This is a genomic window from Pseudomonas entomophila, assembly GCF_029193575.1.
Lineage (GTDB): Bacteria > Pseudomonadota > Gammaproteobacteria > Pseudomonadales > Pseudomonadaceae > Aquipseudomonas > Aquipseudomonas entomophila_G.
Window position 1 is genome coordinate 56834 of the sequence record NZ_JARGCS010000015.1, and the last position, 55841, is coordinate 112674.

Below are 55841 nucleotides of genomic sequence, written 5' to 3' on the forward strand. Positions count from 1 at the left end.
CGCTGGCCGGCCAGGTACACCCACGACTGCGGGCCGCCGTTGGCGTAGTCCAGCGGCTCGCGGCCCAGCAGCGCCTCGCCGGCGCGCTGGGGTGGGCCGAGGTTGATCAACCGGGTCATCCAGTACACGCCCTTGTATTCGGACTTGGCGCTGTCGAAGTAGTAGGGCATCTCGCGCAGGGCCTGCACGGTGCTGGACAGGATGCGCTGGCCGTTGGCGGTGATCACGTAGACGTTGTAGTCGTTCTTCCAGGCCACCCCGCGCCAGCTCAGGTGGTGGTTCCAGATCACCTCGGCGCCGGATTTCGGGATCGGGAACGGGATGCCGCCGCTGGCGCCCTCGACCGTCTGGCCCTGGTTGCCCAGGTGCGCGGCGGTGGCATTCTTCAAGGTGTTGTCGTAGACCCACTGCGGCGCGGCGGCGGTGCGCCGGGTGGGGTACACGTCGATGCGGTAGCTGGGGTACTTGGCGAACATCGCCTTCTGCCCGTCGCTGAGCTTGTCGGCGTACTGCGCCAGGTTTTGCGCGGTCACCGAGTACAGCGGCTTGTCGCTGGCGAAGTAGTCGGGGATGCGCGGCCCGGGGGTGAAGCCGGCCGGCACCTTGGCCAGGCCCTGGTCCCAGGCCGGGATGCTGCCGTCGGCGTTGCCGGCGCGCTCGGCGCCCAGCGGCGTGAGGCTGCCCTTGAGTTGCTGGGCCTCGCTGTCGCTGGCCGCCCGGGACGTCGGGGCGAGCGCCAGCAAGCCCGCCAGCAAGGTGGCGGAGAGAGGGGCGAGTTTCATGGTGAAGTACCTCGTTTATTGTTGTCGTGGCACAGGCTTCAGAACGATCGCTGCACGGTGAAGGCGATGAAGTCGCGGTCCTTGAGGGGTTGGCCGTAGGTATTGGCGTTGCGCGCATCGAGGAAGTTGTCGCTGCCGCCGATGTAGCGCGTGTAGTTGAGGCCGGCCTTCCAGGTTTGCAGGTATTCCAGCTGCACGCCGATGCTGACGTCACCGCCGTTGTCACCGACGCCGTTGTTGAACTTGCTGATCACCGAGGAGCGGCCCTTGGGGTTGTAGCCAAGGCCCAGCGGCACGCTGAGGTCGACGCCGGGGTAGACCTGGAAGAAGTTCGGCGTGAAGGTCATGCGCAGGCCCCAGGCGTCGCGTTCGCTGTTCGGGTCCAGTGCCTCGGGGTTCTTGGTGATGCTGGTGCGCCGGTGCCAGGCGACTTCGCCGGCCAGGCTCGCCGAATCCCAGAAACCGTTGCCGTTGAACGCATACAGGGTCGAGAGCTGGGCGTGCAGCGAGTTGCCCACGGCGTACAGCGGGTGGCCGTCGTTGTCGCCCAGGCCTAATGGGTTGGCCTGGGACACGCTGACCAGTGGGGTGTTGCGCCGCACCGACACTTCACCGGCGACGTTGGCATCGCCCACCGAGGTGCTGAAGCTGGCGCCAAAGGCGCTGATGCCTTCGGCGTACACCAGTTGGTAGTCGCCGAGCTGCCCGGTGAGCGGGTTCGGCCCGCCGGCGTTGGCGCGGGTGTAGAGCATCGGGTCCTTGGCGTGGTAGCGGATCGCGTAGAGGCCGAAGTCGGTGTTCCAGTCTTCCGGCGAGAAGCGCAGCGACAGGCCGTACTGGCCTTTGTCGCCGGGCTTGATGTCCTTGCCGCGCAAGAACGCCAGGGGCTGGCGGTTGGGGCCGATCGGGCCGCCGACGATCAGCCGCTCGCCGCCTTCGCCGACCACATCGGAGGTGGAGAAGTAGCTGCCCACGGCGGGGATGCGGTTCTCTTCCCATTCGAACTGGTAGTAGGCCGCCAGCGACAGGTTGGGGCGCAGTTGGATCTGCCCGGAGAACTGGTTGACCGGGCGGATCAGCTCCTTGAACGGCGTGCCGGGCACCGAGGTGGCCTTGATGATGTCCACCGGCGCCTGGCCGCCGGCGATGCCGTTGGCGCCGAAGAACAGGCTCTCGCCCCACAGCACGGTGTGCCGGCCCAGGCGGAAGCTGCTGGGCAGTTCGCCGAGGTTGCCCTTGCCGAACATGAAGGCGTCGAGGATCTCCGCCTTGCCGCCGTGCAGGCCACGGGTGTCGTCGGTGAAGCGGTCGTTGGCCACCGAGCGCTGGTTGGCGGTGGCGGCGGAGTCGTTGTCGTTGTTGCCCTGGTAGACGGTGTCGTACCAGCCGGCGGCGCTGACCCGGGCGCCGAAGTTCTGGTAGCGGGCGTCGAACTCCGACAGCAGGTTCAGGCGGTTGGAGATCAGGCCCTTGTCGAAGTTGCGGTCGCTGTCGTCCTGGTTCACCGCGCTGGTCAGCTTGCTGTCGCGGTCCTTCAGGCGCCAGGCGGCGTTGTACTTGACGGTGTTGTCCCAGCGCAGGCGCAGGTCGGAATCACCGGTGTCGATCTCGAAGGCGTAGGCGCCCGGCAGGGTCGTGAGGGTAGCCACGGCGGCCAGGGCTGCCCATTGGCGACGCGCGCAGGCGCCACCGGTACTGGTGCGTTTCATCGATGCCAACCTCTGACTTGTTATTTTTGTCGTGAAAGGTCTTTGCCAGAACCGCGCTCCCTTGCAGCTCTGGTTTCGATCATAGGAACGCGCCAACAATTCGAACAATCGATTATCGGGATGCCAACCATCCATAAAAAGTGATACAACGCGCCGTGGCCATGTGGAGCCTTCCTGGAGCCTGAGCGATGCGTTTTCATCACCTGGACCTGAACCTGCTGGTGGTGCTCGACACGATGCTCACCGAGCAAAACATCACCCGCGCGGCGGAGCGGCTGAACGTCAGCCAGTCGGCGGCCAGCGGCCTGCTGGGGCGGCTGCGTGAGTATTTCGACGATGCGTTGCTGGTGCAGGTGGGGCGGCGCATGCTGCCCACCCCGCTGGCGCAGGGCCTGGCCGAACCGGTGCGGCGGGTGTTGCTGGACATCCAGTCGAGCATCGTCAACAAGCCGGACTTCGACCCGCTGACCTGCAAGCGGCATTTCAAGATCATCGCCACCGACTTCGTCACCACGGTGATCATCGGCCCGCTGACCCGCCACCTGCAGCGCGTGGCCCCGCACATCACCCTGGACATCCAGCCGGCGGCGGACAACTACGAGCAGTTGCTGACCCAGGGCGAGGTGGATTTCGCGATCATGCCCGACCTCTACCTGTCGGAGCTGCATGCCAAGGAATTGCTGTTCGAGGACGACTATCAGTGCGTGGTGTGGCGCGACAACCCGCTGGTGGGCGATAGCCTGACGCTGGAGGAGTACCTGGGGCTGGGGCACGTGGCGACCAACTTCGGCAGCAACCGCGAGCCGAGTTTCGGCGAGAAGATGTTGCGCCGGTATGGCACGGCGCGGCGGGTGGAGCTGACCTCGAGCAGTTTCAACACGGTGCCGCACCTGCTGGTGGGCACGCACCGGGTGGCGGTGATGCAGCGCAGCCTGGCGACGTTGTATGCGGGGTTCCTGCCGCTGAAGGTGTTGCCGTTGCCGTTCGAGCTGCCGTTGCTGCGTGAGTTCGCGTTGTGGAACAAGGTGCTGGACAGCGACCCGGCGCATCGCTGGATGCGCGGGAGGTTGCAGGAGGTGGCGGGGGAGGCGTTGGGGGGCGGGCGCCAGTAGGGCATTGGGTGTTCTGGCGGGCCCTGTCGCGGGGCGGCGGTGACCCTGTACAAGCGGGCCTGCGCCGCGATGAGGCCGCCGCGTTCCTGACAGACACAAAAAAGGCCGCTTGCGCGGCCTTCGTCGGTTTCAGCGCCTCAACGCTTCAACCCGTAGCTCTCGTCGAGCATGCCCGGCGAGTTCGGCGCCTTCGGCGCATAGTCGCGCGGCACCTCGGCGGTGTCCTTCGGCGGGGTCAGGCGGTCACGTGGCCCCTGCGCCGCTTCCGAATGCAGCGAGGCCAGCAGGCGCTGGCGGGTCAGCTCGTCCAGGGCCAGGCGATTGGCGCCATCGGCCAGGTGGTCCTGGACGTCCTGGTAGCTCTGGGTCAGTTTCTTGACCAGCGCCGCCGTGCTGTTGAAGTGGGTCACCACTTCATTCTGGTAGTTGTCGAAACGCTGCTGGATGTCGTCCAGCTGGCGTTGCGTGCTGCTTGGCGCAGCGTTGGGCAGCAGGCGGGCCAGCGCGAAACCGACGACGACGCCCACGACCAGGGCCAGGGTCGGCAGCAACCAAACAAGGAGCGAGTGTTCCACGAGTCCTTCCTCTCTAAACGGCTTTGCTTTACGTTAACGGCTCAGACCTGCGCTGTATACCGCGAGCAATCGCAAATATCTCAGAACAGAATTCCTCAGCTAGACGAGTCGACCCCTTCCGAGGTCACGGAGTTGTACCTTGCTCATGCGTGAAACCCCCTTGTTCATCGATGGCCCCGCCGGCCAACTGGAAGCCTTGTACCTGGACGTGGCCGAGGCCCGCGGCGCGGTGCTGATCTGCCACCCCAACCCGGTCCAGGGCGGCACCATGCTCAACAAGGTGGTCTCGACCCTGCAACGCACCGCCCGTGACGCCGGCTACATCACCTTGCGCTTCAACTACCGCGGCGTCGGCCAGAGCGCCGGCGCCCACGACATGGGCGCCGGCGAAGTGGCCGATGCCGAGGCCGCCGCGGCCTGGCTGCGGGCCAGGCACCCGGAGCTGCCGTTGGTGCTGATGGGCTTCTCGTTCGGTGGCTTCGTCGCTGCCAGCCTCGCCGGCCGTCTGGAGGCCGCCGGGGTGGAGCTGCGGCAGCTGTTCATGATCGCCCCGGCGGTGATGCGCCTGACCGCCGACTTCCCGCTGCCCGAGCGCTGCGCCCTGACCGTGGTGCAGCCCGACAGCGACGAGGTGGTGGCCCCAGCGTTGGTCTACGACTGGTCCGCAGACCTGTCGCGCCCCCATGAGCTGCTGAAAGTGGCAGAATGCGGACACTTCTTCCATGGCAAGCTGACCGATCTGAAGGATCTGCTGCTGCCGCGTCTTTCGAACTGAGCCAAGCCTGATCAAGCGATAACCCATGACTACGCGCATCCTCACCGGTATCACCACCACCGGCACCCCGCACCTGGGCAACTACGCCGGCGCCATCCGCCCGGCGATTCTCGCCAGCCAGCAGCCCGGTGCCGACTCGTTCTACTTCCTGGCCGACTACCACGCCCTGATCAAGTGCGACGACCCGCTGCGCATCCAGCGCTCGCGCCTGGAAATCGCCGCCACCTGGCTGGCCGGCGGCCTGGACCCGGACAAGGTGACTTTCTACCGCCAGTCCGACATTCCCGAGATCCCCGAACTCACCTGGCTGCTGACCTGCGTCAGCGCCAAGGGCCTGCTCAACCGCGCCCACGCCTACAAGGCCTCGGTGGACAAGAACCTGGAGAACGGCGAAGACCCGGACGCTGGCGTGACCATGGGCCTGTACAGCTACCCGGTGCTGATGGCCGCCGACATCCTGATGTTCAACGCCCACAAGGTGCCGGTCGGCCGTGACCAGATCCAGCACGTGGAAATGGCCCGCGACATCGGCCAGCGCTTCAACCACCTGTTCGGCCAGGGCAAGGAGTTCTTCGTCCTGCCCGAGGCGTTGATCGAGGAAAGCGTGGCGACCCTGCCGGGCCTGGACGGTCGCAAGATGTCCAAGAGCTACGACAACACCATCCCGCTGTTCACCAGCGCCAAGGACATGAAGGACGCCATCTCGCGCATCGTCACCGACTCGCGCGCGCCAGGCGAGCCGAAGGATGCCGACAACTCGCACCTGTTCACCCTGTTCCAGGCCTTCGCCACCCCGGCGCAATCGGCGGAGTTCCGCGAAGAGCTGCTGCAGGGCCTGGGCTGGGGCGAGGCCAAGCAGCGCCTGTTCCAGTTGCTCGACGGCCAACTGGGCGAGGCTCGCGAGCGTTATCACCAGTTGATCGCGCGCCCGGCGGATCTCGAGGATATCCTCCTGGCCGGCGCCGCCAAGGCGCGCAAGACCGCCTCTCCGTTCCTCGAGCAACTGCGCGAGGCGGTGGGCCTGCGTTCGTTCCGCAACCTGGTGCAGACCGGCACCGAGGCAAAGAAGAAGGCCGCCAAGAGCGCGCGCTTCGTCAGCTTCCGTGACGACGACGGCAGCTTCCGCTTCCGCCTGCTGGCCGCCGATGGCGAGCAACTGCTGCTGTCGCGCAGCTTCGCCGATGGCAAGAGCGCTGGCGCGGTGAGCAAGCAGTTGCAGCAGGGCGGCGATGCCGACGTGCGCGTCGAGGGCCTGGGCTTCAGCCTGTGGCTGGCCGGCGAGCAGGTCGCCGAAGGCCCGCAGTTCGCCGACGAGGCGGCCCGTGACGCGGCGATCCAGAGCCTGCGCGTGGCGCTGGAGCCGCAACAGGACTGAACCGATCCACCCATGACGGCCAGTGCGCTGGCCGTATGTATCATTGCCATTATGCGGGCCGGTCGCTACAGTGACGGCCCGTTTTTTGTTGCCTTGCTAACGAATCATGACGCCCCTAGAACGATATCAAGCAGATCTCAAACGCCCAGACTTCTTCCATGACGCGGCGCAGGAAACGGCGGTGCGTCACTTGCAGCGCCTGTACGACGATCTGGTCGCCGCGCAGAACAGCAAGCCGGGCGTGTTCGGCAAGCTGTTCGGCAAGAAGGAACAGACCCCGGTCAAGGGCCTGTATTTCTGGGGCGGGGTAGGCCGGGGCAAGACCTACCTGGTGGACACCTTCTTCGAGGCGCTGCCGTTCAAGGAAAAGATGCGCACGCACTTCCACCGCTTCATGAAGCGTGTGCACGAAGAGATGAAGACCCTCAAGGGCGAGAAGAACCCGCTGACCATCATCGCCAAGCGCTTCTCCCAGGAAGCCAAGGTGATCTGCTTCGACGAGTTCTTCGTCTCCGACATCACCGATGCGATGATCCTCGGCACGCTGATGGAAGAGCTGTTCAAGAACGGTGTGTCGCTGGTGGCGACCTCCAACATCGTGCCCGACGGCCTGTACAAGGATGGCCTGCAACGCGCGCGCTTCCTGCCGGCTATCGCCATGATCAAGCAGTACACCGACGTGGTGAACGTCGACAGCGGCGTCGACTACCGCCTGCGCCACCTGGAGCAGGCCGAGCTGTTCCACTACCCGCTCGACGCCGCGGCCCACGAGAGCCTGCGCCAGAGCTTCCGCGCCCTGACCCCCGAGTGCACCCAGGCGGTCGAGAATGATGTGCTGATCATCGAGAACCGCGAGATCCACGCCCTGCGCACCTGTGACGACGTCGCCTGGTTCGACTTCCGCGCCCTGTGCGACGGGCCGCGCAGCCAGAACGACTACATCGAGCTGGGCAAGATCTTCCATGCGGTGCTGCTGAGCAATGTCGAGCAGATGGGCGTGACCACCGATGACATCGCCCGGCGGTTCATCAACATGGTCGACGAGTTCTACGACCGCAACGTCAAGCTGATCATCTCGGCCGAAGTGGAGTTGAAGGACCTGTACACCGGTGGCCGTCTGAGCTTCGAGTTCCAGCGTACCCTGAGCCGGTTGCTGGAGATGCAGTCCCACGAGTTCCTGGCTCGCGCCCACAAGCCGTAGTCGATGGTCCATGACGTCCTGGGGCCGCGCAACGGCCCCGGGCGCTTCAGGCTTCCTGCATGAACTGCTGGCGATACTGGTTCGGCGACAGCTCGGTGTGTTGGCGGAATAGCCGCGCGAAGAAGCTCGCGTCGTCGTAGCCCACCTCATAGCTGATGGTCTTGATGCTCTTGCGGGTGCTCGAGAGCAGGCCCTTGGCCGTCTCGATGCGCAGCCGTTGCAGGTAGTGCAGTGGCTTGTCCCCGGTCGCGCTCTGGAAGCGGCGCATGAAGTTGCGGATGCTCATCCCGTGGTTGCGCGCCACGTCCTCGAAACGGAACTTGTCGGCGAAGTGCTCCTCCAGCCAGTGCTGGATCTGCAGGATGATCAGGTCCTGGTGCAGCTTCTGCCCGCCAAAGCCCATGCGCCCCGGGGTGTAGTTGCGTTGCACCTCGTAGAGGATGTCGCGGGCCACCGCGCGAGCCACGTTGGCCCCGCAGAAACGCTCGATCAGGTAGATGTACAGGTCGCAGGCCGAGGTGGTGCCGCCGGCGCAATACAGGTTGTCGGCATCGGTCAGGTGCTTGTCCTGGTTCAGGCGCACCTTGGGGAAGCGCTCGGCGAAGCTGTTGAAGAAGCGCCAGTAGGTGGTCGCCTCCTTGCCGTCGAGCAGGCCTGACTCGGCCAGCCAGAACACCCCGCTGGCCTCGCCGCACAGCACCGCTCCGCGCGCATGCTGCTCGCGCAACCACGGCAAGACCTGTGGGTAGCGTTGCAGGAGGTTGTCGAAGTCGTCCCAGAACGCCGGGAGAATGATCACGTCGGCCTCTTCCAGGCCACCGTCGACCGGCAACTGCACGTCGCTGAAGCTGTCCACCGGCTGGCCGTCGGGGCTGACCAGGTGGATTTCGAACATCGGTTGCAGGCCCAGGCCCAGCTGCTTGCTGTAGCGCAGGCTGGCCAGGTGGAAGAAATCCTTGGCCTGCATCAGGGTCGAGGCGAACACCTTGTCGATGGCCAGGATGCTGACGCGCCGCAACGACGCGGAGGGTTGGGTAAACATCATTGTCATTGTTCTTATAAGGTAGAAAGGTCAATTACCGGCTGGATCGTCTTATTTTTTGGCGATTGTGTCTACCCCAGCTGGCAGCGGTGGGTTCATCGCGGGGCAAGCCCGCTCAGGAGCGGCGCATTGCCCTGCGATGCACTCACCGCCGAACGTCGCTCACGGCGCCGGGTTTGGCTGTCCCTGGTGAATCGCCTCGATCGCCGCCAGCAGTTCATCGCCCAGTTGCAGTTCGATGCTCGCCAGGTTGCTGCGCAACTGCTCGAGATCGGTTGCACCGATGATGTTGCTGGTCACGAACGGTTGGCGGGTGACGAACGCCAGGGCCATCTGCGCCGGGTCCAGGCCGTGCTCGCGGGCGAGGGTCACGTAGCGGCTGCAGGCGGCCACGGTCTGCGGGTTGGAGTAGCGGGCGAAGCGGCTGAACAGGGTCAGGCGCGCGGTCGCCGGGCGGGCGCCGTTCTCGTATTTGCCCGAGAGCATGCCGAAGGCCAGCGGCGAATAGGCCAGCAGGCCGCATTGCTCGCGGATGGCGACTTCCGCCAGGCCCACCTCGAAGCTGCGGTTGAGCAGGTTGTAGGGGTTCTGGATCGACACCGCGCGCGGCCAGCCACGGCTTTCGGCCAGTTGCAGGAACTTCATGGTGCCCCACGGCGTTTCGTTGGACAGGCCGATGTGGCGGATCTTGCCGGCGCGCACCTGCTCGTCGAGCACCTCGAGGGTTTCCTCCAGCGGGGTGAACAGGTCGTGGGGCAGGTGCTGGTAGCCAAGCTTGCCGAAGAAGTTGGTGCTGCGCTCGGGCCAGTGCAGTTGGTACAGGTCGATGCGGTCGGTCTGCAAGCGCTTGAGGCTTTCGTCCAGCGCCGCGACGATGTGCTGGCGGTTGTGCTTGAGCTGGCCGTCGCGGATGTGGCTGATGCCGTTGCCGGGGCCGGCGACCTTGCTGGCCAGGACCCAGTCGTCACGGTCGCCGTTGGCGGCGAACCAGTTGCCGATGATGCGTTCGGTGGCCGCGTAGGTCTCCGGGCGCGGCGGCACCGGGTACATCTCGGCAGTGTCGATGAAGTTGATGCCGCTGGCCTTGGCCAGGGCGATCTGCTCGAAGGCCTCGTCCTGGGTGTTCTGCTCACCCCAGGTCATGGTGCCCAGGCACAGGGCGCTGACGTCGAGGTCGGTACGGCCGAGCTTGCGGTATTCCATCTGAAAGGCTTCCTGCTGACAAAGAAGCCCATAAAAGCAGGTTGAAATTCTTTGCGCAATCTGGATAATCCTGCCCCTCTCCGTATGGCGGAAGTGATGCACCGCCCTGCAGGAGGAACCCTTGTCGAACATTGGTCGCGCCGACCCGAGCCCCCACTTAGCGCCCAATGCGAGGCTGCGCGCTTGCCCTTGGCAAGTTGTGCACTATCCAGTAAGATTCGCCGTCTATTTTTCGCTGGGCGGCCTCTGAGGCTTTAGAGAATGAAAACTTTTACTGCTAAACCGGAAACAGTAAAGCGCGACTGGTACGTAGTTGACGCCGCTGGTCAGACCCTGGGTCGTCTGGCCACCGAAATCGCTCGTCGCCTGCGTGGCAAGCACAAAGCAGAGTACACCCCTCACGTTGACACCGGCGACTACATCGTCGTCATCAACGCCGAGCAGGTTCGTGTCACTGGCGCCAAGTCTTCGGACAAGATGTACTACTCCCACTCCGGCTTCCCAGGTGGCATCAAGGAAATCAGCTTCGAGAAGCTGATCGACAAGGCCCCTGAGCGTGTCATCGAGACCGCGGTCAAAGGCATGCTGCCGAAGAACCCGCTGGGTCGCGACATGTACCGCAAGCTGAAAGTGTACGCGGGTGCTGCTCACCCACACACTGCTCAGCAGCCTCAAGAACTGAAGATCTAACGGGATAGTTCATTATGTCGGCGACTCAAAATTACGGCACTGGCCGTCGCAAGACCGCAACCGCTCGCGTATTCCTGCGTCCGGGCACTGGCAACATCTCCATCAACAACCGTTCCCTGGACGTGTTCTTCGGTCGTGAAACCGCTCGCATGGTTGTCCGTCAGCCGCTCGAGCTGACCGAGACCACCGAGAAGTTCGACATCTACGTCACCGTCGCCGGTGGTGGTGTCAGCGGCCAGGCCGGTGCGATCCGTCACGGTATCACCCGCGCACTGATGGAATACGACGAAACCCTGCGTGGCGCCCTGCGCCGTGCTGGCTACGTCACCCGCGACGCTCGTGAAGTCGAGCGTAAGAAAGTGGGTCTGCGTAAAGCGCGTAAGCGTCCTCAGTACTCCAAGCGTTAATACCGCTTCGGCAGTCGAAGAAGCCCGGTTCCTTTGGAACCGGGCTTTTTTTATGTCTTGAACTAACCTGTCAGCATGTCGGGTGCGACGTGCCGCATAGACGCAGATCAAGCAAAGCGAGGGTTGCAGCCCAGGTGGGGGGTAATCACCTTGTCAGTGTGTGGATTTGTTTCTTACCATGGCGGCCAATTTTTAGTGCCACAGACATTACCTAAGTAGATGCCTGATCCAACAGGCCAGAAGAAAGCTGATGGGAGAGGACTGAATGAGCAATGACGGCGTCAACGCAGGCCGGCGCCGCTTCCTCGTAGCTGCCACGTCCGTGGTGGGGGCTGCGGGGGCAGTGGGGGCTGCGGTACCGTTCGTGGGGTCATGGTTCCCCAGTGCCAAGGCGAAAGCCGCCGGGGCACCGGTGAAGGTCAATATCGCCAAGGTCGAGCCCGGTCAGCAGATGGTCGCTGAATGGCGCGGCCAACCCGTATTCATCGTGCGACGAACGCAGGAAATCCTCGATAACCTGAAGAAAATCACCGGCGATCTTTCCGACCCCGAGTCCAAGGCATCGGTGCAGCCCGCCTACGTCGACCCGCAGGTGCGCTCGATCAAGCCGGAATTGCTCATTCTCGTCGGCCTGTGCACCCACCTGGGCTGCTCGCCGACCTTCCGCCCGGAAGTCGCCCCGGCCGACCTTGGGCCGAAGTGGGTCGGGGGTTACTTCTGCCCCTGCCACGGCTCCCACTACGACCTGGCTGGCCGCGTCTACAAGGCCCAGCCGGCGCCCCTCAACCTGCCAGTGCCTCCGCACTCGTATGAGTCGGACGAGATCATCGTCATCGGCGTCGACCAGGAGAACGCATGATGAGCAAGTTCATGGACTGGATTGATGCTCGCTTCCCCGCCACCAAGATGTGGGAAGACCACCTGAGCAAGTATTACGCGCCCAAGAACTTCAACTTCCTGTATTTCTTCGGCTCCCTGGCGCTGCTGGTGCTGGTCAACCAGATCGTCACGGGCGTGTGGCTGACCATGAGCTTCACCCCCTCGGCGGAAGAGGCCTTCGCCTCGGTCGAGTACATCATGCGTGACGTCGAGTACGGCTGGATCCTGCGCTACCTGCACTCCACCGGTGCCTCGGCGTTCTTCATCGTGGTCTACCTGCACATGTTCCGCGGCCTGCTCTACGGCTCGTACCAGAAGCCGCGCGAACTGGTCTGGTTGTTCGGCATGCTGATCTACCTGGCGCTGATGGCCGAGGCATTCATGGGCTATCTGCTGCCGTGGGGCCAGATGTCGTACTGGGGCGCCCAGGTGATCATTTCGCTGTTCGGTGCCATCCCGGTCATCGGCGATGACCTCACCCAGTGGATCCGCGGTGACTACCTGATCTCCGGCATTACCCTGAACCGCTTCTTCGCGTTGCACGTGATCGCCCTGCCGATCGTGATCCTGGGCCTGGTGGTGCTGCACATCCTGGCCTTGCACGAAGTGGGGTCGAACAACCCTGATGGCGTAGATATCAAGAAGAAAAAGGACGAGAACGGCGTGCCGCTGGACGGTATTCCCTTCCACCCGTACTACACCGTCAAGGACATCGTCGGGGTAGTGGTCTTCCTTTTCGTGTTCTGTGCGGTGGTGTTCTTCTTCCCGGAAATGGGCGGCTACTTCCTGGAGAAACCGAACTTCGAACAGGCCAACGCGTTCAAGACGCCCGAGCACATCGCCCCGGTGTGGTACTTCACACCGTTCTACGCGATCCTGCGTGCGGTGCCTGACAAGCTGCTCGGGGTCATTGCCATGGGGGCGGCGATCGCCGTGCTGTTCGTGTTGCCCTGGCTCGACCGCAGCCCGGTGCGCTCCATGCGCTACAAGGGCTGGCTGAGCAAGATCTTCCTGCTGGTGTTCTGCGTGGCCTTCATCATCCTGGGCGTGCTTGGCGTGTTGGCGCCTACGCCGGGGCGGACCCTGCTGTCGCAGGTCTGCACCGTGCTGTACTTCGCCTACTTCCTTCTGATGCCGTTCTACACACGGATGGAAAAGACCAAACCGGTTCCGGAAAGGGTGACAGGCTGATGAAAAAGTTTATTGCAGTAATGCTCCTGGCAGTGATGCCCGCCTTGTCCTTCGCCGCCGAGCACGGTCTGGAGCTGGACAAGGTCGATATCGACCTTACCGACAAGGCCGCCATGCAGGATGGCGCGCGCACCTTCGCCAACTATTGCATGGGCTGCCACGGCGCCAAGTTCCAGCGCTACGAGCGGGTCGCCGACGACTTGGGGATCCCCCACGAGCTGATGCTCGAGAAGCTGGTGTTCACCGGCGCGAAAATCGGTGACCACATGAAGATCGGCATGCAGCCGGACGATGCCAAGGTCTGGTTCGGTGCCGCGCCGCCAGACCTTACCCTGGTCGCCCGGGTGCGCGGCAACGACTGGCTGTACAGCTACCTGCGCAGCTTCTACGAAGACAAGTCGCGTCCTTACGGGGTCAACAACAAGGTCTTCCCGAACGTGGGCATGCCAAACGTGCTGGTCGGCCTGCAGGGTAACCAGGTCATCGGTTGCAAGCAGGTGCAGACCGTGGTCGATGGCAAGAAGCAGTTCGACCCCCTGACCGGCAGTCCGCTGACCCACGAAGCCTGTGACCAGCTGACCGTCGAGCCGAAATCCGGTACCCTGACGCCCGAGCAGTTCGACGAGAAGGTCAAGAACCTGGTGACCTTCCTGGCCTATTCGGCCAACCCGGTCAAACTGGAAAGCCAGCGCATCGGTACCTACGTGTTGCTGTACCTGGCTTTCTTCTTCGTGTTCGCTTATTTGCTCAAGCGCGAATACTGGAAGGACGTGCACTGATCACGCAGTAGTCTCTGGTAGTTGAACGCGCCCTGGGCGCCCACCGCGATCGCGGCAGGGCGCCCAGGGCGCGTTTGCATTTGCAGTTTCACAAGCATCCCCATGCGAGGAGGAGCTACATGGGCGCGACCAACAGGTTAGCCTGCTATTCCGACCCCGCTGACCATTATTCTCATCGGGTACGCCTTGTTCTCGCCGAGAAGGGCGTCAGTGTGCAGATCATCGACGTCGCCGCCGATCGCCTGCCACCCAAGCTGATTGAAGTGAACCCCTATGGCAGCGTGCCAACCCTGGTCGACCGTGACCTGGCGTTGTACGAATCGACCGTGGTGATGGAGTACCTCGAGGAACGTTATCCTCACCCGCCGCTGATGCCGGTGTACCCGGTGGCGCGCGGCAACAGCCGTCTGCTGATGCACCGTATCCAGCGTGACTGGTGCAGCCTGGCCGACACACTGCTCGACAAGCGCAGCAGCGAGGCGGCCCGCAGCGAGGCGCGCAAGGCCCTGCGCGAGAGCCTCACGGGGGTCTCGCCGCTGTTCAAGGAATTCGCTTGCTTCATGAGCGAGGAGCAAAGCCTGGTCGATTGCTGTCTACTGCCCATACTATGGCGTTTGCCGGTATTGGGTATCGAATTGCCGCGGCAGGCCAAGCCGCTGCTGGACTACATGGAGCGACAGTTCGCCCGCGAGCCTTTCCAGGCGAGCCTGTCTGCTGCTGAACGTGAAATGCGCAAGGTTTAAGGAGCCGTTGATGAACTCCAGTCGCCCCTATCTGGTGAGAGCACTGTACGAGTGGATCGTCGACAACGATTGCACCCCCCATATGCTGGTCAACGCCGAGTACCCGGCGGTCCAGGTTCCCCAGGGCTTCGCCAGTGATGGCCAGATCGTCCTGAACATTTCCCCCAGCGCCGTGCGCAGCCTGCACATGGATAACGAGGCGGTGAGCTTCGAGGGGCGCTTCAGTGGCGTGGCCCATTCGCTGTACGTGCCGACGGGGGCCATCCTCGGCATCTATGCCCGCGAGAACGGCCAAGGCATGGTCTTCGAGCTGGAGCCGCCGCTGATGGAGGGTGACGAACTGGAGGAGGAGGGTGTCGAGCCGGATGACGATGGCCCGCCCGAGGGCGGTGGTCAGCCACCACGACCCAGCGGTCGACCCAGCCTCAAGGTGGTCAAGTAACGAAAAAGGCGATCCGAATGGATCGCCTTTTTCGTGGGCGCTGTTCGTGCGCTTACAGGTCCTTGATGGTGCGGACCTGATCCTTGTTGATGCGGGTCGGCTTGCCGTCCAGCTGCTTGAACTCGTAGAAGCCCGAGCTGCGGTCGAATTTCGGGGTGTCGGTGGTCTGCAGCTCGCGACCGTCGTTTAGGGTGATCACGCTCGGGGTGGAGCAGCCGGCCAGGGTGGCGAAGGCGGCGAGGGCGAGAGTGGACAGCAGGTGCTTCTTCATGGGGCATTCCTGAAAGAGAAGGGGGTGGGCCCCATCGTGGGGATGAGGCCCTCGGGTATCAGTCGATGTACTCGAACAGCTTGACGATCTTCTGCACGCCGGACACGCCCTGCACGACGTTGGTGGCCGCGTTGGCCTCACGCTGGGTCACCAGGCCCAGCAGGTAGACGATACCGTTCTCGGTGATCACCTTGATGCGCGAGCTCGGCACGTTGGCATCGCCGATCATCTGGGTCTTGATCTTGGTGGTCAGCCAGGCGTCGTTGTTACGCGCAAGGATCGACGAAGGCTGTATCACCTGCAGCTCGTTATGCACCTTCTTGACCCGCTGCACCTGGCTGGCGGTCTGCTCGGCCAGGCTCTTGAGGTCGGCGCGCGGGGTTTGCCCGGCGAGCAGGACGATGCCGTTGTAGCTGCTGACAACGATGTGCGAACCCTTGTCCAGGTCAGGGTTGGCCTTGGCCACGTTGACCGCGACCTTGGTTTCGATCAGCGAGTCGTCGATCTTGCTGCCGATGGTGCGGGTGCCGCGGTCATCCTCGATCGGCGTGTCGCGGGTCGAGGTCAATACCGAACTGCAGCCCGAAAGGCTCAGGCACAGGGTCAGGGCCATCAGGCCGAGGCGCTTGGGGATCATTCTTCACTCCCGAACAGTTGGCTGTCGATCAGATCGCACAGGCAATGGATCGCCAGCAGGTGGACTTCCTGGATACGAGCGGTGACCGTCGATGGCACGCGGATTTCCACGTCCTCTGGCAGCAGCAGCGATGCCATGCCGCCGCCGTCGCGCCCGGTCAATGCTACGACAATCATTTCACGATCATGTGCGGCCTGGATCGCCTGAATCACGTTGGCCGAGTTGCCGCTGGTGGAAATTGCCAGCAGCACGTCGCCGGGCTGGCCCAGGGCGCGGATCTGCTTGGAGAAAACCTCGTTGTAGCTGTAGTCGTTGGCGATCGAGGTCAGGGTCGAGCTGTCGGTGGTCAGGGCGATGGCCGGCAGGCTCGGGCGTTCACGCTCGAAGCGGTTCAATAGCTCCGAGGAGAAATGCTGGGCGTCGCCGGCCGAGCCGCCGTTGCCGCACGCGAGCATCTTGCCCTCGTTGAGCAGGGCGTTGACCATGACCAGGCTGGCGTGCTCGATGTGGGGCGCCAGGATGTCCATTGCCTCTTGCTTGGTGTCGATGCTGGCCTGGAACAGCCGGCGAATTCGGGATTGCATGTCCATCTGGTGTGACCTTAAGTGCGGCGGAGGCCCGCGCGACGCGCGACAGGGGCCAGCCCGCGAAACATAGAGCAATAAAAACGGAATGGGTTCAGCATTCGAAGGCGTTTTTCAGCCATTGAAGCGGCCGGCCTGCGTGGTGGCTGCCCTGCAGGGCGACTACGTCGAAGCGGCAGGGGTGATCGGTCCAGCGGGGTTCCTCGTGCAGGAACTGGTTGGCGGCAAGCACCAACCGTTTTTGCTTGCGCCCATCGATACTGCCGAGGGCGCCGCCGTAACTCCCGTGCAGGCGGTAGCGGACTTCGACGAATACTACTGTATCGGTGTCGAGCATGACCAGATCAAGCTCGCCCCCCTTGCACCGCCAATTGCGCGCCAGCAGTTGCAGGCCATGCCCTCGAAGGTGATCGAGGGCTTGCGATTCCGCAGCCTGGCCGGCGGCAAGAGGCGAGGCGTCGGGCATCAGCGTGGGGTGTCCGGCAGGCGCTTGACCTGGCCGCCAGCGAACTCGGCCCACGGCAGCTGGCGTTCGACACGCTGGCTCGGGCTCATGCTCAGGCTGCCCGACAGGCCTTCGATGCGGTTGTCCGGCAGGGCCTTGAGCTGGCCGAGGCGGGGCGCCAGGCTGTAGGCGTCGACACCCATGGCGTACAGGCGGCCGAGGCTGCCTGCGGCCTGCGGCCACTGCTGCACCACCTGCTGGCGCAGGCTGTTGGTGTTGTCCAGCAGCCACGGGGTTTCGCAGAAGCGGATGCCGTTCATGTCGTTGTACTGGTTCACGTCACCGCTGGCACTGTACAGGTTCGAGGTGGCGTACACCGGCACGTCGCCGGCGTACTGGAAGTTCAGGGTCGGTTTGATCTGCTGGGCCTGCTGCGGGGTCGAGGCGAGGAAGATGAAGTCGATGTCCTGGCGGCGCGACGGCTGCGCGGCGATGGTGCCGCCCACGGTGCTTTGCAGGCTCTTGGCGCGGCCTTCGCTCTGGCGCAGTTGGAACAATTCGGCGATCTGCTGAGCCAGGGCCACGGGCTGGGCAATGCGTTCGGCGGCGAGCAGGGTGCCGCCGTTGGCTTCCCAGTCCTGGCGGAACGCGGCCAGCACGCGGTCACCCCATTCGCCGCTCGGCACCAGGGCCACGGCGCGGACCAGGCCGTCGGCGCGGGCGCGGCGCGAGACTTCGCGAGCTTCGTCTTCGGCGGCGAGGCCGAACTGGAACAGCTGTGGCGGAGCCTTCTGGCCGGCTTCTGCGTAGTTCAGGGCGAGGGTGGTGATCGGCAGTTGCGGGTAGTCGGCGAGCTTCTTCACCAGCGGTTTTTCCAGCGGGCCGACGACCAGTTGCACGCCGGCGGCCTGGGCCTGGCGGTAGAAGTCGTCGAGCGAGGTCAGGCGCGAGCTGTCGAACACCTGCACCGCTGGTGGCTGCTGGCCGGCCTGCTGGGCCTGGAAGTGCGCGGCCATGAAGCCGTCGCGCAGGGCGCGGGCGACACCGGCCAGCGGGCCCTCCTGGGGCAGCAGCAGGGCGATCTTGGTCAGTGGCTGGCTGGCCAGCTCCTTGAGCTTGACCAGTGCCTGGGGCAGTTGCTGGGCGGCCGGGTGGTCGGGGTTCTGCTTGCGCCAGGTGTCGATGGCCGCCTGTTGCTGTTCAAGTGTGCCGGCGCTTTTCACTGCCAGGGCCAGGTTGGTCCAGCCGGCCAGGGTCGGGTTGCTGGCGGGTTGGCGCAGTTGCTCCGCGGGCAGCGAGGCGACCAGGGACCAGATCGCATCGTTGTTGGCGTTGGCCGCCTGGCCGCTGAGCAGCGGGGCGAGCAGCACACGCTGCTGGGCGGCGGCCAGGGCCTGGCCGTCGGCCTCGAGGGCGGTGGCATGCACGCTGTGGGTGCGTACCTGTTGCTCGGGTGGCAGCTCGGCGACCCTTTGCAGGCTTGGGTGCGACAGCGCGGCCAGGGCTGCCTTCGGTTGATTGCGGCTCATGGCCAGTTCAGCCGCCAGGGTGCTGGCGAACACCTGCTGAGCGGGCTTGAGCGTGTCCAGCGGAACTTGTTCGAGGATGCGTGCGGCGCGCGGGAAGTCTTTCTGCCGGTAGGCCATGTCGGCGGCGCTCAGGCGCAGCAGCGCGGCGTCTTCGGCGGACTTGCTGGTGGCCGCCTTGTCGAGCAGTTGCTCGATGCTGGCGTCCGGGGTGCGTGGCAGTTCGCCCAGGCTGGATGAGGGCGAGCTGGCGCAGGCTGCCAGCAGGGCAGCGAGACAGAGGGCTGTGAGCAGCCGCAGGCAAGCGATCATGTAAGGGTCCTGTTACTCGATCAAGTTGGCCGGCAATTGTACCCAAGCGTTGGCCGGGGCGCGATCATGCCGACGCGGAACCTTCACTATAGGTCGCTCGCCCGGAGCCGGCGGCGAAGTTGTTTGCGCGTTGTCGCCGGCGCTCGGGCTACAATGGCGCCTTTGATCGGCAAGGCAGGTGTGCGCAGTGACTGATGTTGCAGGGGCTTCGAAATCCACGGTGGGGACGCTGTACGTCGTCGCCACGCCCATCGGCAATCTCGATGACATGAGCGCCCGGGCGCTCAAGGTGTTGGCTGATGTGGCGCTGATCGCCGCGGAAGACACCCGGCATTCGGTACGTCTGCTGCAGCACTTCGGCATCGACACCCCGCTGGCGGCTTGCCATGAGCACAACGAGCGCGACGAGGGCGGGCGCTTTATCACACGGCTGCTGGCGGGCGACGATGTGGCGCTGGTGTCCGATGCCGGCACGCCACTGATTTCCGACCCCGGTTACCACCTGGTGCGCCAGGCCCGTGCCGCCGGGGTGAAGGTGGTGCCGGTGCCTGGCGCTTGCGCCTTGATCGCGGCGCTGTCCGCCGCAGGCCTGCCGTCTGACCGTTTCATCTTCGAAGGTTTCCTGCCGGCCAAGACCGCCGGGCGCAAGGCACGCCTGGAGCAGGTCCGGGAAGAGCCGCGCACCTTGATCTTCTATGAGGCGCCGCACCGCATCCTCGAATGCCTGGAAGACATGGAGGCGGTATTTGGCGGTGACCGCCCGGCGGTACTGGGGCGCGAGTTGACCAAGGCCTTCGAGACCCTCAAAGGGCTGCCACTGGCCGAACTGCGTGCGTTCGTTGCCGGCGATGCCAATCAGCAGCGGGGCGAGTGCGTGGTATTGGTGGCGGGTTGGAGTGCGCCGGACGACGAGCAGGCGATCAGTGCCGAGGCGCAGCGCGTACTGGATTTGCTGCTGGCGGAGCTGCCGTTGAAGCGGGCGGCGGCGTTGGCCGCGGAAATCACCGGCGTGCGTAAGAATCTTCTGTACCAAGCGGCCTTGGATAAACAGAAAAACCACTAATGGCTTAATGATATTATTTAGTTCGCGCTTGTTCTTGGGCGCGCCTGCCGTTAACCTTGTCGGCGGAGAGTCGATCGGACAGTCGCTGCCTTCTTTTGTTCCGCAAAAGAGGGGGGAGGAAAGTCCGGGCTCCATAGGGCAGAGTGCCAGGTAACGCCTGGGAGGCGCGAGCCTACGGAAAGTGCCACAGAAAACAACCGCCTAAGCACTTCGGTGCCGGTAAGGGTGAAAAGGTGCGGTAAGAGCGCACCGCACGACTGGCAACAGTTCGTGGCTAGGTAAACCCCACTCGGAGCAAGACCAAATAGGGTTCCATACGGCGTGGCCCGCGTCGGAACCGGGTAGGTTGCTAAAGGCGTCCAGTGATGGCCGTCGTAGAGGAATGACTGTCCTCGACAGAACCCGGCTTACAGATCGACTCTCCTCCCTTCCCCTCTGCTTTCGAAGCAGATCCGCGTTTGTAATGCCGAAAAATTCTTACTCTTAATAAATTACTTTAAGTGTCCACTCTATCCGGTTGAGTGCGTTTGATTTTTCCCGTCATTTTTCCTCTTCGGCACTCCTTCCACCTTCCTTTGTTGCGCTAAATCGCGGTCCTGTAAGGGTTTTCCTTATGAACGTGCCTTGACGGTGTGGCGGGCGGATTCCTATAGTGTGCGCAAGTGGCAGAAAGTGGGATGAAGTGGGTTTTCTGGCACAAAAAACCAAACATTGTGGGGAATCGCAGACGTGTTCCGCGGAGCCAACGCCGTCAGCCTCGATGCAAAGGGCCGTCTCGCCATGCCGAGTCGGTACCGTGACGAGCTCGATTCACGGTGCAATGGCCAGCTGATCGTGACGATCGACGCTGTCGATCCCTGCTTGTGCGTTTACCCGCTCGACGAGTGGGAACAGATAGAAGCCAAGTTGCGCGCCTTGCCGTCGTTGCGTGAGGAAAACCGTCGCCTGCAGCGCCTGCTGATCGGCAACGCGGTTGACCTGGAGCTCGATGGCAGCGGGCGTTTCCTGGTGCCGCCCCGGCTGCGCGAGTACGCCAAGCTCGACAAGAAGGCGATGCTGGTGGGGCAACTGAACAAATTCCAGCTGTGGGATGAAGATGCCTGGAACGCGGTTTCGGCAGCTGACCTTGCAGCTATTCAACAACCGGGCGCCATGCCCGATGACTTGCGTGACCTGATCCTGTGACGATAGATAGCGGCTTCAACCACATCACCGTGCTGCTCGACGAGGCTGTCGAGGCATTGGCCCTGCGCGCCGACGGTTGCTATCTGGACGGTACGTTCGGCCGTGGCGGTCACAGTCGCCTGATTCTCAGCAAGCTCGGGCCGCAGGGGCGACTGCTGGGCTTCGACAAGGATCCACAGGCGATTGCCACGGGGCAAGCGCTGGCGGCCGAAGACGGCCGCTTTGTCATTGTGCAGCGCAGCTTTGCCGAGCTGGGCCAGGAGGTCGCCGCGCGCGGGCTCGATGGCAAAGTCGGCGGTGTGCTGCTCGACCTGGGCGTGTCTTCGCCGCAGTTGGACGACCCAGAGCGCGGCTTCAGCTTCCTCAATGATGGCCCATTGGACATGCGCATGAACCCAGGCCAGGGTTTCAGCGCCGCTGAGTTCATCGCCAATGCGCCCGAGGAGGAAATCGCCCGGGTCTTCAAGGAGTACGGTGAAGAACGCTTCGCCAAGCGCATGGCCCGTGCCGTGGTGCTGCGCCGCGAACAGCAGCCTTTCACCCGCACCGGCGACCTGGCCGAAGTGCTCAAGGTCGCCAACCCTGCGTGGGAAAAGGGCAAGAACCCTGCCACCCGCGCTTTCCAGGGCCTGCGCATTCATGTGAACAACGAACTGGGCGACCTTGAGACCGGTCTCGCCGCAGCGCTCGACGCGCTGGAGGTGGGTGGTCGCCTGGTGGTGATCAGCTTCCATTCCCTCGAAGACCGTATCGTCAAGCTGTTCATGCGCAAGCTGGTCAAGGGCGAGGAAGACAATCTGCCGCGCAACCTGCCGGTGCAGCACAAGGCCTTCGAGCCGAAGATCCGTCTCATCGGCAAGGCGCAGTTCGCCTCCGACGATGAACTCAAGGCCAACCCGCGGGCGCGCAGCGCCGTGATGCGGGTCGCGGAGAAACTGCGGTGAGCCGGCTATTCGCCAAGCCTCTTCCAGGCGGGAGCTTCCTGATGCTCCTGCTGTTCCTGGGCGTCCTGGCGTCGTCGATTGCCGTGTCCTACAGCGCCCACTGGAACCGCCAACTGCTCAACACCCTGTACGGCGAGCTCAACGAGCGTGACAAGGCGCAGGCAGAATGGGGCCGGCTGATCCTCGAGCAAAGCACCTGGACCGCCCACAGTCGCATCGAAAACCTGGCAACCGGCCAGTTGAAGATGCATGTGCCGGGCGCTGACGAAGTGCGGATGGTGGCGCCATGATGAAGCTCGAAGGCGCACTCTACCCCTGGCGCTTCCGGGTGGTCATTGGCCTGCTGGTGCTGATGGTCGGCGCCATCTGCTGGCGCATCATCGACCTGCAGGTGGTCGACCGCGACTTCCTCAAGGGCCAGGGCGATGCCCGTAGCCTGCGACACATCCCTATTCCCGCGCACCGTGGCCTGATCACCGACCGCAACGGTGAGCCCCTGGCTGTCAGTACCCCGGTCACCACCTTGTGGGCCAACCCCAAGGAAATGCAGGCCTCCAAGGACCGTTGGCCGCAGTTGGCCGCGATGCTTGGGCAGGACCCTCATCAACTGACCGAGCGCTTGACCCAGCAGGCGAACAAGGAGTTCATCTACCTGGTCCGCGGCCTGACCCCGGAACAGGGCCAGCAGGTGCTCGACCTCAAGGTGCCAGGTGTTTACGGGCTCGAGGAGTTCCGCCGCTTCTACCCGGCGGGCGACGTCACCGCGCACATGGTGGGCTTCACCGACCTGGACGACCACGGTCGTGAGGGTGTCGAGCTGGCCTATGACGAGTGGCTTGCCGGGGTGCCTGGCAAGCGGCAGGTGATCAAGGACCGGCGCGGCCGGCTGATCAAGGACATCCAGGTCACCAAGAACGCCAAGGCCGGCAAGGCCTTGGCGTTGTCCATCGACCTGCGCCTGCAATACCTGGCCACCCGCGAACTGCGCAACGCCATCGCAGAGCAGGACGCCAAGGCCGGCAGCCTGGTGATCATGGACGTCAAGACCGGTGAGGTCCTGGCCATGGTCAACCAGCCGACCTACAACCCGAACAACCGCCGCAGCATGTTCCCGGCCGCGATGCGCAACCGGGCGATCATCGACGTGTTCGAGCCAGGGTCGACGGTCAAGCCGCTGTCGATGAGTGCCGCGTTGCAAAGCGGGCGCTGGAAGCCGACCGACAAGGTCGAGGTCTACCCGGGCAGCCTGCAGATCGGCCGCTACACCATCAAGGACGTGTCCAAGAGCGAGGGCCCGATCCTCGACCTGACCGGCATCCTGATCAACTCCAGTAACGTGGGCATGAGCAAGATCGCCTTCGACATCGGCGGCGAGGCCATCTATCGGGTCATGTCGCAGCTGGGGCTGGGCCAATACACGGGCCTGGGCTTCCCGGGCGAGCGCGTCGGCAACCTGCCCAACCACCGTGAATGGCGCAAGGCCGAGACCGCGACCCTGTCCTACGGCTACGGCGTATCGGTGACGGCCCTGCAATTGGTGCATGCCTACGCCGCCCTGGCCAACGACGGCAAGATGGTACCGCTGTCGATCCTCAAGCTGGACAAGGCGCCGGAGGCCACCCAGGTGGTGCCGAAGGACACCGCCGAAACCATCCAGGGCATGCTGCAGCAGGTGATCGAGGCACCGCGCGGGGTATTCCGTGCCCAGGTGCCGTTCTATCACGTGGGTGGCAAGTCGGGTACCGCGCGTAAAGCCACCGTCGGTTCCAAGGGCTACACCGAAAACGCCTACCGTTCGTTGTTCGCTGGCTTCGGCCCGATGAGCGACCCGCGCTACGCCATTGTCGTGGTGATCGACGAGCCGAGCAAAGGCGGCTATTTCGGCGGCCTGGTGTCCGCCCCCGTCTTCAGCAAGGTCATGTCCGGCACCCTGCGCCTGATGAACGTACCGCCAGACAACCTGCCGCCGGCCACCGAGCAGCAGGCGGTCAGTGCAGTGCCCGCCAAGGGAGGGCGTGGTTGATGACAATGCCGTTGAGCAAGCTTTTCGCCCATGCCAGCCGCGATCCGTTGATCCGCGAGTTGGCCCTCGACAGCCGCCAGGTGCGGCCGGGCGATCTGTTCCTCGCCGTACCGGGGGCCAAGGTCGATGGTCGCGCGCACATTGCCGATGCGCTGGCCCGTGGTGCCGCCGCCGTGGCTTATGAAGAGCAGGGCGCCAGCGTGCTGCCGCTGACCGACGTGCCGCTGATTCCGGTCAAGGGGCTGATCAGCCAGTTGTCGCAGCTTGCCGGGCGCTTCTATGGCGAGCCGAGCCGTCAGTTGGAACTGGTCGGCGTCACCGGCACCAACGGCAAGACCAGCGTCACCCAACTGTTGGCCCAGGCCCTCGATGCCCTCGGGCAGCGTTGCGGCCTGATCGGCACCCTGGGCACCGGTTTCCATGGCGAGCTGCAAAGCGGCCGCCTGACCACGCCCGACCCGATCGCCGTGCAGGCTACCCTGAACGACCTGAAGAAGGCCGGCGCCAAGGCGGTGGCCATGGAAGTATCGTCCCACGCCCTGGACCAGGGGCGGGTCGGCGCGCTGGCGTTCGATATCGCGGTGATGACCAACCTGTCCCGCGACCACCTCGACTACCACGGCAGCATGGAGGCCTACGAGGCCGCCAAGGCCAAGCTGTTCGCCTGGCCGAACCTGCGTGCCCGGGTGGTCAACCTGGACGACGACTTCGGTCGCCGCCTGGCCGAGGGCCATGGCGAGTCGCGGCTGATCAGCTACAGCCTGCTGGACCCCTCGGCCACGCTGTTCTGCCGCCAGGCAACCTTCAATGACGACGGCGTGCGTGCCGTGATCGTCACCCCGCAAGGCGAGCACGCCCTGCGCAGCCGCCTGCTGGGTCGCTTCAACCTGAGCAACATGCTTGCCGCGGTGGCCACGTTGATGGCGCTGGACTACCCGCTGGACGAGATCCTCAAGGTCACCCCGCAGTTGCAAGGCCCAGTGGGGCGCATGCAGCGTCTGGGCGGCGGTGCCAAACCGCTGGTGGTGGTCGACTACGCCCACACGCCGGATGCCCTGGAAAAGGTCTTGGAAGCCCTGCGCCCGCATGCTCATGGCAAGCTGCTGTGCCTGTTCGGCTGCGGTGGCGACCGTGATCGCGGCAAGCGCCCACTGATGGCCGAAGTGGCCGAGCGCTTGTCCGACCGCGTGCTGGTCACCGACGACAACCCGCGCAGCGAAGACCCGCTGCGTATCTTCGACGACATTCGCCCTGGTTTCGCCAAGCCCGCCGATGTCGAGTTCGTCGCCGGCCGTGGCGAGGCCATCGCACACCTGATCGCCACCGCCGCCGCCGATGACGTCATCGTCCTGGCCGGCAAGGGGCACGAGGATTACCAGGAGATCAACGGCGAGCGCCATGACTTCTCCGACCTGGTCGAGGCCGAGAAGGCACTTTCAGCCTGGGAGGCTCCACATGCTTAAGCCCATGACACTCAGTCAGCTGACCACGGCACTGAATGCGCGCCAGGTCGGCGCCGATGCCAGCTTCACCGGTGTCAGCATCGACAGCCGCAGCGTGGGGGCGGGCGAATTGTTCGTCGCCTTGGCCGGGCCACGTTTCGACGGTCATGACTACCTGGCCGACGTCAAGGCCAAGGGCGCGGTCGCAGCCCTGGTGGAGCGCGAGGTCGCGGGTGTCGAGCTGCCGCAATTGGTGGTTGCCGACAGCCGTCTGGCCCTTGGTCGACTCGGCGCATTGAATCGCGCTACGTTCGACAAGCCGGTCGCCGCCATTACCGGCTCCAGCGGCAAGACCACGGTGAAGGAGCTGCTCGCGAGCATCCTGCGCACCCGTGGCCCGGTGCTGGCCACCCGCGGCAACCTGAACAACGACCTCGGCGCGCCGCTGACGCTGCTGGAGATTTCCGCCGAGCATAGCGCCGCGGTGATCGAGCTGGGTGCCTCGCGCCTCGGCGAAATTCGCTACACCGTCGGCCTGACTCGGCCGCAAGTGGTCATTCTCAACAACGCCGGTACCGCCCACGTGGGTGAGTTCGGCGGCCCGGAAAAGATCGTCGAGGCCAAGGGCGAGATCCTCGAAGGCCTGGGCGAGGGCGGCGTGGCCGTGCTCAATCTCGATGACAAGGCGTTCGGGATCTGGCGCAAGCGTGCGGGGGCGCACTCGGTTCTGAGCTTCGCCCTGACCAACGATCAAGCCGATTTCCATGCCAGCGACATCGGCCGTGACGCCCGTGGTTGCCCGTCGTTCACCCTGCACGGTCCTGCCGGCAGCGTGCCGGTGACGTTGAACCTGCTAGGTACCCACAACGTCGCCAACGCCCTGGCCGCTGCCGCCGCCGCACACGCCTTGGGCGTGAGCCTGCCGGGCATCGCCGCTGGTCTGGGCGCGGTGCAGCCGGTCAAGGGGCGCACCGTGGCCCAGCTCGCGCCGAACGGCATGCGGGTGATCGACGACACGTACAACGCAAATCCCACCTCGATGTGCGCCGCCATTGATATACTCGCCGGCTTTTCCGGACGCACCGTTCTGGTGCTCGGGGATATCGGTGAATTGGGGCAATGGGCCGAGGAAGGCCACCGTCAGGTGGGCGACTACGCGCGCGGCAAGGTCGATGCCTTGTACGCGACCGGTACCAACATGGTTCATGCGGTCCAGGCGTTCGGCGCCAATGGCCGTCATTTCGCTACTCAAGCTGAGCTGATCGACGCCGTTCGTGCCGAGAGCGCCAGCGATACCACAATCTTGATCAAGGGCTCGCGCAGCGCTGCGATGGAAAACGTCGTGGCGGCTTTGTGTGGTGCCAGCGGGGAGAAACATTAATGCTGCTGCTGTTGGCTGAGTATCTGCAACAGTTCTACAAGGGCTTCGCGGTCTTCCAGTACCTGTCCCTGCGCGGGATTCTCGGTGTACTGACCGCGTTGTCCCTGGCCCTGTGGCTGGGCCCGTGGATGATCCGTACCCTGCAGATCCGCCAGATCGGTCAGGCCGTGCGTAACGACGGCCCGCAATCGCACCTGTCCAAGTCCGGCACCCCGACCATGGGGGGCGCGCTGATCCTCTCGGCCATCGCCATCAGCACCCTGCTGTGGGCCGACCTGACCAACCGCTATGTCTGGGTGGTGCTGATCGTCACCTTGCTGTTCGGTGCCATCGGCTGGGTCGATGACTACCGCAAGGTGATCGAGAAGAACTCGCGCGGCCTGCCGAGCCGCTGGAAGTATTTCTGGCAATCGGTGTTCGGCCTGGGCGCTGCCGTCTTCCTTTATACCAGCGCGCCAACCAGCGTCGAAACCACGCTGATCGTGCCGTTCCTCAAGGACTTCACCATTCCGCTGGGCATTGGTTTCGTCGTGCTGACCTATTTCGTCATCGTCGGCTCCAGCAACGCGGTCAACCTGACCGACGGGCTCGATGGCCTGGCGATCATGCCGACGGTGATGGTCGGCGGCGCCCTGGGCATCTTCTGCTACCTGTCGGGCAACGTGAAATTCGCCGAATACCTGCTGATCCCCTACGTGCCGGGCTCGGGCGAGCTGATCGTGTTCTGCGGCGCGCTGATTGGCGCGGGCCTCGGCTTCCTGTGGTTCAACACCTACCCGGCCCAGGTGTTCATGGGTGACGTCGGCGCCCTGGCGCTGGGTGCGGCCCTGGGCACCATCGCGGTGATCGTGCGTCAGGAAATCGTGCTGTTCATCATGGGCGGCGTGTTCGTCATGGAAACCCTGTCGGTGGTGATCCAGGTCGCCTCCTTCAAGCTGACCGGCAAGCGCGTGTTCCGCATGGCGCCGATCCACCACCACTTTGAACTCAAGGGCTGGCCCGAGCCACGCGTGATCGTCCGCTTCTGGATCATCACTGTGATTCTCGTGCTGATCGGCCTGGCCACCCTGAAACTGAGGTAAACGAGCGTGTCACTGATCGCTTCCGACCAATTCCGCATCGTTGTCGGCCTCGGCAAGAGCGGCATGTCCCTGGTTCGCTTCCTGGCGAACCGGGGCATTGCCTTTGCGGTCGCCGATACCCGCGAGCAACCGCCGGAACTGGACACCCTGCGCCGTGAATACCCGCAGGTGGAAGTGCGCTGTGGGGAGTTGGATGTCGACTTCCTGTGCCGCGCCAACGAACTGTATGTCAGCCCCGGCCTAGCCTTGGCCACTCCGGCGCTGCAGCAGGCCGCCGCGCGCGGCGTGAAGCTGTCGGGTGACATCGACCTGTTCGCTCGTTACGCCAAGGCGCCGATCGTGGCGATCAGCGGCTCCAACGCCAAGAGCACGGTGACCACCCTGGTCGGCGAGATGGCCGCCAAGGCAGGCAAACGTGTGGCGGTCGGTGGCAACCTCGGCACACCGGCGCTGGACCTGCTGGACGACTCGGTCGAGCTGTACGTCATGGAACTGTCGAGCTTCCAGCTGGAAACCACCGACCAGCTCAACGCCGACGTGGCCACCGTGCTGAACATCAGCGAAGACCACATGGACCGCTACAGCGGCCTGCCGGCCTATCACCTGGCCAAGCACCGTATCTTCCGTGGCGCGCGCCAGGTGGTGGTCAACCGTCAGGACGCCCTCAGCCGGCCTCTGCCGGTCGAAGGCCGCCCGTGCTGGACCTTCGGCCTCAACGCCCCGGACTTCAAGGCCTTCGGCCTGCGTGAAGTGGAGGGCGAGAAACACCTGGCGTTCGAGTTCCAGACCCTGATGCCCGTGCGTGAGCTGAAGATCCGCGGCGCCCATAACCACAGCAACGCTCTGGCCGCCCTGGCCCTGGGTCATGCCGTTGGCCTGCCGTTCGCGCCGATGCTCGACGCCTTGCGCGAATTCACCGGCCTGGCCCATCGCTGCCAGTGGGTACGCGAGCGCCATGGGGTGAACTGGTACGACGATTCCAAGGCCACCAACGTTGGCGCCGCCCTGGCTGCCATCGAGGGCCTGGGTGCCGACATCGAAGGCAAGCTGGTGCTGATCGCCGGTGGCGACGGCAAGGGTGCCGATTTCACCGCCCTGCGCCAGCCGGTCGCTGCCCATTGCCGCGCCGTGGTGCTGTTGGGCCGCGACGCCGAGCGCCTGGCCGAGACTTTTGGCGACAGCGTGCCGCTGGTACGGGTCAAGACCCTGGACGAGGCCGTGCAACGCTGTGCCGAACTGGCCCAGCCGGGCGATGCGGTGCTGCTGTCGCCGGCCTGCGCGAGCCTGGACATGTTCAAGAACTTCGAAGAACGCGGGCGCCTGTTCGCCCAGGCGGCGGGAGGGCTGGCATGATCTTCGGCATCCTCAAGCCATACCCGTCGCCGCTGATCAGCGGCCGTGGCATCGACCTCGACTTCCCACTGCTCGCCGGCTGCCTGGCGCTGCTGGGCCTGGGCCTGGTGATGATCACTTCGGCGTCCTCGGAAGTCGCCGCCGTGCAGTCGGGCAACCCGCTGTACCACATGATCCGCCACCTGGTGTACGTGACCCTGGGCCTGGGGGCCTGTGGCCTGACCATGATGGTGCCGATCGCCACCTGGCAGCGCATGGGCTTCATGATGCTGATCGGCGCCTTCGGCCTGCTGGTGCTTGTGCTGGTGCCGGGCATCGGCCGCGAAGTGAACGGCTCGATGCGCTGGATCGGCTTCAGCTTCTTCAACGTCCAGCCCTCGGAAATCGCCAAGGTCTTCGTGGTGATCTACCTCGCCGGTTATCTCGTGCGTCGGCAGACCGAGGTGCGCGAAAGCTGGATGGGCTTCTTCAAGCCGTTCATCGTGCTGCTGCCGATGGCCGGCCTGCTGCTGATGGAGCCGGATTTCGGCGCCACCGTGGTGATGATGGGCGCGGCTGCGGCGATGCTGTTCCTCGGCGGGGTGGGGCTGTTCCGCTTCAGCCTGATGGTGGCGCTGGCGGTGGTCGCGGTGTTCGTTCTGGTGCAGGCGCAGCCGTACCGGATGGCGCGTCTGATTACCTTTACCGACCCGTGGTCCGACCAGTTCGGCTCCGGCTACCAGCTGACCCAGGCGCTGATCGCCTTTGGCCGTGGCGAGTGGCTGGGCGTGGGCCTGGGCAACAGCGTGCAAAAGCAGTTCTACCTGCCCGAGGCGCACACCGACTTCGTGTTCTCGGTACTGGCCGAGGAGCTGGGCGTGATCGGCTCGCTGTGCACCGTGGCACTGTTCATGTTCGTCACCATTCGAGCCCTGTACATCGGCCTGTGGGCGGAGAAGGCCAAGCAGTTCTTCGCCGCCTACATGGCGTTCGGTCTGGCCTTCCTGTGGATCGGCCAATTCCTCATCAATATCGGGGTGAACGTCGGCCTGTTGCCGACCAAGGGCCTGACCTTGCCGTTCCTCAGCTACGGGGGCAGTTCGCTGGTGATCTGCTGCGCCTGCGTGGGCTTGTTGCTGCGCATCGAGTGGGAGAGCCGCACGCACCTGGGCAGCGAGGAGCACGAATTCAACGAAAGCGATTTTGCCGAGGAGGCCCATCATGGCCGCTGATGGCAAGAACGTATTGATCATGGCTGGCGGTACCGGGGGGCATGTGTTCCCCGCCCTGGCCTGCGCCCGTGAATTCCAGGCGCGTGGCTACAGCGTGCACTGGCTGGGCACCCCCCGTGGCATCGAGAACGAGCTGGTGCCCCAGGCCGGCCTCCCGCTGCACCTGATCCAGGTCACCGGGCTGCGCGGCAAGGGCAAGCTATCGCTGCTCAAGGCGCCGTTCACCCTGGTCAAGGCGGTGCTCCAAGCACGGCGCATCATCCGCGAGCTCAAGCCGGTCTGCGTGCTGGGCTTCGGTGGCTACGTCACCGGCCCCGGCGGTGTCGCTGCGCGCCTGAGTGGCGTGCCGCTGGTGATCCACGAGCAGAACGCCCGCGCGGGTACCGCCAATCGGCTGCTGGTGCCCCTGGCGGCGCGAGTCTGCGAAGCTTTCCCCGACACCTTCACGGCTAGCGACAAACGTCGCACCACCGGCAACCCGGTGCGCCCGGAGTTGTTCCTGGACGGCGAGCGCGCCCCTCTGGCCGAACGTCGCGCACGCCTTTTGGTGCTTGGCGGCAGCCTGGGTGCGGAACCATTGAACAAATTGCTGCCTAAGGCCCTGTCCGAGGTGCCCGCCAACCTGCGGCCCGAGGTGTTCCACCAGGCCGGCAAGCAGCACGCGCCGATCACCGCCGAGCGTTACCGCGAGGTGGGGATCGAGGCTCAGGTGGAGCCGTTCATCAAGGACATGGCCCATGCCTATGGCTGGGCCGACATGGTGGTGTGCCGGGCTGGCGCCCTGACCGTCAGCGAACTCGCGGCGGCGGGCTTGCCTTCGATGCTGGTGCCCTTGCCCCACGCGATCGACGACCACCAGACCCACAACGCCCAATACCTGGCTCGCGAAGGCGCCGCCTTCCTGATGCCACAAGCGACAACTGGCGCAGCGCAGCTCGCTGAACGCCTGAACGAGGTGCTGATGCAACCCGAGAAACTCAACACCATGGCCGGCACCGCGCGTCGCCTGGCCAAGCCTGCCGCAACCAGCACCGTGGTCGACATCTGCCTGGAGGTGGCCCATGGTTGAAAGCCAGAAAGCCATGCCCCAGCCGAAAATGGGCCGTATTCGCCGCATCCACTTCGTCGGTGTCGGCGGCGTGGGCATGTGCGGCATCGCCGAAGTGCTGCTGAACCTGGGCTATGAAGTGTCCGGTTCCGACCTCAAGGCCTCGCCGGTCACCCAGCGCCTGGAATCCTTCGGTGCCGAGATCTTCGTCGGCCACCGCGCCGAGAACGCCGCCAATGCCGACGTGCTGGTGGTATCCAGCGCTATCAACCCGGCCAACCCGGAAGTCGCCACCGCCCTGGAGCGCCGCATCCCGGTGGTGCCGCGTGCCGAGATGCTCGCCGAGCTGATGCGCTACCGTCACGGCATCGCCGTCGCCGGCACCCACGGCAAGACCACTACCACCAGCCTGTTGGCCTCGGTGTTCGCCGCCGGTGGCCTGGACCCGACCTTCGTGATCGGTGGCCGTCTGACCGCGGCGGGCACCAATGCCCAGCTCGGCACCAGCCGCTACCTGATCGCCGAAGCCGACGAGAGCGACGCCAGCTTCCTGCACCTGCAGCCGATGGTGGCCGTGGTCACCAACATCGACGCCGACCACATGGCGACTTACGAAGGCGACTTCAACAAACTGAAGAAAACCTTCGTCGAGTTCCTGCACAACCTGCCGTTCTACGGGCTGGCGGTGATGTGCCTGGACGACCCGGTGGTGCGTGAGATCCTGCCGCAGGTCAAGCGCCCGACCGTGACCTACGGTTTCAGCGAAGAGGCCGACATCCGCGCCATCAACGTGCGCCAGCAAGGCATGCAGACCCACTTCACCGTGCTGCGCCGTGACTGCGAGCCGTTGGAGGTGTCGGTCAACATGCCCGGCAACCACAACGTGCTCAACGCCCTGGCGACCATCGCCATCGCCACCGACGAGGGCATCAGCGACGACGCCATCGTCCAGGGCCTGTCCGGTTTCCAGGGCGTGGGCCGACGCTTCCAGGTCTACGGCGAGTTGCCGGTCGATGGTGGCAGCGTGATGCTGGTCGACGACTATGGCCACCATCCGACCGAAGTCGCCGCGGTGATCAAGGCCGTGCGCGGCGGCTGGCCGAGCCGACGCTTGGTGATCGTCTACCAGCCGCACCGCTACAGCCGCACCCGCGACCTGTACGACGACTTCGTGCAAGTGCTGGGCGATGCCAACGTGCTGCTGTTGATGGAGGTCTACCCGGCCGGCGAAGAGCCGATCCCCGGCGCCGACAGCCGCCAGCTGTGCCACAGCATCCGCCAGCGCGGCAAGTTGGACCCTATCTACATCGAACGTGGCGCCGAACTCGCGCCACTGGTCAAGCCGTTGCTGCGCGCCGGCGACATCCTGCTGTGCCAGGGTGCCGGTGACGTTGGCGGCCTGGCCCCGCAACTGATGAAAAGCCCGCTGTTCGCCGGCGCGGTCGCCAAGCAGGAGAAGCCACAATGACCAGCGCCGACGAGAAACTGCATTCCACCCTCGACCCGAAGACCTTCGGCCGTGTCGCCGTGCTCTACGGCGGCACGAGCGCCGAGCGTGATGTGTCGCTGAAGTCCGGCGCCGCAGTGATCGAGGCGCTGATCAGTGCCGGTGTCGACGTGCTGCCGATCGACGTCGGCGATGACCTGCTCGACGTGCTGCAGCGCGAGACCATCGACCGCGCCTTCATCATCCTCCATGGCCGTGGCGGCGAAGACGGCAGCATGCAAGGCCTGCTGGAGTGCCTGGGCATTCCCTACACCGGCAGCGGCATCCTCGCCTCGGCGCTGGCGATGGACAAACTGCGCACCAAGCAGGTGTGGAAGAGCCTGGGCATCCCGACCCCGCACCACGCCGTGCTCGCCAGCGAACACGATTGCGTCGAGGCCGGCAAGGCACTGGGCTTCCCGCTGATCGTCAAGCCGGCCCATGAGGGCTCCAGCATCGGCATGGCCAAGGTCAATAGCGTCGAGGAACTGGTCGCCGCCTGGCAGGACGCCGCCCGCTACGACTCGCAGGTGCTGGTCGAGCAGTGGATCCAGGGCCCGGAGTTCACCATCGCGGTGCTGCGCGGCCAGGTGCTGCCGCCGATCGCCCTGGGCACGCCGCACGTGTTCTACGACTACGACGCCAAGTACATCGCCAACGATACCCAGTACCGCATCCCGTGTGGCCTGGACAGCGCCAAGGAACAGGAACTGATCGACCTCACCGCGCGCGCCTGCGATGCCATTGGCATCGAGGGCTGGGGGCGGCTGGATGTCATGCAGGACGAGCAGGGGCGCTTCTGGCTGCTCGAAGTCAACACCGCACCAGGCATGACCGACCATAGCCTGGTGCCTATGGCGGCCCGAGCGGCTGGCCTGGACTTCCAGCAATTGGTGCTGGCGATCCTGGCCGCCAGTGTCGAGACGCGAGGGTAAGAGCCATGCAAGGCGCGATGTTACGTCATCAGCAACCCGCAGCCCCCGGCCGTAGCAAGCCGGTGCCGCGTGGTGCCAGTCGACTGGTGGCCAAGGAGCCAATGTCGGCGCGCCTGCCCAAGGCCAATTTCAGTGTGTTCAAGCGCCTGCTGTGGCCGGTGTTGCTGGTCGCCGCCGGCTTCGGCGCCTATGAAGGCGCGGTGCGTCTGATGCCCTATGCCGACCGGCCGATCACCAAGATCGCCGTGCAGGGCGACCTCAGCTACATCAGCCAGCAGGCGGTGCAGCAGCGCATCGCGCCCTACGTGGCGGCGAGCTTCTTCAGCGTCGACCTGCCGGCCATGCGCGCCGAGCTCGAGCAGATGCCATGGATCGCCCACGCCGAGGTGCGCCGGGTATGGCCCGACGAGGTGGTGATCCGCCTCGAGGAGCAACTGCCGGTGGCGCGCTGGGGTGACGAGGCGCTGCTGAACAACCAGGGCCAGGCGTTCACCCCGCGTGAGCTGGCCAACTACGAGCATTTGCCGCAGCTGTTCGGGCCGCAGCGTGCTCAGCAACAAGTCATGCAGCAGTATCAGGTACTGAGCCAGATGCTGCGCCCCATGGGCTTTTCCATCGCTCGCCTGGAGCTGCGCGAGCGAGGCAGTTGGTTCCTGACCACCGGCGCCGGTAGCGCCGGGCCGGGCATCGAGCTGCTGTTGGGGCGCGACCACCTGGTGGAGAAGATGCGCCGTTTCATTGCCATTTACGACAAGACACTCAAAGAGCAGATCACCAACATCGCCCGCATCGATCTGCGCTACGCCAACGGATTAGCTGTTGGTTGGCGGGAACTGAATGCACCGACGACGGCCCAACCCGCCGTTGCGAAGAATTAGAGAGAGGCAGGACCATGGCAAACGCGCATAGCGGCAAAATGATCGTCGGGCTGGACATCGGCACCTCCAAGGTGGTGGCGCTGGTCGGTGAGGTGGCGGCGGACGGCACCCTGGAGATCGTCGGGATCGGCACCCACCCTTCCCGCGGCCTGAAGAAGGGCGTGGTGGTGAACATCGAGTCGACGGTGCAGTCGATCCAGCGCGCGGTGGAGGAGGCGCAGTTGATGGCCGGCTGCCGTATCCACTCAGCGTTCGTCGGTGTCGCCGGCAATCACATCCGCAGCCTGAACTCCCACGGCATCGTCGCCATCCGCGATCGTGAAGTCAGCGTCGCCGACCTGGAGCGCGTGCTCGACGCTGCCCAGGCGGTGGCGATTCCTGCCGACCAACGGGTGCTGCACACCCTGCCGCAGGACTACGTGATCGACAACCAGGAAGGTGTGCGCGAGCCGCTGGGCATGTCGGGTGTGCGCCTGGAAGCCAAGGTCCACGTGGTCACCTGCGCGGTGAACGCAGCGCAGAACATCGAGAAGTGCGTGCGCCGCTGCGGCCTGGAAATCGACGACATCATCCTCGAGCAGTTGGCGTCGGCCTACTCGGTGCTGACCGATGACGAGAAGGAACTGGGCGTGTGCCTGGTGGACATCGGTGGTGGCACCACCGACATCGCCATCTTCACCGAAGGCGCGATCCGCCACACCGCAGTGATTCCGATCGCTGGCGACCAGGTCACCAACGACATCGCCATGGCCTTGCGCACCCCCACGCAGTACGCCGAGGAGATCAAGATCCGCTACGCCTGCGCCCTGGCCAAGCTGGCCGGCGCCGGTGAAACCATCAAGGTGCCGAGCGTCGGCGACCGCCCACCGCGCGAGCTGTCGCGCCAGGCCCTGGCCGAGGTGGTGGAGCCGCGTTACGACGAGCTCTTCACCCTGATCCAGGCCGAGCTGCGTCGCAGCGGCTACGAGGACCTGGTGCCAGCCGGCATCGTCCTCACCGGCGGCACCTCGAAGATGGAAGGCGCCGTGGAACTGGCCGAGGAAATCTTCCACATGCCGGTACGCCTCGGCGTGCCGCACAGCGTTCGGGGGCTGAGCGACGTGGTACGCAACCCGATCTATTCAACTGGCGTGGGCTTGCTCACCTACGGCCTGCAAAAGCAGACCGAGGACCTGCCCCTGACCGGCAACAGCAGCAGCAACAGCTATGGCGATGAACCTAAGGCCCCGGTGCTTGAGCGCTTCAAGCGCTGGGTCCAAGGCAACTTCTAAGTTTCAAAGCAGTAGTGGTAGGCGCAAAAACTAGAGAACTGTAAGGAGAGGGAAAATGTTCGAGCTCGTAGACAACGTCCCGCAAAGCCCGGTCATCAAGGTGATCGGCGTCGGCGGTGGCGGCGGCAACGCCGTCAACCACATGGTCAAGAGCAACATCGAAGGCGTCGAGTTCATCTGCGCCAACACTGATGCTCAGGCGCTGAAGAACATTGGCGCGCGCACTATCCTGCAACTGGGTACCGGCGTGACCAAGGGCCTGGGTGCCGGTGCCAATCCGGAAGTCGGCCGTCAGGCTGCGCTGGAAGACCGCGAGCGCATCGCCGAAGTGCTGCAGGGCACCAACATGGTGTTCATCACCACCGGCATGGGTGGCGGTACCGGCACCGGTGCGGCGCCGATCATCGCCGAAGTGGCCAAGGAAATGGGCATCCTCACCGTTGCGGTGGTGACCCGTCCGTTCCCGTTCGAAGGCCGCAAGCGCATGCAGATCGCCGATGAAGGCATCCGCATGCTGGCAGAAAGCGTCGACTCGCTGATCACCATTCCCAACGAGAAGCTGCTGACCATCCTGGGCAAGGATGCCAGCCTGCTGTCCGCCTTCGCCAAGGCCGATGACGTGCTGGCCGGCGCCGTGCGCGGCATCTCCGACATCATCAAGCGTCCGGGCATGATCAACGTCGACTTTGCCGACGTGCGCACCGTGATGGGCGAGATGGGCATGGCGATGATGGGTACCGGCTGCGCCAGCGGCCCGAATCGTGCCCGCGAGGCCACCGAGGCGGCGATCCGCAACCCGCTGCTGGAAGACGTCAACCTGCAGGGCGCGCGCGGCATCCTGGTGAACATCACCGCCGGTCCCGACCTGTCTCTGGGCGAGTACTCCGACGTGGGTAGCATCATCGAGGCCTTCGCCTCCGACCACGCGATGGTCAAGGTGGGCACCGTGATCGACCCGGACATGCGCGACGAGCTGCACGTCACCGTAGTGGCCACTGGCCTGGGTGCGCGCATCGAGAAGCCGGTCAAGGTCGTCGACAACACCCTGCAGACCGCCCAGGCTGTCTACGAGGCGTCGAACCCGGCCCCGACCCGCCAGGAGCAGCCTGCCGTCAACTACCGTGACCTGGAGCGTCCGACCGTGATGCGCAACCAGGCCCACGCGGGTGCTGCGGCGGCAGCTAAACTCAACCCACAGGACGATCTGGACTACCTGGATATCCCGGCCTTCCTGCGTCGTCAGGCCGATTAATGGAATTTATCAGGGGTATAAGGGTGATTGGTGTTCAGCAAAGGCCGGGTCTGATATCATTCTCAGCCTTTGTTGATACCTGTTCGCAATTTGCGCTGAAGCGGCCAATGCCATGATTAGACAACGCACCCTGAAGAATACCATCCGTGCCACCGGTGTCGGCCTGCACTCCGGGGAGAAGGTCTACCTGACCCTCAAGCCTGCGCCTGTCGACACCGGCATCGTCTTCCGCCGCGCCGACCTCGACCCTGTCGTCGAGATCCCGGCTCGGGCGGCCAACGTCGGCGAGACCACCATGTCGACGACGCTGGTCAACGGTGACGTCAAGGTCGATACGGTCGAGCACCTGCTCTCCGCCATGGCGGGCCTGGGCATCGATAACGCCTACGTCGAGCTCTCCGCCTCGGAAGTGCCGATCATGGATGGCAGCGCCGGTCCCTTCGTATTCCTGATTCAGTCCGCGGGCCTGGAAGAACAGGACGCAGCCAAGAAGTTCATCCGCATCCTGCGCGAAGTCACGGTGGAAGAGGGCGACAAGCGCGCCACCTTCATGCCGTTCGACGGGTTCAAGGTGAGCTTCGAGATCGACTTCGATCACCCGGTCCTGCGCAACCGGACCCAGAGCGCCAGCGTCGACTTCTCCAGCACTTCGTTCGTGAAGGAAGTCAGCCGCGCCCGCACTTTCGGTTTCATGCGCGACATCGAGTACCTGCGCAAGCACAACCTTGCGTTGGGCGGCAGTGTCGAGAACGCCATCGTGGTCGATGAGGACGGCGTGCTCAATGAAGACGGCCTTCGTTACGAAGACGAATTCGTCAAGCACAAGATCCTCGACGCCATCGGCGACCTCTACCTGCTGGGCAACAGCCTGATCGGCGAGTTCAAGGGCTACAAGTCCGGACACGCGCTGAACAACCAGCTGCTGCGCAAGCTGATCGCCGAGAAAGGCGCCTGGGAAGTGGTCACTTTCGAAGATGCCAGTACGGCACCGATCTCCTACATGCGCCCTGTTGCGGCCGTGTAAGTTCGAACACTCTCTAGTTTGATTAAGGCCACCTTCGGGTGGCCTTTTTTATTTCCTGAATTAGGGTGGTTATAGTTTGGGAATCTTATCCCTTGAGGTGCTGAGGTGGATGATGTTTGCTCTGTTTCCACGTGCTTCGATGAAATAAATTAAATTATATTGACTGATTTTTCGGAGGCATCCTACATACATTTGGAACGAACGTGTGCAGCCTATTGAGCTTCCCCTACAAGGAGTTCGTAAATGGCTTGCCATGGATACATGTCTATCAGCGGTAGATCCAAAGGTCTGATTTCAGCCGGGTGTTCAACACAGGATTCGATCGGGAATAGATTTCAGGTTGGACATGCTGACGAAATTATGGTGCTTTCCTTCTCCCATAATCTATCGAGTTTAGGTAATACTGATCGCGCCACGCATCGCCCTATTTTGATTACCAAGCATGTTGATAAATCAACCCCGTTGCTGGCGGAGGCTTTGGCTAGTCGAGAAATCGTAGATTGTAAAATCAATTTTTATCGTGTCAATGGAAGTGGTAAGCAAGAGCGTTTTTTTCACATCGAGCTTGCAGGCGGGCTTGTCGTTGATCATCGTATAGAAATGCCTCATTCGATCCTACTAAATGATCAGCACCCGCAAGAATACATTGCAATTCGATATGGTTTTATAGGTTGGCAGCATTTGATTGCTGGTACCAGTGGCTATGCAAGCTGGGGTGATGGAGAGTGAAAAGGAAGGAGGGGTGTCCTCCCTTGCAGGGCTTTGAGTTCTGGGAGGTAAGTCACGCCGCCTCCAGGCTAACTAATTACGCTTGCGAAGTAGGCGCTCGCTATATCAAAGACGACAGCCTCAGGGTACAGTTCACCCAAGAGTTTTCATACGCTTCTCAAATCGTCGTAGAGGGTGTTCGAAACGGTAGTCTGAGCTCTGAGCAAGCCTTGTTTTCGCTAAGGCGTGAGCACGGTGAATTGTATGCGCAGGTGGCTGAATATATTAAGCTGGTTGCGGGATTTAGTGCAGGGTTTTTACAGGTTGGTACCGGTTTAGCGGTTTGTAAGCTGTCCTTCGGCGTCGGCTGTGTCGTTGGCGGAATTCCGCTCATTCTTCACGGAGTGAATAATGTTTATGAAAATGGCAGGAATCTTATTAGTAGGGGCAATGACACGGTTGGCCTAGTACGAAGGGGGTATCAGAAATTAGCGGAAATAACGGGTGGACGTGCTTCGCACGGTAATGTTGCCTATGGGGTGACGGATATCGGGCTCTCTGCTTTTGGGTTGGCTCGAATGGTGTTGAAGCCAGGCTCATGGCGGCTATTTAGGTATATCGAAGCCGATAAGGCGAGGGCTTACAGGGAGATGAGCAAAGGGGCGATCATGTTTGAGGTCGGCGTGGATATGCTGAGGGGCGAACAGGTGTTGGTAGAATGGGACAAGTAATGATAGTCATGTTCTTTATCACCACTGTTCTGCTGAGTGTAATTTTTGCCTATGTTTTACGTTTGAGGTGCTCAGGGGCGCATCTGGGTTACGGCCTGTTGTTGCTGTGCTTTACGTACAATATATTCTTTGTTACCTATTACCTGCGGATCATTGATCGCGCCTATTTTTTGTTTTTTGGGCACCATCCAGAGTTTTTGAGTGCTAACCCCATCGTCGGCTGGGTCTGCCTGATCGGCGCTGTTTTGCACTGTGGCGCCATGCCCTCCAAGCGTGAGCCCAGAAGCAAACAAAGGCGCTTATTTCGCTGACCGCAGAGCCACCGGCTATCACTTCAGACTGGCCTCGTGACCTGACTAGAGTCCAATTCAAACGCCGTAATGGGAAAATGTCAGCGCTTTTCCTTGGCCTTCGCATGCGCAGCCAGGCGCTCCAGCGCGGCGCGCAGCCTGGGGTCGGTGATGCCCTCGGCGGTGTCGCGCAGGCTTTCGGCGGCGTTGTCCGAAAGCGCCATGGCCTGGCCTTGGTGCTTCGGGGCGGCCACCGGAGGCTGGACCTTGAACAGGATGCGCTGCAAGTTGGCGAACGCCTCCAGCTCCTGCAATTGGCGCTGCAGGCGCTTTTGCTGATAGCGCAGGCGGGTCGCCCAGTGGCCGTCGGTGACCACCAGCAGCAAGGTGCCGTCGCGCCAGGAGGCGATGTGGCAGTGCTCACGGGCGGCGGGTTGCAGTTGGCTCTCCAGCAGGCGTTGCAAGTGCCCCAGGCGCTCGGCCTGGTTGAGCAGCAGGCGCAGCGGGCGGGCCTGGCGCAGCAGGGCGGCGGGGGGCTGGGCGGAAGGCGGTTTGTAGGCCATGGGGGTACGTGTGAGGTTGCGAGTCGGCAGTCTAACAGATGCCGGCACCTTCATTGCCTGTGGCGGCCCTGTCGCGGGGCGAGCCCGCGACAGGTACGGCGCATCGCGCGGGCGAAACACGTTTCATGTTCATCAACCTTGAACTGGCGGAAAATGTCCCTATGTTAGAAAAGCCCCGTAAAAGCGCTGTGCCAGCATCGTGGAAATCCACCACTTTCCTCACCATCGTTTCCGGGTAGAATGCTCGTTCGCATGCGGCCCAAGGGCTGCACGGGCGACTCACGGGGCCGCCCTCCATCCCTAAGTGTGGAAGATCCTGCCGATATGTTTGCGCCTTTGTTAAAGAAACTTTTTGGAAGCAAGAACGAGCGTGAAATCAAACGCATGCTCAAGACGGTCACCACCGTCAATGCCTTCGAAGAGAAGATGGTGGCCCTCTCCGACGAACAGCTGCGCGCCAAGACCGCAGAGTTCAAAGAGCGCCTGGCCAAAGGCGAGACTCTCGACCAACTGTTGCCCGAAGCTTTCGCCGTGGCCCGCGAGGCCGGCAAGCGTGTGATGGGCATGCGCCACTTCGATGTCCAGCTGATCGGCGGCATGACCTTGCACGAAGGCATGATCGCGGAAATGCGCACCGGTGAGGGCAAGACCCTGGTCGGTACCCTGGCCGTGTACCTGAACGCACTGTCCGGCAAGGGCGTGCACGTGGTCACGGTCAACGACTACCTGGCCCGCCGCGACGCCAACTGGATGCGCCCGCTGTACGAGTTCCTGGGCCTGAACGTGGGCATCGTTTCGGCCTTCCAGCCGCCTGAAGAGAAGCGCGCCGCGTATGCCGCCGACATCACCTACGGCACCAACAACGAATTCGGTTTCGACTACCTGCGCGACAACATGGCCTTCAGCCAGGACGAGAAGTTCCAGCGTGAGCTGAACTTCGCGGTGATCGACGAAGTCGACTCGATCCTCATCGACGAGGCGCGTACCCCGCTGATCATCTCCGGCCAGGCCGAAGACAGCTCCAAGCTGTACATCGAGATCAACCGCCTGATCCCGCGCCTGACGCAGCACATCGAGGAAGTCGAGGGCCAGGTCACCCAGGAAGGCCACTTCAGCATCGACGAGAAGGCCCGCCAGGTCGAACTCAACGAAGCCGGCCACCAGTTCATCGAGGAGATGCTCACCCAGTCCGGCCTGCTGGCCGAGGGCGAGAGCCTCTACTCGGCGCACAACCTGAGCCTGCTGACCCACGTCTACGCCGGCCTGCGCGCGCACAAACTGTTCCACCGCAACGTCGAGTACATCGTCCAGGACGGCCAGATCCTGCTGATCGACGAGCACACCGGCCGCACCATGCCGGGCCGCCGCCTCTCCGAGGGCCTGCACCAGGCGATCGAGGCGAAGGAAAACCTGAACATCCAGGCCGAAAGCCAGACCCTGGCCTCGACCACCTTCCAGAACTACTTCCGCCTCTACACCAAGCTGTCCGGCATGACCGGTACCGCGGACACCGAGGCGTTCGAGTTCGCCCAGATCTACAACCTCAACGTGATGGTCATTCCGCCGAACAAGCCGTTGGCGCGCAAGGACTTCAACGACCTGGTGTACCTGACCGCCGACGAGAAGTACGCGGCGATCATCGCCGACATCAAGGAAAGCATGGCCAAGGGCCGCCCGGTACTGGTCGGTACCGCCACCATCGAAACCTCCGAGCACATGTCCAACCTCCTGAAGAAGGAGGGCATCGACCACAAGGTGCTCAACGCCAAGTACCACGAGAAGGAAGCCGAGATCATCGCCCAGGCCGGTGCGCCAGGCGCGCTGACCATCGCCACCAACATGGCCGGCCGTGGTACCGACATCCTTCTGGGCGGCAACTGGGAGGCCGAAGTCGCCGCCCTGGAAAACCCCACCGCTGAACAGGTCGCGCAGATCAAGGCCGATTGGCAGAAGCGTCACCAGCAGGTACTGGAGGCCGGTGGCCTGCACGTGATCGCCTCCGAGCGCCACGAATCGCGCCGTATCGACAACCAGCTGCGTGGCCGTGCCGGTCGCCAGGGTGATGCCGGTTCCAGCCGCTTCTACCTCTCGCTGGAAGACAGCCTGATGCGCATCTTCGCCTCCGACCGGGTGAAGAACTTCATGAAGGCCCTGGGCATGCAGTCCGGCGAGGCCATCGAGCACCGCATGGTCACCAACGCCATCGAGAAGGCTCAGCGCAAGGTCGAAGGCCGCAACTTCGACATTCGTAAGCAATTGCTCGAATACGACGATGTGGCCAACGAGCAGCGCAAGGTGATCTATCACATGCGCAACAGCCTGCTGGCCGCGCAGAACATCGGCGACACCATCGCCGAGTTCCGCCAGGAAGTGCTCGATGCCACCATCAGCCAGCACATCCCGCCGCAGTCGCTGCCCGAGCAGTGGGACGTGGCTGGCCTGGAAGCCTCGCTGGCCAGCGACTTCGCCATGAAGCTGCCGATCCAGCAGTGGCTCGACGAGGACGACCACCTCTACGAGGAGACCCTGCGCGAGAAGCTGCTGAACGAGATCACCAGCGCCTACACCGAGAAGGAAGACCAGGCTGGCGAAGACGCCCTGCGCACCTTCGAGAAGCAGATCCTGCTGCGCGTGCTGGACGACCTGTGGAAAGACCACTTGTCGACCATGGACCACCTGCGTCACGGTATCCACCTGCGCGGCTATGCGCAGAAGAACCCGAAGCAGGAGTACAAGCGCGAATCGTTCACCCTGTTCCAGGAACTGCTGGAGTCGATCAAGCGCGACACCATCCGCGTCTTGTCGCATGTTCAAGTACGCCGCGAAGACCCGGCCGAAGAGGAAGCCCGCCTGCGCCGCGAGGCCGAGGAGCTGGCCCGTCGCATGCAGTTCCAGCACGCCCCGGCCCCTGGCCTGGAGAGCGAGCAACTGAGCGAGGAGGGCGCTGAAGTGGCAGTGGCCACCGCGCCTGTGCGCAACGAGCAGAAACTGGGTCGCAACGAGCCGTGCTGGTGTGGTTCGGGCAAGAAGTTCAAGCACTGCCACGGGCAGATCGAGTAACGTCCTGCCGTTGTATCAAGGTACCGGGGCCGCTTTGCGGCCCATCGCGGCGCAAGGCCGCTCCTACGGGTAACGCGTTGGCGTCGCGCCTGTGGGAGCGGCCTTGTGCCACGATGGGGCGCAAAGCGGCCTCCGCTCTTCCATCCCCCGCCGGTCGACCTTAAGATCGTGCCTCTTCACCCCTTTTCAGTGTTTTTCTAGGAGCGCTTACATGGCTGTCGGTCTCGGTCCCCTGCCCACCCTGCACCCCGTTCCGGGTTTCGAACTCGGCATCGCCTCCGCGGGCATCAAGCGCCCGGGGCGCAAGGATGTGGTGGTCATGCGTTGCGCCGAGGGCTCCAGCGTCGCAGGCGTGTTCACCCTCAACGCCTTCTGCGCGGCTCCGGTGATCCTGTCCAAGCAGCGCGTCCAGGGCACTGTGCGCTACCTGCTGACCAACACCGGCAACGCCAACGCTGGCACCGGCGCTCCCGGCCTGGCCGCTGCCGAGCGCACCTGTGCCAAGCTTGCCGAGTTGGCGGGGGTGCCGGCTGAGTCGGTGCTGCCGTTCTCCACGGGCGTGATTGGCGAGCCGCTGCCGGTCGAGAAGATCGAAGGCGCCCTGCAGGCCGCGCTGGACAACCTGTCCGAGAACAACTGGGCCGAAGCCGCCACCGGCATCATGACCACCGACACCCTGCCCAAGGGCGCCAGCCGTCAGTTCCAGTTCGACGGCAAGACCATCACCGTCACCGGCATCAGCAAGGGTGCGGGCATGATCCGTCCGAACATGGCCACCATGCTTGGCTACATCGCCACCGACGCCAAGGTCGCCCCCCAGGTGCTCAAGGACCTGATGCTCGACGGCGCCAACAAGTCGTTCAACCGCATCACCATCGACGGCGACACCTCGACCAACGACTGCTGCATGCTGATCGCCACGGGCAAGGCCGATGTGCCTGCGGTGACCGAGGCCCGCGGCGAGCTGTTCGAGGCGCTGAAGCAGGCGGTGTTCGACGTGTGCATGGAGGTGGCCCAGGCCATCGTGCGTGACGGCGAAGGCGCCACCAAGTTCGTCACCGTGCAGGTCAACGGCGGCGGCAACCACCAGGAATGCCTGGACGTCGGCTACGCCGTGGCCCACTCGCCGCTGATCAAGACCGCGCTGTTCGCCTCCGACCCCAACTGGGGTCGCATCCTCGCCGCCGTTGGCCGTGCTGGCGTGCCGGCGCTGGATGTCAGCCTGATCGACGTGTACCTCGACAGCGTGTGCATCGCCAGCAAGGGCGGCCGCAGCCCGAGCTACACCGAGGAGCAAGGTTCGGCGGTGATGGCCCAGGAAGAGATCACCATCCGCATCGAGTTGGGCCGTGGCCAGTGCAGCGAAACCATCTGGACCACCGACCTGTCCCACGAGTATGTGAAGATCAACGCCGAATACCGCACCTGATGTCCATCGGGGCCGCGTTGCGGCCCTATCGCGACACGAGGCCGCTCCCACATGGATGGCTCGCTGCCTGTGGGAGCGGCCTTGTGCCTCGAGAGGGGCGCATAGCGGCCCTCGCGTCCCAATCCAAAGGAGCCGCCCCCATGAGCTACCACCTGATCATCGGCGACAAGCTGTATTCCTCTTGGTCGCTGCGCGGCGCCCTGGCCCTCGAATTGGCCGGCGTGCCCTACGACGAAACCCTGATCAAGCTGAACCAGCCGGACACCCGCAAGCGCATCCTCGCTTACTCCGCCACCGGCAAAGTGCCGCTGCTCAAGACCGAGCACGGGGTCATCGCCGACTCCCTGGCGATCGCCGAGTACCTCAACGAACAGCACCCCGAGGCCCAGCTCTGGCCCGCCGACACCGTTGCCCGCGCCCAGGCGCGCTCGGCCTGCGCGCAGATGCACAGCGGCTTTTTCGCCCTGCGCGGCGCCATGCCGTTCGACCTGTCGCGTGACGAGGCGCTGGAAAGCGTGCCCTTGGACGTGCAGGTGGACATCGACCGCATCGTCGCGTTGTGGTCCGAGTGCCGCCTGGCGGCCAAGGACAGCGGCCCGTTCCTGTTCGGCCGAGCGACCCTCGCCGACGCCTTCTTCGCCCCGGTGGCCGTGCGCCTGCGCACCTACCGCGTTGAAGTGCCCGCTGAAGCGGCGGCGTACATCGAGACGGTCTACCACTGGCCAGCCTTCCAGGCCTGGCAGAAGGCTGGCCTGGCGGAGCGTGAAGGGTGAAGCGGGTTCATGTAGCGGCAGCGGTCATTCGCGGCGCGGACGGCCGTATCCTCATTGCCCGCCGTGCCGATACTCAACACCAGGGCGGCTTGTGGGAGTTCCCCGGTGGCAAGGTGGAGGAGGGTGAGGCCGTCGAGGCGGCGCTGGCCCGTGAGCTGCGTGAGGAGCTGGGCATCGAGGTCAACGGCTCGCGGCCGCTGATCAAGGTCAGCCACGACTATGCGGACAAGCAAGTGCTGCTGGACGTGCGTGAAGTCAACGCATTCAGTGGCGAGCCCCATGGCGCCGAGGGCCAGCCGCTGGCCTGGGTGACGCCAAGGGACCTGGGGCAGTATGAATTCCCCGAGGCCAACAAACCGATCGTGGCCGCCGCGCGCCTGCCGGACCAGTACCTGATCACCCCGGACGGCCTGGACGTGCCCGAGCTGCTGCGCGGCATCCAGAAAGCGATTGCCGCCGGCATTCGGTTGATCCAACTGCGCGCGCCGGACATGTACGACCCCAAGTACCGCGACGTGGCGGTGGATGCGGTGGGGCTGTGCGCCGGCAAGGCCCAGTTGATGCTCAAGGGGCCATTGGAATGGCTGGGGGATTTCCCCTCGGCTGGCTGGCACCTGACCGCGGCCCAGTTGCGTAAGTACGCTGCCAAGGGGCGGCCGTTCCCCAAGGAGCGCTGGTTGGCGGCATCGTGCCACAGTGTCGAGGAGCTGGCGTTGGCCGAGCAGATGGGGGTGGATTTCGTCACCCTGTCGCCCGTGCAGGCGACCCAGACCCACCCCGAGGCGGTGCCACTGGGGTGGGAGGCGGCGCAGCAGGCGATCGCCGGGTTCAACCAACCGGTGTTCCTGCTGGGCGGAGTCGGGCCTGGGGAGCGTGAGCGTGCCTGGGCGGTGGGGGCGCAGGGGGTGGCGGGTATTCGGGCGTTTTGGCCTGAGGGCTGAGCGTCGCTGTGCGGCTGATGGCCCTATCGCGGGGCAAGCCCGCTCCTACAGGCACGGCGCCAGCGCTGCTCTTGTAGGGGCGGGCTTGCCCCGCGATTGCGATCGTCAGGCCTGCGGTTTGGCGGCGGGTTGCCACAGCACTTCGGCCACCCCCTGGCGGCGGCCGATGATCCTTGCCGCGACGAACAGCAGGTCGGACAAGCGGTTGATGTAGGCCAACCCCACCCCTGCCAGCGGCTCCAGCGCATTCAACTGCTGGCAGCGCCGCTCGGCGGCCCGCGCCTGGCTGCGGCACACATGCGCCTGGGCCACCAGCGCCGAGCCGCTGGGCAGGATGAAGTTCTTCAGCGGCCCCAACTCCTCGTTCCAACGGTCGATAGCCGCCTCCAGGCGTTCCACCTCGGTTTGGTCGAGCGCCTGATAGCTGGGCATGGCCAGTTCACCGCCCAGGTCGAACAGGCGGTGCTGACAGGGCGCCAGTACCGCGCTCACCTCGCCCAACCGCTGTTCCTCCAGGCCGGCCAGCAGCAACCCCAGCTGGCTGTTGAGGCTGTCCACCTCGCCGATCGCTTCGATGCGCGGGTGGTCCTTGGGCACTCGGCGCCCATCGCCCAGGCCGGTCTCGCCCTGGTCGCCGGTGCGGGTGTAGATCTTCGACAGGCGATAGCCCATGTCATGCCTCCGTCTTCGCCGGGGCGGCCTGCCCCGGCTGGTTCAGGGGCAGGCGCAGGGTGAAGCAGGTGCCCTGGCCGGGGGTGGAGTGCACCTCCATCTGCCCCTTGTGGTTGTTGGTGATGATGAAATACGACACCGACAGGCCAAGCCCGGTGCCCTGGCCGATTTCCTTGGTGGTGAAGAATGGCTCGAAGGTGCGCTTGCGCACCGCCTCGGGCATGCCCACGCCGTTGTCCTCGACCTGGATCTCCGCCCACGGCGGGTTGAGCCGGGTGCGCAGGGTAATGCGCCCCGGCTCGCTCGGGCGCGGACGCTGGTGGATGGCCTGGGCAGCGTTCTTCAACAGGTTCAGCAGCACCTGCTCCAGCTCGTTGGCAGTGCAGGGCACCGGTCCCAGCTCGGGGTCGAACTGGCGCACGATGGCCTGGCCCTTGAAGTCGAAGCCGATGGTCAAGTCGAAGTCGTTGCCAGCGATCTCCACGGCCTGGTCGATCAGCGCCGGCAGGTCGCAGGGCGCCAACTGGCGGTTGCTGCGGCGGCTGAAACTGAGCATGTGGGTGACGATCTTCGCCGCCCGCGCGCCGGCCTGCTGGATGCCGTCGAGTAACTGCGGCACTTCGCGGCTTTCCAGGTAGCGGTTGACGCTGGGCAGGTCCAGGCCCTGCTCGTTGGCCTGCTCCTGGTTGCGCGGCAGCTCCGGCGACAGGCGCCTGCGGATATTCTGCACATTGTGCAGGATCGCCCCCAACGGGTTGTTGATCTCGTGGGCCATGCCCGCGGCCAGGCCGCCGACCGAGAGCATCTTCTCCGACTGCACCATCATCTCTTCCAACGACAGGCGCTGGGTGATGTCGTCGATGCGAATCACCACACCGCGCCCGCCGCCGCCCATCAGTGGGTAGAAGGTCAGGGCATAGTGGCGCGCATCGTCGCCCTTGGGCCACGTCACCCGCTCGATCTTCGCCACGCGGTGCTTCTCGACGCTTTCCTTGAGCTGGGGCAAGAACGGCTTGAGTGGCTCGAAGGCGATGAAGATCGGCTGGTTCAGGGCCTCGTCCAGCGGCGTGCCGGAGAGCACCGTGGCCTCGTGGTTCCATTGGGTGACGTAGAGCTGTTCGTCGAGGGCGATCAGCGCCGAGGGCATGGAGTCGATGATGCTGTTCAGGTAGTTCTGAAAGCCCGTGAGCTTCTTCTCGATCTTGCTGCGCACCTGGACTTCCAGCTCCAGCTTGCGGTTGGTATAGCGGGTTTCCTCGGCCAGGCCCTGGGCCTGGTCGTAGGCCGACTGGAATTCGTCGCGGGTGCGCTTGAGCTGCTGCTCGCGCGCCTCGATGCGCGACAGCATGGTGTTGAACGCCTCGGCCAGGCTGCCGATCTCGTCATCGTTGCCACGCTGGGCGCGCAGGGCGTAGCTCTCTTCACGGGTGACCTGGCGCGAGAGCTCCTCGAGGCGGTTGATCGGCTGGGTGATCAGGCGCTTGATCTGCCGGGCGATGACGATCCACAGCAGGACGCTGAACACCAGGATCGCCAGGCTGGCGGACAGGGTGCCGGTGTAGAACGCGGTGGGCAGTTCGCTGCTGGCCACCAGCAGCAGGTGCGCCGGTGGGGTGCCGGGGCGCGGCAGGGCGATCAACTGGGTGCTGCGAAACTCCATCAGCCGCCAGCCCTCGATGTTGCGAAAGCGCTTGGGCAGCGCCAGCGGCTCGCCGTGCTGCAACTGGGCGAGCATGCGCCCGTCGCTGCCGTACAGCGCGGCGGCACGCAGCGGGGAGTAGCTGTCGAGTTCCTTGAGCAGGGCGCTGGCGGTTTCCGGCGAGTCGCCGGCGCGGCTCGACAGCTGCGGGTTGGACACCAGCCGGCCGATCGTCTGCAGGGCCTGGGGGGCCATGCTTTCCTGGGTGATCCAGTAGGCGGCGCTGATGAACGCCAGGTTGGCCACCAGCAAGATGGTCACCAGCAGCACCAGCAGGGCCGCCAGCAGTTTCTGCCCGACCGGGAGGTTGTCCAGGCGTTGGCGCAGTGTCATGGGCAAGGCGGTGTCCGTGTCGGTTGAAGGGCAGGGTCAGTCACTGGGCAGGCCACGTGCCTTGAGGTTATCGACCAGGCGTCGCTGCAGGCGTTCCAGCAGCGGCACCGCGACGCCATGGCGGATGGCGCTGCGGCAGGCATGGCCGAGCAGGTAGTGCAGCTCGGTGCGACGGCCGTGGCGCACATCCTGGTACATGGAAGAGTAGTTGGCCGCGGTGGCGAGGATCACCCGTTGCACCTCGTCGTCCAGGTCCTCGGCGGCCTGGGGCTGGCCACAGCGTTGCAGCAATTCGGCGAGTTCCTGGCACAGCGCCGAGACCTCGGTGAGGTGGCCGAGCAGGCCGCCGTTGTGGCAGTCGTGCAGGACGGTCAGCGGGTTGATCGCGCAGTTCAGCGCCAGCTTGCGCCACAGTCGGCTGAGGATGTCAGGGGTCCACTGGCTGGGGATGCCGGCGTCGTGCAGGTCGTCGAACCATTCCGGCACGGCGAGGTTGGCCGGGTCGCCCAGCCAGTTGAAGCCGTGGCCGGCGAAGCGTACTCGCCAGTCGTCTTCACGGAAGGCGCCTTCGGTGCTGGAGGCGAAGATGCAGCGGGCTTGCGGCGCCTGGTCGGCGACTTCGTCCTGGCTGCCCAGGCCATTCTGCAGCAGCACCAACTCGGCACCCTCGGCCAGGCGTGGCGCCAGGCGCGCTATGGCAGGGGCGGCGTCGTAAGCCTTGCAGGCCAGCAGCAGGCGATGGATCGGCGCGCTGGCGCCGTCGGTTTCGGCGGGGATCGCGTAATGCGTGGCCTGGTCCTGTTCCACCAGGGTCAGGCCACCGGCGGCCTGGTACGCAGCCAAGCGCCGGTCGTCGCGCAGGATCAGGCGCACCGCCTTGCCGGCGCGGGCCAGGCGGCAGGCCCAGAGGCTGCCGAGGCTACCGGCGCCGAGAATATGCCAGGTGCTGCTCATCTGCGTTTCGCAACCCGTTATAATGAGCCCGCATTTTAACCGTCAAACCCGACGCGCTCCATCTTCAGGCGAGCGCGCTTTTTTTTGGAGAACCCCCATGCCTTCGTTCGACGTGGTATCGGAACTGGACAAGCACGAAGTGCAGAACGCCGTCGACAACGCCATCAAGGACCTCGACCGCCGTTACGACCTCAAGGGCAAAGGCACCTTCGAGTTCAAGGACAAGGAGCAGACCGTGCTGCTGACCGCCGAGGAGGAGTTCCAACTCGAGGCCATGCTGGAAATCCTGCGCCTGGCGCTGGTCAAGCGCAAGATCGACGTCAAATGCCTGGAAACCAAGGACCCCTACGCCTCGGGCAAGGAAAAGAAACAGGAAGCCAAGTTCCGCGAAGGCATCGACAAGGACCTGGCGAAAAAGATCGTCGCCACCATCAAGGATGCCAAGCTCAAGGTCCAGGCTGCCATCCAGGGCGAGCAGGTACGCGTCACCGGCAAGAAGCGCGACGACCTGCAGGAAGCCATCGCCCTGCTGCGCACCAAGGAATTCGACATGCCGCTGCAGTACAACAACTTCCGCGACTGACCGCTTGCACGCAGGAACCTTGATGGCGCAGTGATGTCCATCGCTTCCTGCAGCCGTGTAATGCTTCGCGGCCTGTTTTACCGTTGTGCGTGCCATTCGACATCAGGAGATGAACATGGATTTGAACGCCGAAGTCGATCAACTGGTCCGCCAGTCGCAGACCTGGGTCCCCTTGATCATGGAATACGGCAGCCGGGTGCTGCTGGCACTGCTGACTCTGGCCATCGGCTGGTGGATCATCAACAAGGTCAGCGCCCGCCTGGGCAAACTGGTTGGCCTGCGCGCCGACGTGGCGCTGCAAGGCTTCATCAGCACCCTGGCCAACATCATCCTCAAGGTCCTGCTGTTGGTCAGCGTGGCGTCGATGATCGGCATCGAGACCACCTCGTTCGTCGCCGCCATCGGTGCCGCGGGCCTGGCCATCGGCCTGGCCTTGCAGGGCAGCCTGGCGAACTTCGCCGGGGGCGTGCTGATCCTGATGTTCCGCCCGTTCCGCATTGGTGACTGGATCGAGGCGCAGGGTGTATCCGGTACCGTGGACAGCATCCAGATCTTCCACACCGTGCTGCGCACCGGCGACAACAAGACAGTGATCATGCCCAACGGCAGCCTGTCCAACGGCATCATCACCAACACCAACCGCCAGCCGACGCGCAAGGTGGTGTTCGATGTCGGCGTCGACTACGAGGCCGACCTGCAGAAGGCGCGCAACGTACTGCTGGAGTTGGCGCAGGACCCGCGCGTGCTGGCCGACCCTGCGCCGCAGGCGGTGGTGGCGACCCTGGGCGACAGTTCGATCACCGTATCGCTGCGCCTGTGGACCAAGACCGCCGACTACTGGGACGTGGTGTTCATGCTCAACGAGCATGCCCGTGATCGGCTCAAGGCCGAGGGCATCGACATTCCGTTCCCGCAGCGGGTGATCCGCGTGGTGCAGGAGACGGTGGCGCAGTAAGACCGCGGCACCGCCATCGCGGGGCAAGCCCGCCCCTACCGAGATTTCTGTAGGGGCGGGCTTGCCCCGCGATGCTTTCCCCCCCCTTACACTTGTTCACAGCCAGCCGCCGTCATTTCTGGCATACAAGCTGCCCCGATACCGTCTGAACGCCATCATGAAACCTCTGCTTTACATCACCCCCCTCAGAGCCCTGTTGTTCGGCCTGACCCTGGCCTTGTTCGAGCTGCTGACCTACCTCGCCAGTGACGCCGTCATGCCGGCGATGCCGACGGTGGTCGAGCACCTGAACGCCAGCCCGGAGTACATCCCCCATGCGCTCAACCTGTACCTGCTCGGCGGTGTGCTGCTGCAATGGCTGATCGGTCCGCTGGCCGACCGCTATGGCCGTCGCCCGCTGCTGCTGGGCGGCTGCGCCTTCTTTGGCCTGGCATGCCTGGCGACGTTCTGGGTGCACGACATCGGCCTGTTCAACCTGCTGCGCCTGCTACAGGGCATTGGCCTGGGCTTTGTGGTCACGGTCAGTTACCCGGCACTGAACGAGGCTTTCAGCGAGGCGGACGCGGTGCGCATGATGGCGCTGCTGGCCAATATCGCCTTGCTCTCGCCGCTGCTCGGGCCGTTGGTGGGCACCTTGATGCTGCAATGGCTGGACTGGCGCTGGCTGTTCGTGGCCTTCGCCGTCGGCGCGGTGTTGACCTTCGTGCTGCTGCAGCGCTTCATGCCCGAGACCCTGGGCGTGGAGCGGCGCGACGGCTCGCGCCTGCCGTTCACGCCAATCCACCTATTGCCCTTGCTGAACTGCTGAGCAACCGACGTTTCGTCGCCGGCAGCGCGGCGTTGGGGCTGGTGGGCCTGCCACTGATCGGCTGGATCGGGCTGTCGCCGGTGCTGTTGATCCATGACGAAGGGTTGAGCACCATGGACTACGCGCTCTGGCAGCTGCCGGTGTTCGGCGGGTTGATCCTTGGCAACCTGATCATCAACCGCATCGCCGATCGCCACCCGTTGCCCAGCCTGGTGCGCGGAGCGCTGTGGCCATACCTGGCGGGGCTCTGCTTGATGGTGGTGGCGACCTGGTACTGGACGACGGTGCCGAGCGTTGTGGCGGGGATGTCGCTGTACGCCTTGGGGCTCGGGGTGGCCAACGCGGTGCTGTACCGCATGACGCTGTTCTCCAGCGAGCAGAGCAAGGGCCTGGTGTCGGCGATGCTGGGGATGATCACCATCGCCCTGCTGGGGCTTGGGGGCGCGCTGCTGGCGATGCTGGGGGCGGGGGCGAGCTTGCTGCATTTCGCCCTGTTGGCCGGTGTGGCCGGGGCATTGGCGCTGTGGCCTTTGTGGTTCGTGGTAGGCGGACGGCCAGGAGAAGGGGCGGTGGCGCAGTAAGGGATTGCTCTGTGCCGGCCACGGTATGTGTAGCGGGCTTGCCCCGCGACAGGGCCGGCACAGAATGCAGCAACCTCAGGGCTGCTCAGCCGCCTGGGGCTCCACCGGCACCGGCTTTCCCTTGCCCGCCTCCTGACGCCAGTGCAAGGCGATCAGGATCAACGTCGGCACCCCCAGCAGGGCCGTGATCAGGAAGAAGTCGTGATAGCCGAACTTCTCCACCATCACCCCTGAATAGCCGCCGATCAAGCGCGGCAACAGCAGCATGATCGAGCTCAGCAGCGCGTACTGGGTGGCGGAGAACTTCAGGTTGGTCAGGCTCGACAGGTAGGCGACGAACGCCGAGGTGGCCATGCCGGAACTGAAGTTGTCCAGCGAGATGGTCACCACCAGCATCTCCAGGTTAGGCCCCATGTCGGCCAGCATCAGGAACAGGATATTGGTCGCCGCCGAGGCCACGCCGCCGATGAACAGGATCGGCAGGATGCCGAAGCGCACGATCAGCAGGCCGCCGACGCCGGCGCCCACCAGGGTCATGATCAGGCCGAAGATCTTGCTGACGCTGGCGATCTGGTCCTTGGTGAAGCCCATGTCGATGTAGAACACGTTGGCCATCACGCCCATCACGGTGTCGGACATCCGGTAGGTGGCGATCAGCCCCAGCAGCAGCAGGGCCTGCCAGCGGTAGCGCACGATGAAGTCGTTGACTGGCGTGAGCACCGGAGCCAGGCCGCGCCGGCCCATGGACGAGAGGCACGCCCAAGTCAGCAGTGCGTAGAGGATCAGGCGCAGGAAAGCGCGGTCTTCGAGCAGCAGGTCGAGCACTGTCGCGTCGCCGAACACCACGCTGGCCCAGTCGGTATTGAACATCTGGGTGAAGCTGGCGGGTACCGAGACCAGCAGGAGGATCAGCACGAATACCGACACCAGCTGGTGCATCAGGCCATAGCGCGCCGCCGACAGCTGGGTGCGCAGCGGCACGGGCGGCTCGCGCATCACCAGGGTGGTGAACAGCGCGGGCAGCATCAACACGCCGAACAGCACGTAGGTGCCGGTCCAGGCCTTGTGCAGGTAGCTGAAACCGGTGGAGCCGAACCATTCGGCGAAGAACAGGGCGCCCGCGGTGGCGAGCAGGGCGGCGACGCGGTAGCCGGCCATGTAGCTGGCGGCAAGGGCGGCCTGGCGCTGGTCGTCGGCGATTTCCAGGCGGTAGGCGTCGACGGCGATGTCCTGGGTGGCCGAGGCGAAGGCCACCAGTACCGCCAGGGCGATCAGCCACGACAGATGCTTCTGCGGGTCGCACAGGCCCATGCCGACCAGCCCGATCACCACCAGCACCTGCGACAGCAGCAGCCACGAACGGCGGCGCCCCATGCCGCCAAGCAGGGGCAGGCGCCACTGGTCGAGCAGGGGCGACCAGACCCATTTGAACGCGTAGGCCAGGCCGATCAGGCTGGCGTAGCCGATGGTCTCGCGGGCCACGCCGGCTTCGCGCAACCACACGGAAAGGGTGGAAAACACCAGCATGTACGGCAGGCCGGCGGCAAAGCCGAGCAGCAAAAGCACCAGGGTCGACGGGCTGGCATAGGCGGCAAGCGCAGCGCGCCAGGTTTTACGGGGCATGGGCCAACATCTGCCTCAAGTTTGCGAAAACAAAGCGCGCACTCTAACCGCTGTGCTCCATTGGGCGCCAGCCATGGCGCGACATATCCACACGATTATTGGCCACATTCACGCCTTCTGCGCGCAGTCTGGCCCGCTGTTCGTCGCCCGACGGCGTGCCGAGCGCCAGGCTCAGGCGCCCACCGGCGCCCAGCACCCGGTGCCAGGGCAGGCGCGTGTCCGGCGGCAACTGGCTGAGCGTGCGCCCGACCCAGCGCGCGGCGCGTCCCAGCCCGGCCAGTTCGGCGAGCTGGCCATAGCTCACCACCTTGCCTGAAGGCACCTGGCCGAGTACCGAGTACAGCGCCGTTCGTCGGGCCTGGGCATCGTCCTGGGTGTGATCCACTCCCCCCGGCATCAGGCAGTCCCGGGTGTGCGGGTGAAAACGGACGGGCGGTGCGAGGCAATGAGTATGGAACTCGTCGGCATGGGGTCGGTCTGTCCTTGTTCTGGTCATGGGTATCTGGATAATGCCCGGCTTTTCACCTCAAACCGAACCCGTACTCTGCTTATGTATTCTAGAGCCTTGCTGTGCCTCCTCGCCGCTTCCCTCAGCACCACCGCCCTGGCCGACACCGTCTGGATGAAGAACGGTGACCGCCTGACCGGCAAGATCAAGGTGTTCGACGGCGGCAAGCTGCTGCTGGAGACCCCCTACGGCGGCAATATCGCCCTGGACTGGAAACAGGTGCAAACCCTCGAGAGCGACCAGGAACTGCTGGTCAAGCAGGACACCTACAACGGCGAAAAGGCCAAGTCGCTCAAGGCCGCCGAACCCGGCAAGGTGACCCTGGCCAACGGCGATGCGCCCAAGACGGTGGAACTGGCGAGCATCGAGCAG

The 55841-nt window shown here is 64.3% G+C and carries 54 protein-coding genes, 1 other RNA gene and 1 pseudogene (2 of these 56 running past the window's edge); 40 read left to right on the forward strand and 16 right to left on the reverse strand.

Annotation, left to right across the window (positions count from 1 at the left end; genetic code table 11):
- Both P0Y43_RS08180 and P0Y43_RS08185 read right to left on the reverse strand, forming a co-directional pair.
- Positions 1–782, reverse strand: partial view of a DUF1329 domain-containing protein gene (locus P0Y43_RS08180; protein ID WP_275636801.1) — the 5' portion only. Its footprint begins 574 nt before the window's first position; 782 of the gene's 1356 nt are visible here — the first part of the coding sequence; the start codon lies at positions 780–782; its stop codon lies beyond the left edge, outside the window.
- Between the two features lie 38 nt (positions 783–820).
- A complete protein-coding gene (locus P0Y43_RS08185) occupies positions 821–2491 on the reverse strand; it encodes a DUF1302 domain-containing protein (RefSeq protein ID WP_275636802.1) in 1671 nt (556 codons plus the stop codon).
- Between the two features lie 188 nt (positions 2492–2679).
- On the opposite strand from P0Y43_RS08185, the gene P0Y43_RS08190 reads away from it, so the two are divergent.
- The gene (locus P0Y43_RS08190; RefSeq protein ID WP_275636803.1) at positions 2680–3603 is read left to right on the forward strand and encodes a LysR family transcriptional regulator; all 924 of its coding nucleotides are present in this window, start codon (positions 2680–2682) and stop codon (positions 3601–3603) included.
- 137 nt (positions 3604–3740) lie between these two features.
- Here P0Y43_RS08190 and P0Y43_RS08195 read toward each other — a convergent pair whose 3' ends face one another.
- The gene (locus P0Y43_RS08195; RefSeq protein WP_275636804.1) at positions 3741–4178 is read right to left on the reverse strand and encodes a YhcB family protein; all 438 of its coding nucleotides are present in this window, start codon (positions 4176–4178) and stop codon (positions 3741–3743) included.
- A 139-nt stretch (positions 4179–4317) separates the two neighbouring features.
- Between P0Y43_RS08195 and P0Y43_RS08200 the strand changes: the two genes are divergently transcribed.
- From P0Y43_RS08200 to zapE, 3 genes are all read left to right on the forward strand, one after another.
- Entirely contained in the window at positions 4318–4953 is a 636-nt protein-coding gene (locus P0Y43_RS08200; protein WP_275636805.1) for an alpha/beta hydrolase, read from the forward strand.
- 25 nt (positions 4954–4978) lie between these two features.
- Complete coding sequence (locus P0Y43_RS08205; RefSeq protein ID WP_275636806.1) at positions 4979–6328, forward strand: tryptophan--tRNA ligase; 1350 nt, start codon at positions 4979–4981, stop codon at positions 6326–6328.
- Between the two features lie 106 nt (positions 6329–6434).
- Entirely contained in the window at positions 6435–7529 is a 1095-nt protein-coding gene (gene zapE, locus P0Y43_RS08210; RefSeq protein ID WP_275636807.1) for a cell division protein ZapE, read from the forward strand.
- Positions 7530–7575: 46 nt separating this feature from the next.
- On the opposite strand, the gene P0Y43_RS08215 is transcribed toward zapE, so the two are convergent.
- Together P0Y43_RS08215 and P0Y43_RS08220 are read right to left on the reverse strand one after the other, a co-directional pair.
- Positions 7576–8472, reverse strand: a complete 897-nt coding sequence (locus P0Y43_RS08215) for a GlxA family transcriptional regulator (protein ID WP_275636850.1) — start codon at positions 8470–8472, stop codon at positions 7576–7578.
- Positions 8473–8733: 261 nt separating this feature from the next.
- A complete protein-coding gene (locus P0Y43_RS08220; RefSeq protein ID WP_275636808.1) occupies positions 8734–9774 on the reverse strand; it encodes an NADP(H)-dependent aldo-keto reductase in 1041 nt (346 codons plus the stop codon).
- Between the two features lie 261 nt (positions 9775–10035).
- Here P0Y43_RS08220 and rplM point away from each other — a divergent pair, with 261 nt between their 5' ends.
- The 7 genes from rplM to P0Y43_RS08255 all read left to right on the forward strand — a co-directional run bounded on the left by rplM (position 10036) and on the right by P0Y43_RS08255 (position 14905).
- Entirely contained in the window at positions 10036–10464 is a 429-nt protein-coding gene (rplM, locus tag P0Y43_RS08225; RefSeq protein ID WP_029612130.1) for a 50S ribosomal protein L13, read from the forward strand.
- A 14-nt stretch (positions 10465–10478) separates the two neighbouring features.
- Positions 10479–10871: a 30S ribosomal protein S9 gene (gene rpsI / locus P0Y43_RS08230; RefSeq protein WP_264311679.1), complete on the forward strand. Its 393-nt coding sequence runs from the start codon at positions 10479–10481 to the stop codon at positions 10869–10871.
- A 265-nt stretch (positions 10872–11136) separates the two neighbouring features.
- Entirely contained in the window at positions 11137–11730 is a 594-nt protein-coding gene (petA, locus tag P0Y43_RS08235) for a ubiquinol-cytochrome c reductase iron-sulfur subunit (protein WP_275636809.1), read from the forward strand.
- A complete protein-coding gene (locus P0Y43_RS08240; RefSeq protein ID WP_275636851.1) occupies positions 11730–12941 on the forward strand; it encodes a cytochrome b in 1212 nt (403 codons plus the stop codon). The genes petA and P0Y43_RS08240 overlap by 1 nt, the downstream gene beginning before the upstream one ends.
- On the forward strand, positions 12941–13720 hold the full coding sequence (locus P0Y43_RS08245; protein WP_275636810.1) for a cytochrome c1: 780 nt from the start codon (positions 12941–12943) through the stop codon (positions 13718–13720). The genes P0Y43_RS08240 and P0Y43_RS08245 overlap by 1 nt, the downstream gene beginning before the upstream one ends.
- A gap of 119 nt (positions 13721–13839) precedes the next feature.
- Positions 13840–14463 carry a glutathione S-transferase N-terminal domain-containing protein gene (locus P0Y43_RS08250; protein ID WP_275636811.1) on the forward strand — a complete coding sequence of 208 codons (624 nt, stop codon included), beginning with the start codon at positions 13840–13842 and terminating at the stop codon, positions 14461–14463.
- Between the two features lie 10 nt (positions 14464–14473).
- On the forward strand, positions 14474–14905 hold the full coding sequence (locus P0Y43_RS08255) for a ClpXP protease specificity-enhancing factor (RefSeq protein WP_275636812.1): 432 nt from the start codon (positions 14474–14476) through the stop codon (positions 14903–14905).
- A gap of 52 nt (positions 14906–14957) precedes the next feature.
- On the opposite strand, the gene P0Y43_RS08260 is transcribed toward P0Y43_RS08255, so the two are convergent.
- From P0Y43_RS08260 to P0Y43_RS08280, 5 genes are all read right to left on the reverse strand, one after another.
- On the reverse strand, positions 14958–15176 hold the full coding sequence (locus tag P0Y43_RS08260) for a YgdI/YgdR family lipoprotein (RefSeq protein WP_275636813.1): 219 nt from the start codon (positions 15174–15176) through the stop codon (positions 14958–14960).
- A 58-nt stretch (positions 15177–15234) separates the two neighbouring features.
- Positions 15235–15813, reverse strand: a complete 579-nt coding sequence (locus P0Y43_RS08265; RefSeq protein ID WP_275636814.1) for a BON domain-containing protein — start codon at positions 15811–15813, stop codon at positions 15235–15237.
- The gene (locus P0Y43_RS08270; protein ID WP_275636815.1) at positions 15810–16403 is read right to left on the reverse strand and encodes a phosphoheptose isomerase; all 594 of its coding nucleotides are present in this window, start codon (positions 16401–16403) and stop codon (positions 15810–15812) included. The genes P0Y43_RS08265 and P0Y43_RS08270 overlap by 4 nt, the downstream gene beginning before the upstream one ends.
- A gap of 88 nt (positions 16404–16491) precedes the next feature.
- Positions 16492–16863, reverse strand: coding sequence for a YraN family protein (locus P0Y43_RS08275; protein WP_275636816.1), 372 nt, complete (start codon positions 16861–16863; stop codon positions 16492–16494).
- On the reverse strand, positions 16863–18680 hold the full coding sequence (locus tag P0Y43_RS08280) for a penicillin-binding protein activator (RefSeq protein WP_275636817.1): 1818 nt from the start codon (positions 18678–18680) through the stop codon (positions 16863–16865). The genes P0Y43_RS08275 and P0Y43_RS08280 overlap by 1 nt, the downstream gene beginning before the upstream one ends.
- Before the next feature lie 187 nt (positions 18681–18867).
- Between P0Y43_RS08280 and rsmI the strand changes: the two genes are divergently transcribed.
- The 21 genes from rsmI (at position 18868) to P0Y43_RS08385 (ending at position 40008) form a co-directional block, all read left to right on the forward strand.
- Positions 18868–19743: a 16S rRNA (cytidine(1402)-2'-O)-methyltransferase gene (gene rsmI / locus P0Y43_RS08285; RefSeq protein ID WP_275636818.1), complete on the forward strand. Its 876-nt coding sequence runs from the start codon at positions 18868–18870 to the stop codon at positions 19741–19743.
- A gap of 66 nt (positions 19744–19809) precedes the next feature.
- Positions 19810–20169, forward strand: an RNA gene (gene rnpB, locus P0Y43_RS08290) — RNase P RNA component class A.
- A 303-nt stretch (positions 20170–20472) separates the two neighbouring features.
- The gene (gene mraZ, locus P0Y43_RS08295) at positions 20473–20928 is read left to right on the forward strand and encodes a division/cell wall cluster transcriptional repressor MraZ (RefSeq protein WP_011535546.1); all 456 of its coding nucleotides are present in this window, start codon (positions 20473–20475) and stop codon (positions 20926–20928) included.
- Positions 20925–21872 (forward strand): 16S rRNA (cytosine(1402)-N(4))-methyltransferase RsmH, encoded by a 948-nt coding sequence (gene rsmH, locus P0Y43_RS08300; RefSeq protein WP_430540231.1) that lies wholly within the window; start codon positions 20925–20927, stop codon positions 21870–21872. Before mraZ ends, rsmH begins: the two co-directional genes overlap by 4 nt.
- Positions 21869–22162 carry a cell division protein FtsL gene (ftsL, locus tag P0Y43_RS08305; protein WP_275636819.1) on the forward strand — a complete coding sequence of 98 codons (294 nt, stop codon included), beginning with the start codon at positions 21869–21871 and terminating at the stop codon, positions 22160–22162. Before rsmH ends, ftsL begins: the two co-directional genes overlap by 4 nt.
- On the forward strand, positions 22162–23895 hold the full coding sequence (locus P0Y43_RS08310) for a peptidoglycan D,D-transpeptidase FtsI family protein (RefSeq protein ID WP_275636853.1): 1734 nt from the start codon (positions 22162–22164) through the stop codon (positions 23893–23895). Before ftsL ends, P0Y43_RS08310 begins: the two co-directional genes overlap by 1 nt.
- Entirely contained in the window at positions 23895–25358 is a 1464-nt protein-coding gene (locus tag P0Y43_RS08315) for a UDP-N-acetylmuramoyl-L-alanyl-D-glutamate--2,6-diaminopimelate ligase (protein WP_275636820.1), read from the forward strand. The genes P0Y43_RS08310 and P0Y43_RS08315 overlap by 1 nt, the downstream gene beginning before the upstream one ends.
- On the forward strand, positions 25351–26718 hold the full coding sequence (locus tag P0Y43_RS08320; protein ID WP_275636821.1) for a UDP-N-acetylmuramoyl-tripeptide--D-alanyl-D-alanine ligase: 1368 nt from the start codon (positions 25351–25353) through the stop codon (positions 26716–26718). Before P0Y43_RS08315 ends, P0Y43_RS08320 begins: the two co-directional genes overlap by 8 nt.
- Positions 26718–27800: a phospho-N-acetylmuramoyl-pentapeptide-transferase gene (gene mraY / locus P0Y43_RS08325; protein ID WP_275636822.1), complete on the forward strand. Its 1083-nt coding sequence runs from the start codon at positions 26718–26720 to the stop codon at positions 27798–27800. The genes P0Y43_RS08320 and mraY overlap by 1 nt, the downstream gene beginning before the upstream one ends.
- Before the next feature lie 6 nt (positions 27801–27806).
- A complete protein-coding gene (gene murD, locus P0Y43_RS08330; RefSeq protein WP_275636823.1) occupies positions 27807–29153 on the forward strand; it encodes a UDP-N-acetylmuramoyl-L-alanine--D-glutamate ligase in 1347 nt (448 codons plus the stop codon).
- Positions 29150–30364 (forward strand): putative lipid II flippase FtsW, encoded by a 1215-nt coding sequence (gene ftsW, locus P0Y43_RS08335; protein ID WP_430540232.1) that lies wholly within the window; start codon positions 29150–29152, stop codon positions 30362–30364. The genes murD and ftsW overlap by 4 nt, the downstream gene beginning before the upstream one ends.
- Positions 30354–31433, forward strand: coding sequence for an undecaprenyldiphospho-muramoylpentapeptide beta-N-acetylglucosaminyltransferase (gene murG / locus P0Y43_RS08340; protein WP_275636824.1), 1080 nt, complete (start codon positions 30354–30356; stop codon positions 31431–31433). The genes ftsW and murG overlap by 11 nt, the downstream gene beginning before the upstream one ends.
- A complete protein-coding gene (gene murC / locus P0Y43_RS08345; RefSeq protein ID WP_275636825.1) occupies positions 31426–32880 on the forward strand; it encodes a UDP-N-acetylmuramate--L-alanine ligase in 1455 nt (484 codons plus the stop codon). The genes murG and murC overlap by 8 nt, the downstream gene beginning before the upstream one ends.
- Complete coding sequence (locus P0Y43_RS08350; RefSeq protein ID WP_275636826.1) at positions 32877–33833, forward strand: D-alanine--D-alanine ligase; 957 nt, start codon at positions 32877–32879, stop codon at positions 33831–33833. The genes murC and P0Y43_RS08350 overlap by 4 nt, the downstream gene beginning before the upstream one ends.
- 5 nt (positions 33834–33838) lie before the next feature.
- Positions 33839–34711 carry a cell division protein FtsQ/DivIB gene (locus P0Y43_RS08355; RefSeq protein WP_275636827.1) on the forward strand — a complete coding sequence of 291 codons (873 nt, stop codon included), beginning with the start codon at positions 33839–33841 and terminating at the stop codon, positions 34709–34711.
- 14 nt (positions 34712–34725) lie between these two features.
- Positions 34726–35982 (forward strand): cell division protein FtsA, encoded by a 1257-nt coding sequence (ftsA, locus tag P0Y43_RS08360; protein WP_054894012.1) that lies wholly within the window; start codon positions 34726–34728, stop codon positions 35980–35982.
- Positions 35983–36037: 55 nt separating this feature from the next.
- Positions 36038–37234, forward strand: a complete 1197-nt coding sequence (gene ftsZ / locus P0Y43_RS08365; protein ID WP_275636829.1) for a cell division protein FtsZ — start codon at positions 36038–36040, stop codon at positions 37232–37234.
- 112 nt (positions 37235–37346) lie between these two features.
- A complete protein-coding gene (gene lpxC / locus P0Y43_RS08370) occupies positions 37347–38258 on the forward strand; it encodes a UDP-3-O-acyl-N-acetylglucosamine deacetylase (protein WP_275636830.1) in 912 nt (303 codons plus the stop codon).
- A 243-nt stretch (positions 38259–38501) separates the two neighbouring features.
- Positions 38502–38987 carry an Hcp family type VI secretion system effector gene (locus P0Y43_RS08375; protein WP_275636831.1) on the forward strand — a complete coding sequence of 162 codons (486 nt, stop codon included), beginning with the start codon at positions 38502–38504 and terminating at the stop codon, positions 38985–38987.
- 23 nt (positions 38988–39010) lie between these two features.
- On the forward strand, positions 39011–39697 hold the full coding sequence (locus tag P0Y43_RS08380) for a DUF4225 domain-containing protein (RefSeq protein ID WP_275636832.1): 687 nt from the start codon (positions 39011–39013) through the stop codon (positions 39695–39697).
- Between the two features lie 8 nt (positions 39698–39705).
- The gene (locus tag P0Y43_RS08385) at positions 39706–40008 is read left to right on the forward strand and encodes a hypothetical protein (RefSeq protein WP_275636833.1); all 303 of its coding nucleotides are present in this window, start codon (positions 39706–39708) and stop codon (positions 40006–40008) included.
- Between the two features lie 80 nt (positions 40009–40088).
- Here the strand turns inward: P0Y43_RS08385 and P0Y43_RS08390 are convergent, their stop codons facing one another.
- The gene (locus tag P0Y43_RS08390) at positions 40089–40550 is read right to left on the reverse strand and encodes a DUF721 domain-containing protein (RefSeq protein WP_275636834.1); all 462 of its coding nucleotides are present in this window, start codon (positions 40548–40550) and stop codon (positions 40089–40091) included.
- 324 nt (positions 40551–40874) lie between these two features.
- Between P0Y43_RS08390 and secA the strand changes: the two genes are divergently transcribed.
- From secA to P0Y43_RS08410, 4 genes are all read left to right on the forward strand, one after another.
- Positions 40875–43610 (forward strand): preprotein translocase subunit SecA, encoded by a 2736-nt coding sequence (gene secA, locus P0Y43_RS08395; protein ID WP_275636835.1) that lies wholly within the window; start codon positions 40875–40877, stop codon positions 43608–43610.
- 211 nt (positions 43611–43821) lie between these two features.
- The gene (argJ, locus tag P0Y43_RS08400) at positions 43822–45039 is read left to right on the forward strand and encodes a bifunctional glutamate N-acetyltransferase/amino-acid acetyltransferase ArgJ (protein ID WP_275636836.1); all 1218 of its coding nucleotides are present in this window, start codon (positions 43822–43824) and stop codon (positions 45037–45039) included.
- A 140-nt stretch (positions 45040–45179) separates the two neighbouring features.
- Complete coding sequence (locus P0Y43_RS08405; protein WP_275636837.1) at positions 45180–45812, forward strand: glutathione S-transferase family protein; 633 nt, start codon at positions 45180–45182, stop codon at positions 45810–45812.
- A complete protein-coding gene (locus P0Y43_RS08410) occupies positions 45809–46753 on the forward strand; it encodes a Nudix family hydrolase (RefSeq protein WP_275636838.1) in 945 nt (314 codons plus the stop codon). Before P0Y43_RS08405 ends, P0Y43_RS08410 begins: the two co-directional genes overlap by 4 nt.
- 105 nt (positions 46754–46858) lie before the next feature.
- On the opposite strand, the gene P0Y43_RS08415 is transcribed toward P0Y43_RS08410, so the two are convergent.
- Genes P0Y43_RS08415 through P0Y43_RS08425 form a run of 3 tightly spaced genes read right to left on the reverse strand, consistent with a single transcriptional unit; the run spans position 46859 to position 50411 of the window.
- The gene (locus P0Y43_RS08415; RefSeq protein ID WP_275636839.1) at positions 46859–47425 is read right to left on the reverse strand and encodes a cob(I)yrinic acid a,c-diamide adenosyltransferase; all 567 of its coding nucleotides are present in this window, start codon (positions 47423–47425) and stop codon (positions 46859–46861) included.
- Between the two features lies 1 nt (position 47426).
- Positions 47427–49457, reverse strand: a complete 2031-nt coding sequence (locus P0Y43_RS08420; RefSeq protein ID WP_275636855.1) for an ATP-binding protein — start codon at positions 49455–49457, stop codon at positions 47427–47429.
- Between the two features lie 36 nt (positions 49458–49493).
- On the reverse strand, positions 49494–50411 hold the full coding sequence (locus tag P0Y43_RS08425) for a putative 2-dehydropantoate 2-reductase (protein ID WP_275636840.1): 918 nt from the start codon (positions 50409–50411) through the stop codon (positions 49494–49496).
- A gap of 97 nt (positions 50412–50508) precedes the next feature.
- Between P0Y43_RS08425 and P0Y43_RS08430 the strand changes: the two genes are divergently transcribed.
- The 3 genes and pseudogenes from P0Y43_RS08430 to P0Y43_RS08440 all read left to right on the forward strand — a co-directional run bounded on the left by P0Y43_RS08430 (position 50509) and on the right by P0Y43_RS08440 (position 53338).
- A complete protein-coding gene (locus tag P0Y43_RS08430) occupies positions 50509–50994 on the forward strand; it encodes a YajQ family cyclic di-GMP-binding protein (protein ID WP_275636841.1) in 486 nt (161 codons plus the stop codon).
- A 115-nt stretch (positions 50995–51109) separates the two neighbouring features.
- Positions 51110–51949, forward strand: coding sequence for a mechanosensitive ion channel family protein (locus P0Y43_RS08435; protein ID WP_275636842.1), 840 nt, complete (start codon positions 51110–51112; stop codon positions 51947–51949).
- A gap of 157 nt (positions 51950–52106) precedes the next feature.
- Positions 52107–53338, forward strand: a pseudogene (locus P0Y43_RS08440) (MFS transporter).
- Between the two features lie 75 nt (positions 53339–53413).
- Here the strand turns inward: P0Y43_RS08440 and P0Y43_RS08445 are convergent.
- Both P0Y43_RS08445 and P0Y43_RS08450 read right to left on the reverse strand, forming a co-directional pair.
- Positions 53414–54961 (reverse strand): AmpG family muropeptide MFS transporter, encoded by a 1548-nt coding sequence (locus P0Y43_RS08445; protein WP_275636843.1) that lies wholly within the window; start codon positions 54959–54961, stop codon positions 53414–53416.
- 43 nt (positions 54962–55004) lie between these two features.
- Complete coding sequence (locus tag P0Y43_RS08450; protein ID WP_275636844.1) at positions 55005–55358, reverse strand: MGMT family protein; 354 nt, start codon at positions 55356–55358, stop codon at positions 55005–55007.
- Positions 55359–55511: 153 nt separating this feature from the next.
- On the opposite strand from P0Y43_RS08450, the gene P0Y43_RS08455 reads away from it, so the two are divergent.
- Positions 55512–55841 carry the beginning of a DUF481 domain-containing protein gene (locus tag P0Y43_RS08455; RefSeq protein WP_275636845.1) on the forward strand. 678 nt of this gene lie beyond the right edge of the window, so 330 of the gene's 1008 nt are visible here — the first part of the coding sequence; the start codon lies at positions 55512–55514; its stop codon lies off the right edge, out of view.

What these genes read in the sequence shown, in the direction of transcription:
- P0Y43_RS08185 (WP_275636802.1), bottom strand. Translation starts at nt 2,491, where the DNA reads ATGAAACGCACCAGTACCGGTGGCGCCTGCGCGCGTCGCCAATGGGCA.
- P0Y43_RS08190 (WP_275636803.1), top strand. Translation starts at nt 2,680, where the DNA reads ATGCGTTTTCATCACCTGGACCTGAACCTGCTGGTGGTGCTCGACACG.
- P0Y43_RS08205 (WP_275636806.1), top strand. Translation starts at nt 4,979, where the DNA reads ATGACTACGCGCATCCTCACCGGTATCACCACCACCGGCACCCCGCAC.
- zapE (WP_275636807.1), top strand. Translation starts at nt 6,435, where the DNA reads ATGACGCCCCTAGAACGATATCAAGCAGATCTCAAACGCCCAGACTTC.
- P0Y43_RS08220 (WP_275636808.1), bottom strand. Translation starts at nt 9,774, where the DNA reads ATGGAATACCGCAAGCTCGGCCGTACCGACCTCGACGTCAGCGCCCTG.
- rplM (WP_029612130.1), top strand. Translation starts at nt 10,036, where the DNA reads ATGAAAACTTTTACTGCTAAACCGGAAACAGTAAAGCGCGACTGGTAC.
- rpsI (WP_264311679.1), top strand. Translation starts at nt 10,479, where the DNA reads ATGTCGGCGACTCAAAATTACGGCACTGGCCGTCGCAAGACCGCAACC.
- petA (WP_275636809.1), top strand. Translation starts at nt 11,137, where the DNA reads ATGAGCAATGACGGCGTCAACGCAGGCCGGCGCCGCTTCCTCGTAGCT.
- P0Y43_RS08240 (WP_275636851.1), top strand. Translation starts at nt 11,730, where the DNA reads ATGAGCAAGTTCATGGACTGGATTGATGCTCGCTTCCCCGCCACCAAG.
- P0Y43_RS08245 (WP_275636810.1), top strand. Translation starts at nt 12,941, where the DNA reads ATGAAAAAGTTTATTGCAGTAATGCTCCTGGCAGTGATGCCCGCCTTG.
- P0Y43_RS08250 (WP_275636811.1), top strand. Translation starts at nt 13,840, where the DNA reads ATGGGCGCGACCAACAGGTTAGCCTGCTATTCCGACCCCGCTGACCAT.
- P0Y43_RS08255 (WP_275636812.1), top strand. Translation starts at nt 14,474, where the DNA reads ATGAACTCCAGTCGCCCCTATCTGGTGAGAGCACTGTACGAGTGGATC.
- P0Y43_RS08260 (WP_275636813.1), bottom strand. Translation starts at nt 15,176, where the DNA reads ATGAAGAAGCACCTGCTGTCCACTCTCGCCCTCGCCGCCTTCGCCACC.
- P0Y43_RS08265 (WP_275636814.1), bottom strand. Translation starts at nt 15,813, where the DNA reads ATGATCCCCAAGCGCCTCGGCCTGATGGCCCTGACCCTGTGCCTGAGC.
- P0Y43_RS08270 (WP_275636815.1), bottom strand. Translation starts at nt 16,403, where the DNA reads ATGGACATGCAATCCCGAATTCGCCGGCTGTTCCAGGCCAGCATCGAC.
- P0Y43_RS08275 (WP_275636816.1), bottom strand. Translation starts at nt 16,863, where the DNA reads ATGCCCGACGCCTCGCCTCTTGCCGCCGGCCAGGCTGCGGAATCGCAA.
- P0Y43_RS08280 (WP_275636817.1), bottom strand. Translation starts at nt 18,680, where the DNA reads ATGATCGCTTGCCTGCGGCTGCTCACAGCCCTCTGTCTCGCTGCCCTG.
- P0Y43_RS08310 (WP_275636853.1), top strand. Translation starts at nt 22,162, where the DNA reads ATGAAGCTCGAAGGCGCACTCTACCCCTGGCGCTTCCGGGTGGTCATT.
- P0Y43_RS08315 (WP_275636820.1), top strand. Translation starts at nt 23,895, where the DNA reads ATGACAATGCCGTTGAGCAAGCTTTTCGCCCATGCCAGCCGCGATCCG.
- P0Y43_RS08320 (WP_275636821.1), top strand. Translation starts at nt 25,351, where the DNA reads ATGCTTAAGCCCATGACACTCAGTCAGCTGACCACGGCACTGAATGCG.
- mraY (WP_275636822.1), top strand. Translation starts at nt 26,718, where the DNA reads ATGCTGCTGCTGTTGGCTGAGTATCTGCAACAGTTCTACAAGGGCTTC.
- ftsW (WP_430540232.1), top strand. Translation starts at nt 29,150, where the DNA reads ATGATCTTCGGCATCCTCAAGCCATACCCGTCGCCGCTGATCAGCGGC.
- murG (WP_275636824.1), top strand. Translation starts at nt 30,354, where the DNA reads ATGGCCGCTGATGGCAAGAACGTATTGATCATGGCTGGCGGTACCGGG.
- murC (WP_275636825.1), top strand. Translation starts at nt 31,426, where the DNA reads ATGGTTGAAAGCCAGAAAGCCATGCCCCAGCCGAAAATGGGCCGTATT.
- P0Y43_RS08350 (WP_275636826.1), top strand. Translation starts at nt 32,877, where the DNA reads ATGACCAGCGCCGACGAGAAACTGCATTCCACCCTCGACCCGAAGACC.
- P0Y43_RS08355 (WP_275636827.1), top strand. Translation starts at nt 33,839, where the DNA reads ATGCAAGGCGCGATGTTACGTCATCAGCAACCCGCAGCCCCCGGCCGT.
- ftsA (WP_054894012.1), top strand. Translation starts at nt 34,726, where the DNA reads ATGGCAAACGCGCATAGCGGCAAAATGATCGTCGGGCTGGACATCGGC.
- ftsZ (WP_275636829.1), top strand. Translation starts at nt 36,038, where the DNA reads ATGTTCGAGCTCGTAGACAACGTCCCGCAAAGCCCGGTCATCAAGGTG.
- lpxC (WP_275636830.1), top strand. Translation starts at nt 37,347, where the DNA reads ATGATTAGACAACGCACCCTGAAGAATACCATCCGTGCCACCGGTGTC.
- P0Y43_RS08375 (WP_275636831.1), top strand. Translation starts at nt 38,502, where the DNA reads ATGGCTTGCCATGGATACATGTCTATCAGCGGTAGATCCAAAGGTCTG.
- P0Y43_RS08385 (WP_275636833.1), top strand. Translation starts at nt 39,706, where the DNA reads ATGTTCTTTATCACCACTGTTCTGCTGAGTGTAATTTTTGCCTATGTT.
- P0Y43_RS08390 (WP_275636834.1), bottom strand. Translation starts at nt 40,550, where the DNA reads ATGGCCTACAAACCGCCTTCCGCCCAGCCCCCCGCCGCCCTGCTGCGC.
- secA (WP_275636835.1), top strand. Translation starts at nt 40,875, where the DNA reads ATGTTTGCGCCTTTGTTAAAGAAACTTTTTGGAAGCAAGAACGAGCGT.
- argJ (WP_275636836.1), top strand. Translation starts at nt 43,822, where the DNA reads ATGGCTGTCGGTCTCGGTCCCCTGCCCACCCTGCACCCCGTTCCGGGT.
- P0Y43_RS08405 (WP_275636837.1), top strand. Translation starts at nt 45,180, where the DNA reads ATGAGCTACCACCTGATCATCGGCGACAAGCTGTATTCCTCTTGGTCG.
- P0Y43_RS08415 (WP_275636839.1), bottom strand. Translation starts at nt 47,425, where the DNA reads ATGGGCTATCGCCTGTCGAAGATCTACACCCGCACCGGCGACCAGGGC.
- P0Y43_RS08420 (WP_275636855.1), bottom strand. Translation starts at nt 49,457, where the DNA reads ATGACACTGCGCCAACGCCTGGACAACCTCCCGGTCGGGCAGAAACTG.
- P0Y43_RS08425 (WP_275636840.1), bottom strand. Translation starts at nt 50,411, where the DNA reads ATGAGCAGCACCTGGCATATTCTCGGCGCCGGTAGCCTCGGCAGCCTC.
- P0Y43_RS08430 (WP_275636841.1), top strand. Translation starts at nt 50,509, where the DNA reads ATGCCTTCGTTCGACGTGGTATCGGAACTGGACAAGCACGAAGTGCAG.
- P0Y43_RS08435 (WP_275636842.1), top strand. Translation starts at nt 51,110, where the DNA reads ATGGATTTGAACGCCGAAGTCGATCAACTGGTCCGCCAGTCGCAGACC.
- P0Y43_RS08445 (WP_275636843.1), bottom strand. Translation starts at nt 54,961, where the DNA reads ATGCCCCGTAAAACCTGGCGCGCTGCGCTTGCCGCCTATGCCAGCCCG.
- P0Y43_RS08450 (WP_275636844.1), bottom strand. Translation starts at nt 55,358, where the DNA reads ATGCCGGGGGGAGTGGATCACACCCAGGACGATGCCCAGGCCCGACGA.